Genomic DNA, 57,671 nt, shown 5'->3' on the forward strand with positions numbered 1-57,671 from the left:
GCGCTTTGCCGACGGCAGCGAGCTGGAAGTGGACTTCATCGTCTTCTCCACCGGCATCCGCCCGCGCGACAAGCTGGCAACGCAGTGCGGCCTGGCCGTCGCGCAGCGCGGTGGGATCATGATTAACGACACCTGCCAGACCTCCGACCCGGATATTTACGCCATCGGCGAATGCGCCAGCTGGAACAACCGCGTATTCGGCCTGGTCGCGCCCGGGTACAAAATGGCGCAGGTCGCCGTGGATCATATCCTGGGCAGCGAAAACGCCTTCACCGGCGCAGACATGAGCGCCAAGCTGAAGCTGCTGGGCGTGGACGTAGGCGGTATTGGCGATGCGCATGGCCGCACGCCCGGCGCGCGCAGCTATGTCTATCTCGACGAAAGCAAAGAGGTCTACAAACGTCTCATCGTCAGCCAGGACAACAAAACCCTGCTCGGCGCGGTGCTGGTGGGCGACACCAGCGACTTCGGTAACCTGCTCCAGCTGGTGCTCAACGCCATCGAGCTGCCGGAAAACCCGGACGCGCTGATCCTCCCGGCGCACGCCTCCAGCGGCAAGCCGTCCATCGGCGTGGATAAACTGCCGGACAGCGCGCAGATTTGCTCCTGCTTCGACGTGACCAAAGGCATGCTGATCTCCGCGATCAACAAAGGGTGCCACACCGTTGCGGCGCTGAAAGCGGAAACCAAAGCCGGTACCGGCTGCGGCGGCTGTATTCCGCTGGTCACCCAGGTGCTGAACGCCGAACTGGCGAAACAGGGCATCGAAGTGAACAATAACCTGTGCGAGCACTTCGCGTATTCTCGCCAGGAGCTGTATCACCTGATCCGCGTGGAAGGCATTAAGTCCTTCGACGAACTGCTGGCGAAGCACGGCCAGGGCTACGGCTGTGAAGTGTGTAAACCGACCGTCGGCTCCCTGCTGGCCTCCTGCTGGAACGAGTACGTGCTCAAGCCCGAGCATACGCCGCTGCAGGACACCAACGACAACTTCCTGGCCAACATCCAGAAAGACGGCACCTACTCCGTGATTCCACGCTCGGCCGGTGGTGAAATCACGCCGGAAGGGCTGGTCGCGGTGGGCCGTATCGCACGTGAATTTAACCTCTACACCAAAATTACCGGCTCCCAGCGTATCGGCCTGTTTGGTGCGCAGAAGGACGACCTGCCGGAAATCTGGCGTCAGCTGATTGAAGCGGGCTTCGAAACCGGCCACGCGTACGCCAAAGCGCTGCGCATGGCGAAAACCTGCGTGGGCAGCACCTGGTGTCGCTACGGCGTCGGCGATAGCGTGGGCTTCGGCGTTGAGCTGGAAAACCGCTACAAAGGCATCCGTACCCCGCACAAAATGAAGTTCGGCGTCTCCGGCTGTACCCGCGAATGTGCGGAAGCGCAGGGTAAAGACGTGGGTATTATTGCCACCGAGAAAGGCTGGAACCTGTATGTGTGCGGCAACGGCGGGATGAAACCGCGCCATGCGGACCTGCTGGCGGCGGATCTCGATCGTGAGACGCTGATTCAGTATCTCGACCGCTTCATGATGTTCTACATCCGTACCGCCGATAAGCTGACCCGTACCGCCTCCTGGCTCGATAACCTTGAGGGCGGCATCGATTACCTGAAATCGGTCATCATCGACGACAAGCTGGGCCTGAACGAACATCTGGAAGCGGAGATGGCGCGCCTGCGCGAGGCGGTGATCTGCGAATGGACGGAAACCGTCAACACCCCGGCGGCGCAGACGCGCTTCAAACACTTTATCAACAGCACCCAGCGCGACCCGAACGTACAGGTTGTGCCGGAGCGCGAACAGCATCGTCCGGCCACGCCGTATGAACGTATTCCGGTCACGCTGGTGGAGGAAAACGCATGAGCCAGTGGGTAAACATCTGCAATATTAACGACATTCTCCCCGCCACCGGCGTCTGTGCGCTGCTGGGCAACGAGCAGGTGGCGATTTTCCGCCCTCGCCACGATGAACAGGTCTTTGCCATCAGCAATATCGACCCGTTCTTTGAGGCCAGCGTGCTCTCCCGCGGACTGATTGCCGAGCACCAGGGTGAACTGTGGGTCGCCAGCCCGTTGAAAAAGCAGCGTTTCCGCTTAACCGACGGACTCTGCATGGAAGATGAAAGCTTCTCGGTCAAACACTACGACGTCCGCGTGAAGGACGGCGAGGTGCAGCTGAAAGCGTAACCCCTCGCCTTTTCAATAGGAAAGGCTTATGACCCCTTATGGGTAACGGCAGGAAAAACCGTATGTTCTGTACGATTCCTGCTGTTATCCTGACGTCAATTCTTCCCCCGCCATGAATGCTGTGAGGTAACGTCGTGGATCACCTGCCGATTTTTTGTCAATTACGCAACCGCGACTGCCTGCTCGTGGGCGGCGGCGACGTGGCCGAGCGCAAAGCGCGCCTGCTCTTAGAGGCTGGCGCCCGCCTGACCGTGAATGCCCTGTCCTTCGCCCCCCAGTTTGAGGTTTGGGCCCAGGAAGGGATGCTCACGCTGGAACAGGGCGCGTTTAATGAATCCCTGCTGGACACCTGCTGGCTGACCATCGCCGCGACGGATGACGATGAAGTGAACCAGCGCGTGAGCGACGCCTGCGAAGCGCGCCGTATCTTCTGCAACGTGGTGGATGCGCCGAAAGAAGCCAGCTTTATCATGCCGTCGATTATCGACCGCTCGCCGCTGATGATTGCGGTATCGTCCGGGGGACGTTCACCGGTTCTCGCGCGTCTGCTGCGGGAAAAACTGGAAGCCCTGTTGCCTCAACACCTTGGCCAGATTGCGCATTATGCCGGGCAGCTGCGTTCACGCGTGAAGCAAACCTTCGCGACCGTGGGCGAGCGCCGTCGCTTCTGGGAAAAATTCTTTGTGAACGACAGGCTGGCGCAGTCGCTGGCGAATCAGGACACCAAAGCCGTTGAAGAGACGACTGAGCAGTTGCTAAGCGAACCGCTGGACCATCGCGGCGAAGTGGTGCTGGTGGGCGCAGGCCCCGGAGATGCGGGTTTGCTGACGCTGAAAGGGCTACAGCAGATCCAGCAGGCGGATATCGTGGTGTACGACCGTCTGGTCTCCGATGACATCATGAACCTGGTGCGCCGCGACGCCGACCGCGTCTTCGTGGGCAAGCGCGCGGGCTACCACTGCGTGCCGCAGGAGGAGATTAACCAGATCCTGCTGCGCGAAGCGCAAAAGGGAAAACGCGTGGTCCGCCTGAAGGGGGGCGATCCGTTTATCTTTGGACGCGGCGGTGAAGAGCTGGAAACCCTGTGCGACGCGGGTATTCCGTTCTCCGTGGTGCCCGGCATTACGGCGGCGTCCGGCTGTTCAGCGTACTCTGGCATTCCGCTGACCCACCGCGACTACGCTCAGAGCGTGCGTCTGGTGACGGGCCACCTGAAGACCGGCAGCGAGCTGGACTGGCATAACCTGGCCGCCGAAAAGCAGACGCTGGTGTTCTACATGGGGCTCAATCAGGCCGCCACGATTCAGGCGAAGCTGCTGGAGCACGGTATGAATGCGGATATGCCCGTCGCGCTGGTCGAAAACGGCACCGCCATTACGCAGCGCGTAGTGGATGGCGTGCTGACGCAGTTAGGCGAGCTGGCGCAGCAGGTCGAAAGCCCGGCGCTGATTGTGGTGGGCCGCGTGGTTGAACTGCGCGACAGGCTGAACTGGTTCTCGAATCACTAACGCATATTCTCCCTTCCTGGAGTAGTCCTTAAGCGGACTACTCCCCTCTTACCGCTACCGATAACATACCGCCCCGAAGTGGAACTTTTCCCTTTATTCCCTTGAGTTACATCCAATTTTCGTTTTAAAGACAAGGAATGCGTATGTTCAAACTGGCAAAAGCCGCCGTTCTGGTTGGCCTGTTATCGACGCTGACGGCCTGCACCGGTCACGTTCAAAACACCAAAAATAACTGCAGCTACGATTACCTGCTGCACCCGGCGATCTCCATTTCGAAGATCATCGGTGGTTGCGGCCCGGCGGCACAGCAGTAAGCGTTTTACAGGCGTAAAAAAACCGGGATGTCCCGGTTTTTTTGTTGGCGTAGAGCGGTTTTTTTGTTGGCGTAGAGCGGTTTTTTGTCGGGTGGCGCTGACGCTTACCCGACCTACACGGTCCCGTAGGCCGGGTAAGGCGAAGCCGCCACCCGGCAAAGCAAGCTTAAGGTTTACCCACAAACCCAATCGCTTCATACACCGCTTTCAGGGTTTCGGACGCGCGCGCGCTGGCTTTTTCCGCCCCCTCTTTCATCACTTTCTGCAGGAACGCTTCGTCGTTACGGTAGCGGTGATAACGCTCCTGCAGCTCGGTCAGCATGCCGGAAACGGCATCTGCCACTTCGCCTTTCAGGTGGCCGTACATCTTGCCTTCGAAGTGTTTTTCCAGTTCATGGATGCTCTGGCCGGTGACGCCGGAGAGGATATCCAGCAGGTTGGAGACGCCCGCTTTGTTCTGCACGTCGTAGCGCACAACAGGCGGCTCGTCGGAGTCCGTGACCGCGCGCTTGAGCTTTTTGACAACCGATTTCGGATCTTCCAGCAGGCCGATAACGTTGTTGCGGTTATCGTCAGACTTGGACATCTTCTTGGTCGGCTCCAGCAGCGACATTACGCGTGCGCCGGACTTCGGAATAAATGGCTCTGGTACTTTAAACACATCGCCGTAGAGCGCGTTGAAGCGCTGGGCGATATCGCGGCTCAGCTCCAGGTGCTGCTTCTGGTCTTCGCCCACAGGTACCTGATTTGTCTGGTACAGCAGAATGTCTGCCGCCATCAGCACCGGATAGTCAAACAGGCCGGCGTTGATGTTTTCAGAGTAGCGCGCGGATTTATCCTTGAACTGCGTCATGCGGCTCAGCTCGCCGAAATAGGTGTAGCAGTTCAGCGCCCAGCCCAGCTGCGCGTGCTCCGGCACGTGAGACTGAACGAAGATGGTGCTCTTCTCCGGATCGATGCCGCAGGCCAGATACAGCGCCAGGGTGTCCAGCGTGGCTTTGCGCAGCTTCTCAGGATCCTGACGCGCGGTAATCGCATGGAGATCGACGATGCAGTAAATGCAATGGTAGTCATCCTGCATGCTGACCCACTGACGTAACGCGCCCATGTAGTTACCAATGGTCAATTCACCTGAAGGCTGTGCGCCACTAAAAACGATGGGCTTAGTCATTGTTCAATTCCTGATGTTCACTGTGCGAAAGCCCGAGTGCGGGCAACAAATCTTTGAAGTGGTCGAAAACGACGTCCGGCTCACTCAGCGTGATGGCTTCACCGTAGTTGTAGCCATAGGTTAACCCCACGGAAGGACACCCGGCCGCGCGGGCAGCCAGAATATCATTGCGGGAATCGCCGACAAAGAGCAGCTCCGCAGGCGTTAAGGATAATTTTCCTGCCACCAGCAGCAGCGGTTCCGGATGGGGCTTTTTGTTCTGCACGTCGTCGCCGCCCACAATCACGGAGAAATACTTCGCGATATTGAGCGCTTCCAGCAGCGGTGCGACAAACGGCGTGGGTTTGTTGGTCACCAGACCCAGCGGGATGCCCTTCGCGTGCAGCGCGCTCAGCGTTTCCTGAACGTCAGGGAACAGGAAGCTGCCCTCCTCGACGGTCTCTTCATAGAAACGATCGAACAGTTTGCGCAGAATACGCAGCTGCTCTTCCTGCGGGATGTCCGCGTGATCGACGCTCGGTTTACCCTGGGCGGAACGCTGCGACGCACGCTCCTGACGCGCCCACGTCAACGCGCGCGCCATCAGAACATCGGCGCCGTTGCCAATCCACGTGACGACGCGCTCTTCACCCGCAACGGGGAGTTCAAGTGCATACAGCGCCTGGTCGACGGCGCTCGTTAAGCCCGGCGCGCTGTCAACCAGCGTGCCGTCGAGGTCGAATGCCACACCCCGAATAGCCTGTAATTTATCCATGACTTACCTTCGCCAGCTCGCGGCGCATTTCATCAATGACTTTTTTGTAATCCGGTTGGTCGAAAATGGCTGAACCAGCAACGAACATATCCGCGCCTGCCGCCGCAATTTCACCAATGTTATTCACTTTCACGCCGCCGTCTACTTCCAGACGAATGTCGTAGCCTGACTCGTCGATACGACGGCGGACTTCACGCAGCTTATCCAGCGTGTGAGGAATGAATGACTGGCCGCCAAAACCGGGGTTAACGGACATCAGCAGGATCACGTCCAGCTTGTCCATGACATAGTCGAGATAGCTCAGCGGCGTGGCCGGGTTAAACACCAGACCCGCTTTACAGCCGTTCTCTTTGATCAGCTGCAGCGTGCGATCCACATGTTCAGAGGCTTCCGGATGGAAGGTGATGATGCTGGCACCCGCCGCGGCGAAGTCAGGCACGATGCGATCAACCGGTTTCACCATCAGGTGAACGTCGATCGGGGCGGTAATGCCATAGTTACGCAGCGCCTTGAGCACCATCGGACCGATGGTCAGGTTAGGAACGTAGTGGTTATCCATCACGTCGAAATGGACGACATCCGCGCCAGCCGCCAGTGCGTTGGCGGTATCTTCACCCAGGCGGGCAAAATCGGCCGACAGAATTGAGGGAGCAATCAAAAACTGTTTCATCCGCTTCTCCTTGAAATGTGTTTACCGGCGGGCAAAACGGCTCAGGGGCGATAAAGAGCCAGGAGTTCGTCCACCTTTTTACGTGTGCCGCCGTTGCTGCTAATGCTACGCCGCACCTTAACCTGAAAATGCTTCGCGGCTTTGTACCATTCGCGCGTATCAGGCGTGTCGTGATTCGAAATTAACACCGGAATTCTTTTGCTGACCAGCTTTTCCGCCATCTCCGCCAGACGCGCCTGCTCGGCAGGGCTGAAGCTATTGGTGTGGTAGGCGGTGAAGTTCGCCGTCGCAGACAGCGGCGCGTATGGGGGGTCACAGTAAACCACCGAATTGACGCCTGCCAGTTCCATACACTCTTCATAGGAGAGGCAATGAAACTCCGCGTTCTGCGCTTTTTCAGCAAAGTGATAAAGCTCGTCCTGTGGGAAATACGGGCGCTTGTAGCGACCAAACGGCACGTTAAATTCCCCGCGCAGGTTATACCGGCACAGGCCGTTGTAACCATGACGATTGAGATAGAGGAACAGCAGGGCTCTGCGGAACGGATCCTGGCTCTGGTTAAACTCCGCGCGGAACTGGTAGTAAACGTCCGGATTATTGTTCTCGGGCGTAAACAGCTTGCGCGCCTCTGCGACATACTCATCGGTACGGAGCTTAACGATGTTATAGAGGCTGATAAGGTCGCTGTTGATATCCGCCAGGATATAACGAGAAAAATCGGTGTTGAGGAACACCGATCCCGCACCCACGAAAGGTTCGATAAGACACTCGCCTTCAGGCAGGTGCTTTTTAATATCATCGAGCAGGGGGTATTTCCCCCCTGCCCATTTCAGAAAAGCGCGATTTTTTTTCATGCTGACTAACTGATTACACCTTCTCCGGCTGTGGAGAAAGCTCCGACAGCATCCTGCGCTTTAAACATTACTTCAGATCGGCCTGAACCTGATGAATCGGCTTCGCCCATGGGTTCTTCGCCTGAACGTCAGCTGGCAGCGCCGCTACGGCACGTTTTGCTTCATCTTTTGACGAATAAACACCGCTCACCAGCACATACCACGGCTGACCGTTACGGGTCGTCTGATAAACAACATAGTTTTTCAGATTTGATTTCTTCGCCCAGCTGTTGAGGTTGTCGTAGTTAGACGAACTGCTCAGCTGCAGCGTGTAGTTGCTGGAAGGCGCAGACTTCAGCGAACCGACGTTACCTGCCGTTTTACCTGCCGCGCTGCTGGATGCGGTTGCCGTCGCGGCTGGTGCCGCTGTGGCAGCCGGTGCCGTGGTGGTCGCCGTGGCTTTCGGCGCAGTCTGCGTGACGGGCGCTTTAGCAGGCTCGCTCACCGCAGCCGTTTCCGTGCGTTTCGGCTGGGCCGGTACGGCTTTCACTTCAGGCGCTTTTACCACTGCCTGAGGTTTGGTTTCACGCTTAGGCTCAATCACTGCCTGCTTACGTTCAGGACGTGTTGTAGTCTGCGTCTGGTGCGGTTTGGTTTCCGTCGCGGCCGTTTGCGGCTGAGCGTTACCGCCGCGAATCGGGGCAACGGTTGCAGGTTCAGTTGGCAGCGTAGAGTTAACCACGACGTTATCAACCTGCTGCTGGTTCTGCGGCTGCGTCAGCGCATTGTTCAGGTCTCCCTGAACTTCCACACGCTGCTGACCTTCTGGCGCAACAGGTGCCTGACCCTGAGCTGGGGTTGAAGAAACGGGCGGCAGAGAAACATCCTGCGGCGCTGTGGTGTTACCGGCGGTCTGCTCTGCGGAAGTAGCACCCGGCGCTGGCTGTGCGCCATTCGCCTGATTGGACGCATCGTTACCGGAAAGGTTGATGCTCTTCTCAGCGGAAGCCGTTTGCTCGGTTGAGTTCGTTGACGGTGCTTTAAGCGCGGAGCCAATGCCGACAATCAGCAGCACAAGCACCAGAACGCCAAGGCCCATCATAATGTACTGGCGGGACGCCGGTTTTGGCGCAGCGGCTTTTTTACGTTTACGCGGGCGACGCTCTACAGGCTGTTCGTCCATTGAATCTTCTTCGGACTCATAATCCTCTTCTGCTCGCTCTTCGTGCGCGTTGCGGCTGCGCGAAGGGCGACGATCGTCTGCATCCAGATCAACATCGTCAAAGTTGATCTGCGGCTCGTTATCACGTTCTGAAGATTGACGAGAACGACCAGTACGACGATCGCTGGGATCGGGTTTCAGCTCGTCTTCTGGTTTGAATTCATCCATTTAACACCCCACTCAAAGGCTTATGCCAACGACTTTGCATTTCACCTGAAGCTAAACGACCACCTGCGACAGTGGCCTGACCTTTCTAGTTGTTACGCCTGCTGACAGTCAGCGATAGCGCCAAGAACGACATCGTGCGGCACTCCGCCGCGCACTTCACTCTTCCCTATTGCAAGCGGGAGTACAAGACGCATCTCACCTGCCAATACTTTTTTATCGCGCATCATGTGGGGTAAATACGCTTGCGCCGACATCTCCTGCGGCCCGTTCACCGGCAAACCTGCACGCTCAAGCAGCGCAATGATACGTGTCGTCTCTTCCGGTTTGAACTGCCCAAGGCGTTCAGAGGTGCGGGCAGCCATCACCATGCCGGCCGCGACGGCTTCACCGTGCAGCCAGTTGCCATAACCCATTTCGGCTTCAATCGCGTGACCAAACGTATGCCCAAGATTCAGTAAAGCACGTAAGCCCGTTTCACGCTCGTCTGCGGCAACAACTTCTGCTTTCAGCTCACAGCAACGACGAATGCAGTATGCCAGTTTTGCCTCATCGAGGCCCAGCAGCGCATCCATATTCTCTTCAAGCCAGTTAAAGAACTCGCCATCCAGAATAATGCCGTATTTGATCACTTCCGCCAGACCCGAAGCCAGTTCGCGCTTCGGCAGGGTTTTCAGACAGTCGAGATCCACCACCACCGATGCGGGCTGATAGAACGCGCCAATCATGTTTTTGCCAAGCGGATGGTTCACTGCCGTTTTGCCACCCACAGAGGAGTCGACCTGGGACAGCAACGTGGTTGGGATTTGAATAAAGCGGACACCACGCTGATAGCTTGCGGCCGCAAAGCCGGTCAGATCGCCCACAACACCGCCGCCCAGGGCAAGCAGTGTTGTATCGCGACCATGCGGTTTTTGCAGCAATGCGGTAAAGACTGTATCCAGTACCGTCAGGCTTTTATACTGCTCGCCATCGGGGAGAATCACACTGTCGACTTTTACGCCCGCCTGCTCAAGCAGGTGGCGTACGCGGTCGAGATAAAGCGGAGCCAGCGTCTCGTTGGTGACCAGCATCGCCTGATCACCCGCTTTCAGTGGTAAAAAGGAAGCTGGGTCGTTAAACAAACCAGCCGCGATGGTGATAGGGTAACTACGTTCCCCGAGAGTAACTGTAATCCTCTCCATGACGCGACATCCACCTTTAATGCTTTTACCCGCAGGCGAGTGTATATAAAGCCAGAATCAGTTGCTTTCCAGCATATGAATAATCTGGTTTGCAACCACTTTAGCGCTCTGGTCGTCGGTACGAATGGTCACATCGGCAATCTCTTCATACAGCGGATTGCGTTCATCGGCCAACGCTTCCAGAACTTCGCGTGGTGGCGTTTCAACCTGCAGCAGCGGGCGCTTTTTATCGCGCTGCGTACGTGCCAGCTGTTTCTCAATGGTCGTCTCAAGATAGACCACTACGCCACGGGCGGAGAGACGGTTGCGGGTTTCGCGAGATTTCACAGAGCCGCCGCCTGTTGCCAGAACGATGCCCTGTTTTTCCGTGAGTTCGTTGATCACTTTTTCTTCTCGGTCACGGAAACCTTCTTCGCCTTCTACGTCGAAAACCCAGCCCACATCAGCTCCGGTTCGTTTCTCAATCTCTTGATCAGAATCGTAAAATTCCATATTGAGTTGTTGAGCTAACTGACGCCCAATAGTGCTTTTGCCGGCACCCATAGGCCCAACCAGAAAGATATTGCGTTTCTCTGCCATTTTATCGGTACTACTAAGACTATTCGTTAATGGTAATCCCCGCTTCGCAGACACCCGGCGTAGCAGGACATGAACTGAAACCTCATATGCAATAGAGCGAGAGTCAGACTAAAAATTATCTCAATACTCCGGCTTGTTTGGCAACTGATTAAATCACCGCGCCGGGCGCATAAGGTAATAAGACGTAAGTCCAACTCAAATCGGTACTCCTTGTATGCTAATTCATGCCCCACGTCAAACATCTGCAACAAACTGAATGCAAAATCATTGCGGGGATCGTTACCCGTCAGCGAATACCGACCAGACGTGGTGTAATAAACACCACTAATTCACGCCGTTCGTTGTCTTTCCCGTCATGACGAAAAAGCGACCCAATCCAGGGGATGCTTCCCAGACCGGGTACTCTGTCACTGCCGGTTTTGTTCTTCTGGGAAAAAATTCCGCCCAACGCCAGCGTTTCTCCACTTTTTACCTCCACCTGGGTTTCTATCTCCTGCTTGTCGATAGCCAGCGTTTCGCCATCGGCCTGCTGCAGAACCTGTCCCGGCATATTTTCGCTGATGTGTAATTTCAGGCGCACGCGTCCCCCCGGCAATACTACCGGTGTGACCTCCATTCCGAGTACCGCCTCTTTAAACTCAACGGAGGTGGCGCCGCTTTCCCCGCTTGAGACCTGATACGGAATTTCGCTGCCCTGCTTGATACTGGCCGGTTGCCCGTGCGAGGCCAGCAGCCGCGGGCTGGCGATGATATCGACCTGCTGTTTTTGCTCCAGCGCTGAAAGTTCCAGATCAAGCAACCTGCCGTTAATCCGACCGATATTAAACCCCACGTGGCTGGTGGCGCTGGCAACGGAAAGATCGCTGCCCAGCGTCGTCAGTTGTCCCACCTTGCCCGCGTCGGTAGCGTCGGCGAGATTCCACTTCACCCCCAACTCGCGCAGGCTTTTTTCGTTGATGGTCACAATATGCGCCGCCAGTTCGACCTGCTCGACGGGAATATCCATCTCGGCGGCCCAGCGCTGCAGCGTATCCACCGCAGCCTGGTTATCCCGAATCAGCAGGCGGTTAGTACGCGTGTCGACGGATAAGCTCCCCTTTGGGCTCAGGAGTTTTTCCGCGGCTTTTTGCAGCTCCCCGGCATCCGCATAAGAAAAGGGAATGCCCTGAGTGACCAGCGGGGCATCAAACTGTCGACGCGCCTGTTCCTGTTCTGAACGCTCCCGCTGTTCACGCTGCCAGGCCGCGGTATGCACGTAAAAAATGCCGCCCTCCTCGCGCAAGACGAGCCCGGCGCTGGAGACGACCGTCCGTAACGCCTGCCTCCAGGGGACGCGCGTCAGGTTAAGCGAAAGCGTACCGCTGACATCAGGCGATACCACCAGATTACGGTTCTCCTGTGCGACCAGGGCCTGTAACACCTGGACCACAGGCACGTCATCCACCACCAGCGTGACCGGTTTTGGCGCGGCGGCCCACAGCGGTTGGCTGAACGCCAGCAGCCACAGCATTATCCGTAAATTCATTTTTGTCAGTTCCTTCTCGTTGCCACGTCCATTTTCCCGGGTCACAGGTGTCACCCACATCAACCGCCAGCTCCGCTGCATTGACGGCGGTTATCCTCCAGCCAGCCGGGAAACGCTCATGCATTTTCAGCCGGTGCCAGCGCTTTTGCGCATCCTGTAAAATGCCGATAGTCTCCTGCCCTCCCACCAGGCCGCGAAAACGCCACTGCGCCAGCTCGCCAATGGCGCAAGGATCGTCCGGGGGACGAAACGGATCGCGCATACCGGTCAATAGCAGTACTGAGCAAACCAGCAAACATCGCGCGCTATTTCGCATGTTCCAGCTCCAGCTGCAGGCGTAACGCCGTACCTTGTGGCGCAATCGCGAAAGCGGCGATCTGCACATCCTGCTGTGCCAGCCGGGAAAAAAGTTCCGGAATGGCCTGCCACTCCGCATCCAGCGCCAGCTCCCCTCCATTTTGCAGCGGCTTCCAGTGAACGAGCGTCGTCTCATCGCCCTGAAAATTGAGCGGGGAGAACGGCGCCAGCTCCCGAGCCTTCGCAGCGTCCGGAAGAAACGGCCCCTTTCTGACAACAGGCCATAACGATGCGTTAGTGCTTACATCCTCAATCAGCTGGCGTTGTTGTTCAGCACACTGCCTGTCTACCGGTCTGAGCAACGCGCCCCACGCGACCAGCCCTGCCAGGAGACTCCCCAGGCACCAGCAGAGTACCCGATGCCAGGGACGGCTTTCGCACCAGCGTTCTAACAAGGTATTCACGCGTTACCCCTCGCTTTTGAGATGAAGCGTAAACAGCCAGTGCCCCCGGCTATCCTGCCGAAGCTCGCCCGGCGTCCCGGGCGTAAAGCCCGCTATTTGGCCAAGCGCATCGCGCAGAGCAGAGAGGGCCGGCAGGGTGATAGCGTAACCGGTCAATATCAGCGCAGGCGGCTGATAGCGCAGCTCTGTCAGCCAGACCTGTGCAGGAATGGCGCGGGAAAGGGAGGCCAGCACCGGTTGCCATGCGCGTCGTTGCCTGGTTTGCGCGGGTAGCTGCGCCTGTGCGGCCAGTTTTTGCCGGGCGACAAGCGCGTGCTGCACGGACTGCATTCCCGTCAGATCCGTTTGCAGCGCGCGCAGTTTCACGAACTGGTTCATCCGCAGACAAACAATGACTACGAACATCAACAGTACTGTGCCGATACACATTGCGCCCCAGAAACGCAGGCATCGCGCGCGCCGCTGCTGTCGCCAGGGCAGAAAATTCAGGATGCTCATCCGGGCACCTCGCTCATGGCCAACGCCAGCGCGACGGTATAATCAGCCCCGCATTCCGGCAGCGGAGCATGGCAGCGTTCCAGGATTTCCCACGGATCACGTTGGCAATCAAACAGCGCGATGTCATCCGGACCAAGCGCCAGCAGCGCCGCCAGCTCGGCCACGTTTTCTGCTTCGGTAGTTAAGCGGCGTCCCCACTGGTGGCGCATCGCCCAGAGCCACTGCCGATCGTCCCGCCAGGCAACGCACTGCGCCGGCGCCACTGCGGGAAGAAGATTCGTCAGCGCGCTGGCATCCGGGGTAATGGTCACCAGCCGCAAACGCAGCGTTTTCGCCAGCGCCAGAAGGGTATCGACCTCGTTGTTTTGTGCGGCCGTCACGTGAAAGGTATTGCTGAAGGTATCCTGGGCGTAGTCGAAACAGAGGGTATCGGCAGACATCTCCAGTTCGCGGGCGAGCGCGCTACCCAGCCATGAGAGCTGCTCGCTGTCGCGCAGCGCAACGGTCGGGCGAGGAAGCGACCGCTGCAGAGTGCGTGCTGCCGGGAAAGAGAGGAACACCCGATGGGCGTGCGGCAGCGTTTTTCGCCAGTCGCGCAACGCATCAACCAGCTGTTCTGGCTGGCAAATTTTGCCGTCACGAATGATGCCTTCGCCCAGCGGGATTGCCCACCAGCGCCGCAGACGCCAGCCGGACTTCTCCCGGTCCAGCGCCACGATCAGCACCCTATCCTGTTGAATATGAACGCCCGTTTGCCATGTTTTGAAGGCCATGCTTTACGATCTCCTTATCGCCCGTCGCCCTGACGGCTATATCAATGAATCAGGCTTGCCTTTATACTACCGCGCGATTGTTTAGAAACTGCCCAAGTGAAACCAAATGGGAAATCTCCGGTGAAGTTCGTAAAGTATTTATTCATCCTTGCAGTCTGTTGCATTCTGCTGGGAGCAGGCTCGATTTACGGTTTGTACAAATATATTGAGCCACAGCTACCTGATGTCGCCACGCTTCGCGATGTGCGTCTCCAGATCCCAATGCAGGTCTATAGCGCCGATGGCGAGCTCATGGCGCAGTATGGCGAAAAGCGTCGTATCCCGCTGACCTTAAACCAAATCCCCCCCGTGATGGTGAAAGCCTTTATCGCCACGGAGGACAGCCGTTTTTACGAGCACCACGGTGTCGATCCGGTGGGGATTTTCCGTGCCGCGAGCATTGCGTTGTTCTCTGGTCACGCCTCTCAGGGGGCGAGTACCATTACGCAGCAGCTGGCGCGTAACTTCTTCCTCAGCCCTGAAAAGACGCTGACCCGTAAGATCAAAGAGGTGTTCCTGGCGATCCGTATTGAGCAGCTGCTAAGCAAAGACGAGATCCTTGAGCTGTACCTCAATAAAATCTACCTGGGCTACCGTGCCTATGGCGTGGGGGCGGCCGCGCAGGTGTACTTCGGTAAGCCTGTTGAGCAACTCACCTTAAGCGAAATGGCCACCATCGCCGGTCTGCCAAAAGCGCCGTCCACGTTTAACCCGCTCTACTCGCTCGATCGCGCCACCGCGCGTCGTAACGTCGTCCTGTCACGTATGCTGAGCGAAGGCTATATCAGCCAGAGCGAGTACGACCAGGCGCGCAACGACGTCATTGACGCTAACTACCATGCTCCGGAGATCGCCTTCTCTGCGCCTTACCTGACCGAAATGGTTCGCCAGGAGATGGTGAACCGTTATGGTGACAAGGCCTATGAAGATGGCTATCGCGTGTACACCACCGTCACCCGTAAAGTGCAGCAGGCGGCGCAGGACGCGGTGCGCAACAACGTGATGGACTACGATATGCGTCACGGCTATCGCGGCCCGTCAAACGTGCTCTGGAAGGTGGGCGAAAGCGCGTGGGACAGCAAAAAAATCATCAGTACGCTGAGAGCACTGCCTACCTACGGTCCGCTCCTTCCTGCCGTGGTGACGCAGGCCGATCCTCAGGAAGCCGTTGCGACGCTGGCGGACGGTACGTCCGTCTCCCTGCGCATGGACGGTATCCGTTGGGCGCGTCCGTACCGCTCGGATACCCTGCAGGGCGCCACGCCGCGTAAAGTGACCGATGCGGTACAGACCGGGCAGCAAATCTGGGTGCGCAAGGTCGGCGAATCCTGGTGGCTGGCGCAGGTGCCGGACGTCAACTCGGCCCTGGTTTCTATCAATCCGCAGAACGGCGCTGTACTGGCCCTGGTAGGCGGGTTCGACTTCAACCAGAGCAAATTTAACCGCGCCACCCAGGCGCTGCGTCAGGTCGGTTCCAATATCAAACCGTTCCTCTACACGGCCGCGATGGATAAGGGCCTGACCCTCGCCAGCATCCTCAACGACGTGCCAATCTCCCGCTGGGATGCGGGGGCGGGTTCCGACTGGCAGCCGAAAAACTCCCCTGCGGAATATGCCGGCCCGATTCGTCTTCGTCAGGGTCTGGGACAGTCGAAAAACGTGGTGATGGTGCGTGCCATGCGCGCCATGGGCGTCGACTATGCCGCAGAGTATCTGCAGCGCTTCGGTTTCCCGGCGCAGAACATCGTTCGCACCGAGTCGCTGGCGTTAGGCTCAGCCTCCTTTACGCCGCTTCAGGTCGCGCGCGGATACTCGGTGATGGCCAACGGCGGCTTCCTGATTGACCCGTACTTCATCAGCAAGATCGAGAACGATCAGGGCGGCGTGCTGTTCGAGGCGAAGCCGAAAATTGCCTGCCCTGACTGCGATATTCCGGTCATTTATGGCAATACGCCGAAATCTGAAGTACTTGAAAACAAGGACATGGAAGACCCTGCCGTGTCGCAGGAGCAGCAGAACGGCGTGGTGCCGCAGCCGCAGCTCGAGCAGGCGAACCAGGCGCTGGTGGCGCAGACCGGCGCACAGGAATACGCCCCGCATGTGATCAACACGCCGCTGTCTTTCCTGATCAAAAGCGCGCTGAACACCAACATCTTCGGTGAGCCAGGCTGGCAGGGTACCGGCTGGCGCGCAGGACGCGATCTGCAACGCCATGATATCGGCGGTAAAACGGGGACAACCAACAGCTCGAAAGACGCGTGGTTCTCCGGTTACGGTCCGGGCGTGGTGACCTCGGTCTGGATCGGCTTCGACGATCACCGCCGCGATTTAGGGCGTACCACGGCCTCCGGCGCGATTAAAGATCAGATTTCCGGCTACGAAGGCGGCGCGAAGAGCGCGCAGCCAGCCTGGGACGCCTACATGAAGGCCGTTCTTGAAGGCGTGCCGGAGCAGCCGCTGACGCCACCGCCTGGCGTGGTGACGGTCAATATCGACCGCAGCACGGGCCAGCTCGCCAACGGCGGTAATAGTCGCGAGGAGTATTTCATCGAGGGCACACAGCCAACCACACAGGCGGTGCATGAGGTGGGTACAGAGATTATCGATAACGGCGAAACGCACGAGCTGTTCTAAATGTAAAAATGCCCGGTAAAAACCGGGCAACACAGCGTAGGCCGGGTCAGGCGAAGCCGCCACCCGGCATTTTTTATGGGCTACAGTCGCCCCTGCCCTTTCAACCACTCCCGTACCAGGAACAGCGCGCTCACGTTGCGAGCCTCATTAAAGTCAGGGTCTTCCAGGAGGTCCATCAGGTGCGCCAGCGGCCAGCGAACCTGCGGCAGCGGCTCCGGCTCATCCCCTTCCAGCGATTCAGGATAGAGATCTTCCGCCACCACGATATTCATTTTGCTGGAAAAATAGGACGGCGCCATGCTCAGTTTTTTCAGGAATGAAAGCTCATTCGCCCCGAACCCCACCTCTTCTTTCAGCTCGCGGTTTGCCGCTTCAAAGACGGTTTCGCCCGGGTCGATCAGCCCTTTCGAGAACCCAAGCTCGTAAGATTCCGTTCCCACAGCGTATTCGCGGATCAAAATCAGATGATCGTCGACAATCGGCACAATCATCACCGCTTCGCGCGACGAGGGGCGCATACGTTCATAAACGCGACGCACACCGTTGCTGAACTCCAGATCCACACTTTCGACATTAAACAGGCGCGATTTGGCGACTGTTTCAACATTCAGAATGGTGGGTTTTTGTAGTGGTTTGCTCATCGTGATGGGTCTTAGCAGTGAGAACTGGCGTTATTGTGCGATACGCCGCACGGTTTCGGCAATGTCAATCGTTCTTTATTTACATTTATGCAACGTAGCAGGGATCAATCCTCAATTCAAAACAAATGTCAAGAGGTTGAAATGTTTCCAGGAATTTGCTGATATCGCGCCATAACAGGCTTTGCTATCATCACCGGTCACTGGGATGCGCTTCAGAATGCTCAAGTTCGACTCCATACTTGCCGATAGCCAGCCACAGACTCTCATTCAATGTAAAGGTGCTACTGACTACACCTGTAAGAAGATAAGTAAGATGGGGAAAGCATGAGCACCATTTTGATTGTTCTCGCTGCTATGCTGGCCGGCGCATTGGTTGCAGGGTGGTTGTACAGGCGCCGCATACAGCGCCGTTATCGCCTGCCTTTTTTAACTGCATTTGCGGGCGCGACCACGCGTAAACTCACGCAAGACGAGCGCGATGCGGTTGAAAACTATCTCGAAATCCTGAACCGTACTCAGCTCACGCCTGGGCCAACGGGTGCCACCGCTGCGCCCGTGGCGTTAAAGCTTAATGCGCAGAGTGATACCGTGCTCTGCGTGACGCGCTCCATCACGCGCTATGGCATCACGACTGATGACCCCAACAAGTGGCGCTATTACCTTGATTCCGTCGAAGTGCATCTCCCTCCGTCCTGGGAGCAATACATTAATGACGAAAACAGCGTTGAGCTGATTCACACCGATTCATTGCCTCTGGTTATCTCGCTTAACGGCCACACGCTGAATGAATATCTTCAGGAAGCCCCGCGTTTTGCGCTGGAGCGCGCCAGTTCGACGCAGGCTTCTATTCGTGGCGAAGAGACAGAGCAGATCGAACTGCTGAACATTCGTCAGGAAACCCATGAAGAGTACGCCCTGAGCCGCCCGGACGGCGTTCGTGAAGCCCTGCTGATCGTCGCCGCCTTCCTGCTCTTTTTTTTCTGCCTGCTGACGCCGGATGTGTTTGTCCCCTGGCTGGCGGGCGGTGCGGTGCTGCTGCTGGCGGGCGGGCTTTGGGGGCTCTTTGCTCCGCCGGCCAAAACCTCGTTGCGCGAGATCCACTGCCTGCGCGGGACGCCAAAGCGCTGGGGTCTGTTCGGTGAAAACGATCAGGAACACCTCAACAATATCTCGCTCGGGATTATTGACCTGATTTACCCGCGCCACTGGCAACCGTGGATCGCGCAGGATTTAGGCCAGAAAACCGATATTGATATCTACCTTGACCGCCACGTTGTGCGTCAGGGACGCTTCTTATCCCTCCATGATGAAGTGAAAAATTTCCCGCTTCAGCACTGGCTTCGCAGCACGGTCATTGCCGGGGGCGCGGCGCTGGTCTTAGTCATGCTGCTGCTTTTCGTACCGCTGGATATGCCCATCAAATTCACCCTGTCGTGGATCAAAGGGGCGCAAACCATTGAAGCGACCAGCGTCAACAAGCTGGATGAAGCCGGCGTGCGCGTGGGGGACACGCTGCGCCTGAAGGGAACCGGGATGTGTAATATTCACACGCCGGGGGCATGGAACACGCGTCAGAACTCGCCGTTCATGCCGTTCGATTGCTCGCAAATTATCTGGAACGACGCACCGCCGCTGCCGCTGCCGGAATCAGAAGTGGTGAATAAAGCCACGGCGCTTACCCAGACGGTTAACCGCCAGCTGCACCCGAAACCGGACGATGATTCACGCGTTAGTCCCGCACTGCGTTCGGCCATTCAAAAATCAGGCATGGTTCTGCTGGATGATTTTGGTGACATCGTTCTGAAAACGCAGGATCTCTGTTCTTCGCAGGATGAGTGCATACGTCTTAAAAATGCCCTGGTCAACCTGGGGAACAGTAAAGACTGGGACTCGCTGGTAAAGCGCGCCGAAGCGGGACGACTGGATGGCGTCAACGTGCTGCTGCGTCCGGTGAGTGCTGAATCGCTGGATAACCTGGTCGCCACCTCCACATCACCGTTTATGATGCGCGAAACCACCCGGGCGGCTCAGGCGCTGAACAGCCCGGCACCGGGCGGCTTTGTGATTGCAAGCGATGAAGGCAGCGACCTGGTCGATCAGCCTTACCCGCAGGTGGCGCTTTATGACTACCCGGCGCAAGAGCAGTGGAGCCAGTTCCAGCGCCTGGCGCAGATGCTGATGCAAACGCCGTTCAGCGCAGAAGGGATTGTCACGAGTGTTTATACCGACGCCAACGGCACGCGCCATATCGGCCTGCACCGGATGCCGGATAGCGCAGGTTTATGGCGCTACATCGGCACCTCTCTGCTGATGACCGCGATGCTGATCGCCATTTTCTGGAACGGCTTTATGGCCCTGCGACGCTACCAGCGCTCGCGCACCCGGCTTGCAGAGATCCAGCAATATTATGAAAATTGCCTCAATCCTAAGCTGATCCCCTCCTCTGAGAGCCTGATCTGATAACGTCGTTGCGCGACAAGATGTGCTACCCTGTCGCGCACGATTCTTCTGGCTGGAGTTCCCCCCTATGCATCTTGATATCGACTGGCAGCAGGTCGACACCGTTCTGCTGGATATGGACGGCACGCTGCTCGATCTCGCCTTTGATAACTATTTCTGGCAAACGCTGGTGCCGGAAACCTATGGCGAGCAGCAGGGAATCTCCCCGGCAGAAGCGCAGGCATTCATTCGTTCGCAATATAGCGCCGTGCAACATACGCTAAACTGGTACTGTCTGGACTACTGGAGCGAGCGCCTCGGTCTGGATATTTGTGCCATGACCACCGCCCAGGGTCCACGCGCCGTGCTGCGCGAGGATACGGTTCCGTTCCTGGATGCGCTGAAAGCAAGCGGCAAACGCCGTATTTTGCTGACCAATGCGCATCCCCATAACCTGGCCGTGAAGCTGGAGCATACGGGTCTGGCATCACACCTTGATTTATTACTTTCCACCCACACATTTGGTTATCCGAAAGAGGATCAGCGGTTGTGGCATGCGGTGACGGAAGAGACGGGGTTGCAGCCGGAACGTACGCTGTTCATTGACGACAGCGAGCCCATTCTGGATTCCGCGGCAAGGTTTGGCATTCGCTATTGTCTGGGCGTCACCAATCCTGACTCTGGCCTGGCTGAAAAAAGCTATCTGCGCCACCCGGGACTGAACGACTACCGCCAGATGATCCCCTCACTGACCGTGAAGGAGAGGCCATGAAAGAAAAACCCTCTGACGGGGTAAGACTGGATAAATGGCTGTGGGCGGCGCGTTTTTATAAAACGCGCGCCCTTGCCCGCGAGATGATTGACGGCGGAAAGGTGCATTACAACGGCCAGCGCAGCAAACCAAGCAAGCTGGTTGAGCTGAATGCCACCTTAACGCTGCGTCAGGGCAACGATGAACGTACGGTAGTGATTAAAGCCATTACCGAACAACGACGGCCCGCCCCGGAAGCCGTCCTGCTTTATGAAGAGACGGCGGAAAGCATTGAAAAGCGCGAGAAGACCGCGCTGGCGCGCAAAATGAATGCGCTGACCATGCCCCACCCGGACCGGCGACCGGATAAAAAAGAGCGCCGCGATCTGATGAAATTTAAACACGGTGAGAGCGAGTAACCCTCACCCGCACGAGAGATGAAAATGGCCCAACACGACCAATTACACCGCTATCTGTTTGAACAATTCGCCGTGCGCGGCGAACTGGTCACCGTATCCGAAACCTGGAAACAGATTCTGGAAAACCACAACTACCCGCTGCCGGTGAAGACCCTGTTGGGCGAACTGCTGGTTGCCACCAGCCTGCTGACCGCAACGCTGAAGTTTGCCGGCGATATCACCGTGCAGCTGCAGGGTGACGGCCCAATGTCGCTGGCGGTGATCAACGGCAATAACCAGCAGCAGATGCGCGGCGTGGCGCGCGTTCAGGGCGACGTGCCTGAAAATGCTGACCTCAAAACGCTGGTAGGTAATGGCTACCTGGTGATCACCATCTCCCCGGAGGAAGGTGAACGCTATCAGGGCGTGGTCGGTCTGGAAGGCGATACCCTGGCAGCCTGCCTGGAAGATTACTTCATGCGTTCTGAACAGCTGCCGACGCGTCTCTTCATCCGCACCGGTGAAGTGGACGGTCAGCCTGCTGCTGGCGGCATGCTGCTGCAGGTTCTGCCTGCGCAGGACGCGCAGACCAATGATTTCGAGCACCTGGCAACACTGACCGAAACCATCAAGGCGGAAGAGCTGTTCAACCTGTCGGCGACCGACGTGCTGTGGCGTCTGTACCACGAAGAAGAAGTGACCGTCTACGACCCGCAGTCCGTTGAGTTTAAGTGCACCTGCTCCCGCGAGCGCTGCGCTGGCGCACTGAAAACCCTGCCGGATGAAGAGATCGACAGCATCATGGCGGAAGACGGCGAAATTGATATGCACTGTGACTACTGCGGTACGCACTATGTGTTCAATTCGATGGATATCGCTGAGATCCGCAACAACGCCTCCCCGGCGGATCCGCAGGTTCACTAAACCTCTTTCCCCTCACCCTCTTCCGTTTGGGAAGAGGGCTGGGTTGAGGGGTAAAAAAACACCCCCCAAGCTGAATCGTTTTCCCAATGTAACTCTTACGTAATTTTCTTACGTGTATGCGATTACATTCACATTCTTTCCGATAAAATCACCAGCCTTTAACCTTTTCGGAACATTTTCCCCAACAAAAAAGCGATTCCTGCGATAATCCGCCTGCGCTGTGACTGGAGTCGCAGCGTTTTCCGTTAGTAAGGGTTTTGTCCAGATGCGTGAATCTATGAGCCCCGTCGCGGTAAACAACCTCAGAAAAACCCTACAATTTCAGGCAGTACATATTGGCTAAGGAGCAGTGATATGCGTGTTACTGGTTTAACCCCGCAAGATCTCAAGGCTTATGGTATTCACGACGTCCAGGAAGTCGTCTACAACCCCGACTACGATACGCTGTATCAGGAAGAGCTCAATCCAGCACTGGAAGGATACGAGCGCGGTGTGTTGACGAATCTTGGTGCTATCGCCGTCGATACCGGTATTTTTACCGGTCGTTCGCCGAAAGATAAGTATATCGTCCGAGACGAAACCACCCGCGATACGCTGTGGTGGGCTGACAAGGGCAAAGGGAAGAACGACAACAAACCGCTCTCTCCGGAAACCTGGCAGCACCTGAAAGGGCTCGTCACACATCAACTTTCCGGCAAGCGTTTGTTTATTGTCGACGCTTTCTGCGGCGCTAACGCCGACACCCGTCTCTCCGTACGTTTTATCACCGAAGTGGCCTGGCAGGCGCATTTCGTGAAAAACATGTTTATTCGTCCAACCGACGAAGAGCTGCAGGACTTCACCCCTGATTTCATCGTGATGAACGGCGCGAAATGCACCAACCCACAGTGGAAAGAGCAGGGTCTGAACTCCGAAAACTTTGTTGCCTTCAACCTGACCGAGCGTATCCAGCTGATCGGCGGTACCTGGTATGGCGGCGAAATGAAGAAAGGGATGTTCTCGGTCATGAACTACCTGCTGCCGCTGCGGGGCATTGCCTCCATGCACTGCTCGGCTAACGTCGGTGAAAAAGGCGACGTGGCGGTCTTCTTCGGCCTGTCCGGCACCGGGAAAACCACCCTGTCTACCGATCCAAAACGTCGTCTGATTGGTGATGACGAACACGGCTGGGATGACGACGGCGTATTCAACTTTGAAGGCGGCTGCTACGCGAAGACCATTCGCCTGTCTGAAGAGGCCGAGCCGGATATCTTCCACGCGATCCGTCGCGATGCGCTGCTGGAAAACGTCACCGTGCGTGCCGACGGCTCCATCGACTTCGACGATGCGTCGAAAACGGAAAACACCCGCGTCTCTTATCCGATCTACCACATCGACAACATCGTGAAGCCGGTGTCAAAAGCGGGTCATGCCACGAAGGTCATTTTCCTGACGGCGGATGCGTTCGGCGTGTTGCCGCCGGTGTCTCGCCTGACGGCCAGCCAGACGCAGTACCACTTCCTCTCCGGTTTCACCGCCAAGCTGGCGGGTACCGAGCGCGGCGTGACGGAGCCAACCCCAACCTTCTCCGCCTGCTTCGGCGCAGCCTTCCTGTCGCTGCACCCGACGCAGTACGCTGAAGTGCTGGTGAAACGCATGCAGGCATCCGGCGCGCAGGCATACCTGGTGAACACCGGCTGGAACGGTACCGGCAAACGTATCTCCATCAAAGATACCCGCGCCATTATCGACGCCATTCTGGATGGTTCTCTTGACGACGCCGAAACCTTCACGCTGCCAATGTTTGACCTGGCGATCCCAACGTCGCTGCCGGGTGTGGATACGCATATCCTCGACCCGCGCAATACGTACGGTTCGCCTGAACAGTGGCGCGAGAAAGCGGAATCGCTGGCGAAGCTGTTTATCGAGAACTTCGAGAAGTATACCGATACCCCGGCGGGTGCTGCGCTGGTGAGCGCGGGTCCAAAACTGTAGTCCATGTCGGGTGGCGGCTTCGCCTTACCCGACCTACAAAAAAGGGTGGCTCGTGCCACCCTTTTTTCAACTCTCTTTCACCTGCCCCCGCGTGACCGGAACCGGCAACCAGGCGCGAATGCTCAACCCGCCCCGCTCGCTGGTACCAATCTCCAGCAACCCGTTATGGTTATCCACAATACGCTGCACAATCGCCAGGCCTAAGCCCGTACCGCTGGTGCTGCGTGCGCTGTCGCCGCGCACAAACGGCTGGAACAGATGCTTACGCTGCTCGGGCTTGATGCCCGGACCGTCGTCTTCCACCTGGAACCAGGCGCGGTTGAGCTCAGACCCGCTGCTGACTTTGATCCAGCCGTTACCGTAGCGCGCCGCGTTGACCACCATGTTCGCCACCGCGCGCTTAATGGAGAGCGGGTGCATACGAACCTGAATTTCACCGGCCTGAAGGTCAGTATCAATTTCACGCTCGTAGCCGCTTTCTGCCGCCACCACTTCACCCAGCACCGCGTTCAGGTCCGCCATTTCCATCGGCATCTCCTGGCCGGTGCGCAGGTAGTCGATGAACTGCTCGATGATGGCGTTGCACTCTTCGATGTCCTTGTTAATGGACTCGGCAAGGTAACCATCCTCTTCCCCCATCATCTCCGTCGCCAGACGAATACGCGTCAGGGGGGTGCGCAGGTCATGGCTCACCCCCGCCATCAGCAGCGTACGGTCATCCGCCAGCTGCTTCACGCCTGCCGCCATATGGTTAAACGCACGCGTCACCGAGCGGACTTCCGAGGCGCCATACTCGCGCAGCGGAGGAGGAATAATGCCTTTACCGACCTGCAGCGCAGCGTGCTCCAGGTCGACCAGCGGTCGGTTTTGTATTCGGATAAACAGCCAGGCTCCGCCTATCGCCAGCAGCATAATCGCCAGGGTATAGCGGAACAGCGGCGAGAAATCGCCCTGATGGATTTCGGTCAGCGGGACGCGCACCCAGATGTTGGGTGACAGCCAGGTTTTCAGCCAAACAACGGGCGAGCTTTTGTTGACCTCGACGCGCACTTCCGTCGGGCCACCCAGCTGCTGCGCCATCTGCTGGCTGAGAAATTCGTAGTGTTGCGCCCAGCGCAGACCCGCGTCTTCCGCCGCTTCATTCGAGTAGAGCGAGATGCCCAGTTCTCGGTAGATTTCACGACGAAACGCCGGGGGAACAACCAGCTGCGTGCCGTCCTCCAGCTGCAGCTTATCGGTCATCAGCATACGCACTTCGTAGGCCAGGACCTTATTAAACTGCTGGAGGCTCGGCAGGATCGCAAAGTTCAGCACCACCAGGTAGGTCGTCACCAGGCTGACGAACAGCAGGGTGACGATCAGTAACAGGGTGCGGGCAAACGAGCTTCGCGGCGAGAAGCGCATTCGCCTCATGCTTTAGAGCCGTCCGGAACGAACACGTAGCCCAGACCCCATACGGTCTGAATATAACGAGGATGCGCCGGATCTTCTTCCACCATGCGGCGCAGACGGGAGATCTGCACGTCGATAGAGCGTTCCATTGCGGAGTATTCGCGACCACGCGCCAGGTTCATCAGCTTGTCGCGGGAGAGCGGCTCACGCGGGTGGCTAACCAGCGCTTTCAGCACCGCGAACTCGCCGCTGGTGAGCGGCATTGGCTCGTCTTCACGGAACATTTCGCGCGTGCCGAGGTTCAGCTTGAACTTGCCGAAGGCAATAACGGCTTCTTCCTGCGACGGTGCGCCCGGCAGCTCGTTCGCCTGACGGCGCAGCACGGCGCGAATGCGCGCCAGCAGTTCACGCGGGTTAAACGGTTTTGGAATGTAGTCGTCGGCGCCGATTTCGAGGCCCACGATACGGTCAACTTCTTCGCCCTTCGCCGTTACCATAATGATCGGCATCGGGTTGCTCTGGCTGCGCAGACGGCGGCAGATAGAGAGCCCGTCTTCGCCTGGCAGCATCAGGTCGAGAACCATCAGATGGAAAGATTCACGGGTCAACAGACGATCCATTTGCTCAGCGTTCGCGACGCTGCGAACCTGGAAGCCCTGCTCGGTCAGATAACGCTCCAGCAGCGCACGCAGGCGCATGTCGTCATCCACGACCAGAATTTTATAGTTTTCTTGCATTGTGTGTACTCCCAAAGGTTCGGATAGTCTTTGTAACAGCGTATTCTAAAAAAGTGCACGTATTCGACCAGTTAATTCTGGTATAAATTCTAGTCGAAATTGTTACAAAGCATATTTAACAGCAGCTTATCTTTTCATTTCACCACATAAATTATTATTAATCCTGTCTGTTACACTGTGTGGTACGTATTGTGCGCAAAACAGAGAACCGGCAGCAAAGGCAGCACCATGAAAACGCCCCTGATCACCCGCGAAGGGTACGAGAAGCTCAAAAAAGAGATGGATTTCCTCTGGCGCGAAGAGCGTCCTGAGGTGACCAAAAAGGTGACCTGGGCCGCGAGCCTGGGCGATCGCAGCGAAAACGCTGACTACCAGTACAACAAGAAGCGGCTGCGCGAAATTGACCGCCGTGTACGCTATCTGACGAAGTGCCTTGAGAACCTGAAAATCGTCGATTACTCCCCGCAGCAGGAGGGCAAAGTCTTCTTCGGCGCGTGGGTGGAGATTGAAAACGACGACGGTGACACCCTGCGTTTTCGCATCGTCGGCTACGATGAAATTTTTGGTCGTAAGGATTACATCTCCATCGACTCCCCGATGGCCCGCGCGCTGCTGAAAAAGGAAGTGGGCGATCTGGCCGTCGTGCAAACCCCAGCCGGTGAAGCCAGCTGGTACGTTAATGAGATCGTCTACGTAAAATAGTCCGAGAGCGCCCTCCCCGGCTGGCATTTTGCCGTGTCAGCCCGTATAACTATCCCCTGATTTTTTCGACTCAACAGATGATAAAGCCATGATGAAAGATTCGCTCTGCCGCATTATTGCGGGTGAACTTCAGGCCAGAGCCGAACAGGTAGAAGCTGCCGTTCGCCTGCTTGATGAAGGGAACACCGTGCCGTTTATTGCACGCTATCGTAAGGAAGTCACCGGCGGTCTGGATGACACGCAGCTGCGTAACCTGGAGACCCGTCTGGGTTATCTGCGCGAACTGGAAGAACGTCGTCAGGCGATCCTCAAATCCATCGGCGAACAGGGCAAGCTGACCAGCGAACTGGAAAGCGCCATCAATGGCACCCTGAGCAAAACCGAACTCGAAGACCTCTATCTGCCGTACAAGCCGAAGCGCCGCACGCGCGGACAGATTGCAATTGAAGCGGGTCTTGAGCCGCTGGCCGACCTGTTGTGGAACGAGCCGTCCCACGATCCGGATACCGAAGCGGCGAAATTCATCGACGCCGACAAAGGCGTAGCGGACACCAAGGCCGCCCTCGACGGCGCGCGCTACATTCTGATGGAGCGCTTCGCGGAAGATGCCGCCCTCCTCGCTAAAGTGCGTGATTATCTGTGGAAGAACGCCCACATCGTCTCTACCGTCGTCGCGGGTAAAGAGGAAGAAGGCGCGAAATTCCGCGACTACTTCGATCACCACGAACCGATTTCCACCACCCCTTCCCACCGCGCGCTGGCAATGTTCCGCGGCCGCAACGAAGGCGTGCTGCAGCTCTCCCTGAACGCCGACCCGCAGTTTGACGAGCCGCCGAAAGAGAGCCACTGCGAGCAGATCATCATCGACCATCTCGGCCTGCGCCTGAACAACGCCCCGGCTGACAGCTGGCGCAAAGGCGTGGTGAGCTGGACCTGGCGCATCAAGGTGCTGATGCACCTCGAAACCGAGCTGATGGGCACCGTGCGCGAACGCGCCGAAGATGAAGCGATTAACGTGTTCGCCCGCAACCTGCACGACCTGCTGATGGCCGCCCCTGCTGGCCTGCGCGCGACCATGGGTCTCGATCCGGGTCTGCGTACCGGTGTAAAAGTCGCTGTCGTTGACGGCACCGGCAAGCTGGTCGCTACCGATACCATCTATCCGCACACCGGCCAGGCAGCGAAAGCGGCCGTCGTGGTGGCGGCGCTGTGCGAAAAATACAACGTCGAACTTGTCGCCATCGGCAACGGTACGGCGTCCCGCGAAACCGAACGTTTCTACCTCGACGTGCAGAAGCAGTTCCCGAAAGTGACGGCGCAGAAAGTGATCGTCAGCGAGGCCGGGGCGTCCGTCTATTCCGCGTCCGAGCTGGCGGCCCAGGAGTTCCCGGACCTGGACGTTTCCCTGCGCGGTGCGGTCTCGATCGCTCGCCGCCTGCAGGATCCGCTGGCGGAACTGGTGAAGATCGACCCGAAATCGATCGGCGTGGGCCAGTATCAGCATGACGTGAGCCAGACTCAGCTGGCGCGCAAGCTGGATGCGGTGGTGGAAGACTGCGTAAACGCCGTTGGCGTTGACCTGAACACCGCCTCCGTCCCTCTGCTGACCCGCGTAGCGGGCTTAACCCGCATGATGGCGCAAAACATCGTCGCCTGGCGCGATGAGAACGGCCAGTTCCAGAACCGTCAGCAGCTGCTGAAGGTAAGCCGTCTGGGGCCAAAAGCGTTTGAGCAGTGCGCGGGCTTCCTGCGCATCAACCACGGCGATAACCCGCTCGATGCCTCCACCGTTCACCCGGAAGCGTACCCGGTGGTGGAACGCATCCTGGCCGCCACCCAGCAGGCACTGAAGGATCTCATGGGCGACAGCAGCGCCCTGCGCAACCTGAAAGCCGTTGATTTCACTGACGACAAATTTGGTGTGCCAACCGTTACCGACATTATTAAAGAGCTGGAAAAACCGGGCCGCGATCCGCGTCCTGAGTTCAAAACAGCGACCTTTGCTGACGGTATCGAGACCATGAACGACCTGCTGCCAGGGATGGTGCTGGAAGGTGCGGTGACCAACGTCACCAACTTTGGCGCGTTTGTGGATATCGGCGTGCATCAGGATGGCCTGGTCCATATCTCATCCCTTGCCGACAAGTTCGTTGAAGACCCGCACACCGTGGTCAAAGCGGGCGACATCGTGAAGGTCAAAGTGCTGGAAGTGGATCTGCAGCGCAAGCGTATCGCCCTGACCATGCGTCTGGACGAGCAGCCGGGTGACACCAGCGCGCGCCGCGGCGGCAACGGCGGGGGCCGCGAGCCGCAGCGTCCGGCCGCGAAAGCCGCGAAGCCGCGTGGACGTGACGCCCAGCCTGCAGGCAACAGCGCGATGATGGATGCGCTGGCGGCCGCGATGGGTAAAAAACGCTAAGGTTGTACATGCCCGGTGGCGCTACGCTTACCGGGCCTACGGTTTTGTAGGCCGGGCAAACGCAGTGCCGCCCGGCAAGCAGGTCGCAGGGAATTAAAATAAATAGCGTGTAGCCATATTTAAACCGCGAATTATCACCCCGTTAACAAATACCTCTCTTTTCGTTTTCCCGGCATTTCAGCAAATATTGAGCAAGGTCAAACAGGCCGTAAATTAATACCGTAAACAACATTCCGTCACAGTTTTAATATTGCTGATAAAAACTATTCTCATTATCATCGCATAGTAGATAATTTAACCATTCGTGGAATCAGGCGTTATGCAATTCACTCCAGACAGTGCATGGAAGATTACCGGTTTTACCCGCGAAATTAGCCCGGCCTATCGGCAAAAGCTGCTGTCGCTTGGCATGCTGCCCGGCTCGTCATTCCAGGTCGTACGCGTGGCGCCGTTAGGCGATCCGGTTCATATCGAAACCCGACGCGTGAATCTGGTCCTGCGTAAAAAAGACCTCGCGTTAATAGAAGTCGAAGCCTTATCCCGATAACAAGCCAGCGGTTTCAGTGAGTCCAGAAAAATGAAAAAGTTAACTATTGGCTTAATTGGCAATCCTAATTCCGGCAAGACTACGCTTTTTAACCAGCTGACCGGGGCTCGCCAGCGCGTGGGCAACTGGGCGGGCGTAACGGTTGAACGTAAAGAGGGCCAGTTCACGACGACAGACAACCAGGTGACGCTGGTTGACCTTCCCGGCACCTACTCCTTAACCACCATTTCGTCGCAAACTTCGCTCGATGAGCAAATCGCCTGTCACTACATTCTTGGCGGCGACGCGGATCTGCTGATCAACGTGGTCGATGCCTCAAACCTCGAGCGTAACCTCTATCTGACGCTGCAGCTGCTGGAGCTGGGTATCCCCTGCATCGTGGCGCTCAACATGCTCGACATCGCAGAGAAACAAAAGCTACGCATCGACGTTGATGCGCTCTCCGCGCGCCTGGGCTGTCCGGTGGTTCCGCTGGTCTCGACCCGCGCTCGCGGTATCGACGCCCTGAAGCTGGCCATTGACCGCCACGCGGGAAACCGCGACGTTGAGCTGGTGCATTACGCCCAGCCTCTCCTGCGCGAAGCCAACGTGCTGGCGCAGGAGATGGACAAAGCCATGCCTGCGAAACAGCGCCTGTGGCTTGGCCTGCAGATGCTGGAAGGGGATATCTACAGCCGCGCTTATGCCGGTCATGCGGCCGATAAGCTGGACGTGACGGTGGCCCGTCTTAGCGACGAGCTGGACGACCCGGCGCTGCACATCGCCGATGCCCGTTACCAGGCTATCGCCTCGATCTGCGACGTGGTCAGTAACGCGCTGACGGCAGAACCCAGCCGCTTTACGGCGGCGGTGGATAAGATTGTGCTCAACCGCTTCCTCGGTTTGCCCATCTTCCTGCTGGTGATGTACGTGATGTTCCTGCTCGCCATTAACATCGGTGGCGCGCTGCAGCCGATTTTTGACGCCGGTTCCGTCGCGGTCTTCGTGCACGGCATTCAGTGGGTGGGCTACACCCTGCACTTCCCGGAATGGCTCACCATCTTCCTCGCGCAGGGGATCGGCGGCGGTATCAATACCGTTCTGCCGCTGGTGCCGCAGATCGGCATGATGTACCTGTTCCTCTCGTTCCTGGAAGATTCCGGCTACATGGCGCGCGCGGCGTTCGTGATGGATCGTCTGATGCAGGCGCTGGGCCTGCCGGGCAAATCCTTCGTCCCGCTGATCGTCGGCTTCGGCTGTAACGTGCCGTCGGTGATGGGCGCACGCACGCTGGATGCACCGCGCGAGCGTCTGATGACCATTATGATGGCGCCGTTTATGTCCTGCGGTGCCCGTCTGGCGATCTTTGCGGTCTTTGCGGCAGCCTTCTTTGGCCAGCAGGGCGCGCTGGCGGTCTTCTCGCTGTACGTGCTGGGCATCGTGATGGCGATCCTGACCGGCTTAATGCTGAAACACACCATCATGCGCGGTGAAGCGTCGCCGTTCGTGATGGAGCTGCCGGTGTACCACGTCCCCCATCTGAAAAGCCTGGCGATCCAGACCTGGCAGCGTCTGAAAGGCTTCGTCCTGCGCGCCGGTAAGGTGATTGTCATCGTCAGCGTTTTCCTGAGCGCCCTGAACAGCTTTACCCTGAGTGGACAGGCAGCGGATAACATTAACGACTCTGCCCTCGCCTCCGTCAGCCGCGTCATCACGCCGGTCTTCAAACCGATTGGCGTGCATGAGGATAACTGGCAGGCAACCGTCGGGCTATTTACCGGCGCGATGGCAAAAGAGGTGGTTGTCGGTACCCTGAACACGCTCTACACCGCCGAGAACATTCAGGAGCAGGAATTTAACCCGGCGGAGTTTCACCTCGGTGACGAACTGCTGGGTGCCGTAGAGGAAACCTGGCAAAGCCTGAAGGACACCTTCAGCCTGAGCGTGCTGGCGAACCCGATTGAGGCGAGCAAAGGCGACGGCGAGATGGCGACCGGTGCCATGGGCGTGATGGGCGAGAAGTTTGGCAGCGCGTCCGCGGCCTACAGCTACCTCATCTTCGTTCTGCTCTATATTCCATGCATCTCCGTGATGGGGGCGATTGCCCGCGAGTCCAGCCGCGGCTGGATGGGCTTCTCCATCCTGTGGGGATTAAACATCGCGTATTCGCTGGCGACGCTGTTTTATCAAACCGTCAATTTCAGCCAGCACCCGCGCTACAGCCTGGTCTGCATTCTCGCGGTTGTGCTGTTTAACGTGATCGTTCTCGGCCTGCTGCGGCGGGCACGCAGCCGCGTCGACATCGACCTGCTGGCAAACCGTAAAACCGCGGCGACCTGCTGCAACAGCCCGGCAGGCGACTGTCACTAAGGAGCACACCCCATGGCATCGTTGATTCAGGTTCGTGACCTGCTGGCACTGCAGGGGCGAATGGAGGCGAAACAGCTGAGCCTCAGCCTGCATACGCCGCAGCCGATGATCGACGCCATGCTGGAAAGACTGGAAGCCATGGGGAAAGCGGTGCGGATTCAGGAAGAGCCGGACGGTTGTCTGTCCGGCAGCTGTAAACATTGCCCGGAAGGAAAAGCCTGCCTCAGGGAGTGGTGGGCACTGCGCGAATAAAGGCGGACAGCGCCGAACAAAACTCGCCAGGATGTGAAATAAATGGCGCGTGTGCCGCTTTAGCGACCACCATTGATTGGCTCTCCGGCCACAGGTTATCCAGCAGTGGAACCACCTTACGCGGAACCAGCCCGTCCAGATAGCCATACATACGCAGGTGCGGGACCGTCAGCGACGCCAGCGGTTCACGCAGATCGATCGTCTTGAGTATCTCAAGCCCCCCGTTAAGCACCTCAACGTCAGGCATCGGCAGCGACAGCACGGTCTGCTTCAGCGTGCGCGCGTCCTGACGCGCGGTTTCTGTACCCATCGTCTGCAGCGCGAGAAAACGCTCCACCGTCCGCTGGAAATCGTCGCTTAGCTGCTGCTGGAACCCTGCCAGCACTTCAGGCTTGATCCCCGGCCACGCGTCCTGCGCGCTAAAGCAGGGTGACGAGGCAACGGTAACCAGCGCGCTCACGCGCCCGGGGTTATCCAGCGCAATCTTGCTTGCCACTAGCCCGCCCAGGCTCCAGCCCAGCCAGACAGCGTTTTGCGGCGCGGCGTCCAGAACCTGCTGCGCCATCTCATCAAGCGACATCGCGCCAAAGCCGCGGCTGCGGCCATAACCCGGCAAATCCACCAGATGCAGCGTAAATTGCGAGGCAAGTTCCTCGCTTACGCAACGCCACACCTCAGCATTTAGTCCCCATCCGTGCAGCAGCACAAGATGGCAATTTCCCGTTCCGACGGTCTGCCACCACAGCGTCTTCATCAGTTACTGTTCTCTTTTTCACATGGAGGTTGCACATGCTAACAGTACCTGGGTTGTGCTGGCTATGCCGAATGCCGCTGGCACTCAGCAGGTGGGGCATCTGCTCCGTCTGTACGCGATCGCTGCAATGGCGTATCGGGATCTGTCCACAATGTGGTTTACCGGCCACAAATCCCTCTTTGCCCTGTGGCCGGTGCCTGAAAAAATCCCCGCCATGGAGCGCGCTGGTGGCGGTGGATGATTATGTTCCGCCGCTGAGCAGGCTGATTCACGCGCTGAAGTTTTCCGGTCAAAGTTCCCTGGCACAGCCCCTTGCGCGACTGCTACTGCTGGCGGTTTTGCAGGCGCGGCGCCACCGCGCATTGCCGAAAATCGATAGGTTGGTGAATGTCCCCCTCTACCGACGCCGCCACTGGCGACGCGGTTACAATCAGAGCGACCTGATCTGCCGTCCCCTCGCCCGGTGGCTTGGCTGTCAGTATGATGCCCGCGCGCTGACGCGTGTTCATGCCACCGCCATCCAGCATCAGCTCAGCGCCCGGCTTCGCAAAAGAAACCTCAAAAATGCCTTTCGCCTTGAATTGCCGGTCGACGGTCTCCATATCGCGATTGTGGATGATGTCGTCACCACAGGCAGTACCGTTGCTGAACTTTCCCGACTGCTTTTGCAAAGCGGCGCCGCGTCGGTTCAGGTATGGTGTCTGTGCCGTACCTTGTAGCCCTTCTTCAATGGGCGTATGATTATACCCAGGTAATTTAGTCAACTATTAGGCCAAAGCTATGATCCGTATTTCCGATTCTGCACAAGCGCACTTTGCCAAACTGCTGGCAAATCAGGAAGAAGGGACGCAGATCCGTGTGTTTGTGATCAATCCAGGCACGCCGAATGCAGAATGTGGTGTTTCTTATTGTCCTCCGGACGCCGTGGAAGCCACCGACACTGCCCTTAAATTTGAACAGCTCACCGCCTATGTTGATGAGCTGAGCGCACCGTATCTTGAAGATGCGGAGATCGACTTCGTCACCGATCAGCTGGGTTCTCAGCTGACCCTGAAAGCACCGAACGCGAAAATGCGTAAAGTGTCTGACGATGCCCCGCTGATGGAGCGCGTTGAGTATCTGCTGCAATCCCAGATTAACCCGCAGCTGGCTGGCCATGGCGGTCGTGTTTCCCTGATGGAAATCACCGACGAAGGTTTTGCCATTCTGCAGTTTGGCGGCGGCTGTAACGGCTGTTCAATGGTCGATGTCACCCTGAAAGAAGGGATCGAGAAGCAGCTGCTGAACGAGTTCCCGGAACTGAAAGGCGTGCGTGACCTGACCGAACACCAGCGCGGCGAGCACTCTTACTACTGATTCATTGCCCGTCTGTATTGCCCGGTGGCGCTGCGCTTACCGGGCCTACAAAACCCTGCTCCCCCTCTTCGCTCCCCTCTATATGTTGACCTGCGTCTCATAATTCACATTTTGCCTTCCAGGGTGATTCTCAATCACGCCATGTTACCCGTATCATTCCCATGGGCACTAAGCACACTCATAACAGCCGACTAAACTTAATCGTTTAAAAGGCATCAGTATTAGTGCCGTTACTTCTCTGTTCCCAGTTGGGACAACCGGAATTTGTCGTTGAAACAATGACGTTACCCATAACAATTCAAAGGCCAGGTAAATCATGCCATTAGTCATCGTTGCTATCGGTGTTGTGTTATTACTGCTCTTGATGATCCGCTTCAAAATGAACGGATTTATCGCTCTGGTTCTGGTGGCACTTGCAGTCGGTCTGATGCAGGGGATGCCGCTGGTTAAAGTTATCAGCTCGATTAAAGCCGGTGTCGGCGGCACGCTCGGCAGCCTGGCGCTGATCATGGGCTTCGGCGCCATGCTCGGTAAAATGCTGGCGGACTGCGGTGGCGCGCAGCGTATTGCTACCACGCTTATCGACAAATTTGGTAAGAAGAACATTCAGTGGGCAGTGGTGTTAACCGGCTTTACCGTTGGTTTCGCGCTGTTCTATGAAGTGGGCTTCGTGCTGATGCTGCCGCTGGTGTTCACCATTGCGGCTGCCGCGAGCATCCCGCTGCTGTATGTCGGTGTGCCAATGGCCGCGGCGCTGTCCGTGACCCACGGCTTCCTGCCGCCGCACCCGGGTCCAACCGCTATCGCGACCATCTTCCACGCCGACATGGGTAAAACCCTGCTGTTCGGTACGATTCTGGCGATCCCAACGGTGATTCTGGCAGGCCCGGTTTATGCCCGCTTCCTGAAAGGCATTGATAAGCCGATTCCGGAAGGTCTGTACAGCGCCAAAACCTTCACCGAAGAAGAGATGCCTGGCTTTGGCGTCAGCGTCTGGACCTCTCTGGTACCGGTGATCCTGATGGCGATGCGCGCCGTGGCAGAGATGGTTCTGCCGAAAGGTCATGCGTTCCTGTCCGTTGCAGAATTCCTGGGTGACCCGGTGATGGCAACGCTGATTGCCGTGCTGATCGCGATGTTCACTTTCGGTCTGAACCGCGGCCGCTCCATGGATCAGATCAACGACACGCTGACCTCTTCCATCAAAATCATTGCCATGATGCTGCTGATCATCGGCGGTGGCGGTGCGTTCAAACAGGTTCTGGTCGACAGCGGCGTGGACAAATACATCGCTGCCATGATGCATGAAACCAACGTGTCGCCGCTCCTGATGGCCTGGTCTATTGCCGCGGTTCTGCGTATTGCGCTGGGTTCTGCGACCGTTGCAGCGATCACCGCAGGCGGCATCGTTGCGCCGCTGATTGCCACCACGGGCGTGAGCCCTGAGCTGATGGTTATCGCCGTCGGTTCCGGTAGCGTGATTTTCTCTCACGTAAACGATCCGGGCTTCTGGCTGTTCAAGGAGTACTTCAACCTGACGATCGGTGAAACCATCAAGTCCTGGTCCGCGCTGGAAACCATTATTTCGGTGTGCGGTCTGGTCGGGGTGCTGCTGCTGAATATGGTGGTCTGATGCCCTAAGTCGGGTGGCGGCTACGCCTTACCCGACCTACATGAGCACCACCTGATAATAAAAAACCCGCCACTGGCGGGTTTTTTATTACTTCTTACCAGCAGCTTTTCGCCGCTTATCCAAATCCTTGATCAGCCTGTTCACCCCGTCATCGGCAAACATCGCCTCAAGCGTGGTGGACAGCTTACGACGCCAGTTCTTGTACTGATAGCTGGTACCCGGAATGTTCACCGGCTCCGCCATATCAATCCAGTCTTCCGGCTGCAGGCCCAGCAGGGCGCTATTGCTGTCGGCAATATAGCGCTGCAAACCGCGGTTGAGTGTCGCAGTCATCGCCATCAGCGACGCTTTATGCCCGGCGCGCTTCGGCAGACAGCCATGCTTATGCAGCGCATCCAGCAGCCCCTGTTTGGAGAGCTCGCGATCCTGATAAAGACCGCGTAACACCTCTTCGTCAGGATACAGGCCCAGCGTTTTGCCAAGGGTCAGATCGCCGCTTTCCCAATAGCCACGAAGCGTAGGAAGGTCATGCGTCGTCGCGACTGCCATTGACTGTTCAGGGTACGCTTGCGGCGCGCGGAAGGTTTTCTCATGGTCGTTTTCAAAATAGAGCACTTTATAGGAGTAGACGCCGCTGTCGCGGAGCTTGCTGACAATCTCCACCGGCACGGTACCGAGATCTTCACCGATCACCATGCACTGGTGACGCTTGCTTTCCAGGGCCAGGATCGACAGCAGATCGTCAACCGGAAACTGCACGTATGCCCCGTGATCCGCCGTTTCACCGTACGGGATCCACCACAGGCGCAGCACGGACATCACGTGGTCGATACGCAGCGCCCCGCAGTTCTGCATGTTGGCGCGCAGCAGGTCGATAAACGGCTCGTAGGCGCGCGCCGCCATCACGTGCGGATCCATCGGCGGCAAGCCCCAGTTCTGGCCGAGCGGGCCCAGGATATCCGGCGGCGCGCCGACGGAGGCTTTCAGACAGTAAAGCTCGCGGTCACACCAGGTTTCCGCACCGCCTTCCGCCACGCCGACGGCCAGATCGCGGTACAGGCCAATCGGCATTTTATAGCCCTGGCTCACCTGCCAGCAGGCGGCAAACTGGCTGTACGCCAGCCACTGCAGCCACAGGTAGAAGTCCACTTCATCAGCATATTTTTTACAGAACGCTTTCACTTCCGGCGTGTCGACGGATTGATACGCTTCAGGCCAGACCGGCCAGCCCCAGCGCATTTCGTCCTCTTTCACCTGATACGCGTGCAGCGCATCGAACGCCGCCTGCCAGTACAGGCTCTCGCCCTCCTGCGTCACGAACTGGCGGAACGCCGCCATCTGCTCGTCATCGCGCTGCGAAAAGCCTTTCCACGCCAGGCGCAGCGCGGCCATTTTCAGCGCCGTGACGGTGGAGTAATCCACCCAGTCGGCTTCGCGCGCCTGCTTCAGCGCCTGCTGCGTGGTACTGAGTTTCCACCAGGCCTGCGCCTCCTGGCTGTTTTTGAAATCATCTAAGGCGTTAACGTCGATATAAATCACGTTCAGCCAGCGACGGGAGGACGGGCTGTACGGGCTGGCGCTCTCCGGGTTGGCCGGATAGAGGGCGTGGATCGGGTTGAGGCCGATAAACGCGCCGCCGCGCTCGCCCACGGATGCCAGCATGTTCTTCAGATCGCCAAAATCACCGATCCCCCAGTTGCTGTCGGAGCGCAGCGTATAGAGCTGCACGCAGGCGCCCCACAGCTTTTTCCCTTCGAGCAGCGCCTGCGGCTCGTAGCAGCGTTTTGGCGCGACGATCACCCGGCAGTGGAAACGCCGATCGTCCTGGGTGAGCGTCAGGGTGTGGTAGCCCTCCGGCAGCTTCGCCGGAAGGTTAAGGGTTTTGCCGCCGGTGGCGTGGCCTTTGTGCTGATGCCCCTCTTCGGTCGTGAGCAGCCAGCTAAACTCGCCGCGCCCTTCCACCGCGAGCGGCATCTTTTTACCTGCGGTGAATACCTTCACGTTCGGTACCGGCGCAGCCGACGCTTTCGCGTCGGTTTTGTGCATGGCATCCAGCAAACGTCTTTTGGTGTCGGCGCCAATAGACTGTGGTTTGCCGTGAGCATTAATGTAACTGAGGCTAATTCCCGCCGCCTGCGCGGCACTGTCCAGACGTTTACTCTCCATCGCGCTTCCTTAGCGTTTTGCCTGCCAGATACGGGCCTGATAATCACGGATTGAGCGGTCAGAGCTGAACATGCCGCAGCGCGCGGTGTTCAGGATGCACGCGCGGGTCCACGCTTCCTGGTCGCGATACAGCACGTCGACCTGTTTTTGCGCTTCAACGTAGGCCGTGAAGTCCGCCATCACCAGATACGGGTCACCGCCGTGTTTGTCCATGCTGTGCAGCATCTGGTCAAACGCGTGCTTGTCGCCGTCGCTGTATTTGCCGCTCTCCAGCTCCTTCAGCACCGCGTCCAGCACTTTGTCTTTCTTACGCCATTTCACCGGGTCGTAGCCTTTGGCCTTGATGGCTTTCACCTCTTCCACGGTGTGGCCGAAGATAAAGATATTCTCTTCGCCCACCTTCTCGGCGATTTCGACGTTCGCCCCGTCCAGCGTGCCGACGGTCAGCGCGCCGTTCAGCGCCAGCTTCATGTTGCCGGTACCGGAGGCTTCTTTTCCTGCGGTTGAGATCTGCTCGGAGATATCCGCCGCCGGGATCAGCATTTCAGCCGCCGAGACGCAGTAATCCGGCAGGAATACCACCTTCAGCTTGTCGCCCACGTTCGGATCGCTGTTGATCGCCTCCGCCACTTTATTGATGGCGAGGATAATGTTTTTCGCCAGGTAGTAGCCCGGCGCCGCCTTCGCGCCGAACAGGAACACGCGCGGCACGCGGTCAGCCTGCGGGTTCTCGCGGATCTCTTTGTACAGCGCCAGAATGTGCAGCAGGTTCAGGTGCTGACGTTTGTACTCGTGCAGGCGTTTGATCTGGATATCGAAAATCGCATTCGGGTTGATCTCAATCCCGGTGCGCGCTTTCACGAACGCCGCCAGGCGAACTTTGTTCTCCAGCTTAATCGCGCGGTACTGTTCGCGGAATTTCGCGTCGTCAGCGTATTTTTCCAGGTTGATGAGCTGGTCCAGATCGTTCGCCCACTCTTTCTTCAGGGTCTTGTCCAGCAGGCCAGCCAGCAGCGGGTTGCACTGCTTGATCCAGCGACGCGGCGTAATGCCGTTGGTCACGTTGTGGAATTTGGTCGGCCACAGCTGGTGGTATTCCGGGAACAGATCTTTGACCACCAGATCCGAGTGCAGCGCCGCCACGCCGTTCACCGCAAAGCCGCTCACTACGCACATGTTCGCCATGCGTACCTGCTTATCGTGAACCACCGCCAGCTTCGCCCAGACCGCTTTGTTGCCCGGCCAGGTTTTATCCACCAGGGTTTTAAACTGGTCGTTAATCTTGTTGATGATCTGCATGTGGCGCGGCAGCAGCGCTTTCACCAGCTTCTCATCCCAGCACTCAAGCGCTTCCGGCATCAGGGTGTGGTTGGTGTAGGCAAAGGTACGGCTGGTGATGGCCCAGGCGTCGTCCCAGCTCAGCTGATGCTCGTCAATCAGCACGCGCAGCAGTTCCGGGATGGCAATGGTCGGGTGCGTGTCGTTGAGCTGAATGACTTCGAAGTCCGGCAGCTGCGCCAGCTTGCGGCCCGCCAGGTGATGGCGACGCAGAATGTCCGCCACGGAGCAGGCGCACTGGAAGTACTGCTGCATCAGGCGCAGCTTTTTACCGACCAGGTGGTTGTCGTTCGGGTAGAGAACTTTGGTCAGCTTCTCGGCGTCGATGCCCTGCTGCTCGGCACGCAGGAAATCGCCGTCGTTAAATTTGGTCAGGTTAAACGGATGGGCGTGCTTCGCCTGCCACAGACGCAGCGGCTGCGCCACGCCGTTACGGTAGCCAAGCACCGGCAGATCCCAGGCTTCGCCGGTAATGGTGAACGCAGGCTCCCAGAGACCTTGTTTCGTCACTTTCCCGCCAATGCCAACCTGCACGTCCAGCTGCGCGTTATGGCGGAACCACGGGTAGGTATTGCGATGCCAGTCGTCCGGCGCTTCCATCTGATGGCCGTCAGCGAAGGACTGACGGAACAGGCCGTACTGGTAGTTCAGACCGTAACCAATCGCCGACTGGCCGACGGTCGCCATGGAATCCAGGAAACAGGCCGCCAGACGACCCAGGCCACCGTTGCCCAACGCCGGGTCAATCTCTTCTTCCAGCAGATCGGTCAGGTTAATGTCGTGTTCTTTAAGAACGTCACCAACCTCCTGATACCAGCCGAGGTTCAACAGGTTGTTGCCCGTCAGACGGCCAATCAGGAACTCCATTGAAATGTAGTTTACATGGCGCTGCCCGTTTGCCGGTTTTGCCAGAGGTTGAGCATCCAGCTGCTCTGCGAGCGCACCGCTCACTGCCTGCCACCACTGGTGAGGCGTCATCTCGTTAGCAGCATGAAGGCCAAAACGCTGCCACTGACGCGTCAGGGCAGCCTGGAATTGAGCTTTGTTGAAGGTAGGCTGTGACATAGGGGATCGGCATCCTTTAGAAAGAAAACACAAGTTGGCGCTAGTGTGCCTGGCTCATTTCACCTCTTCCTCCTCCCGTAGGGGATTAGACAGGGAGGAGTAGCGGGGATGAGCAGAAAAGTGTGATCAAGGCCACTCTCAGAGCATAGTTCGAGTGTGCCCGGAAGATAAAAAAGTAACCGAGGAGAATGTCAAAGAAATGAAATGCAGTTTCGGATGAAATTAAACCCTGCCGAAATAATTACTTACCTGGAATAATATTTTTGCAACAGGATGTCATGACCAGGAAAGGTATTATTCTCGCTGAACTTTACCCACCCTTTATTAAATTTGACGTCACTATCCCTTCCTGAAACCAGTTTCAGCGCAGCCGCAGCACAACCATACAAGCCAGCATTGACGCGGCATTAAAGCCCTTTCCAGAAAGTTCCATCATCTGCCTGAATGTTTTGTGACAGAGTGCAAATTCAGAGCCACCAAAACCAGACATAACTTGCAATAGTTCTTTTTCTGACCGACCTTATATCGTATTAATTACGAAGCGCAAAAAAAATAAAATCTCTCGTTCCCCACAGTGAAGTGAAACCTATGTTGATTCCGTCTAAATTAAGTCGCCCGGTTCGTCTTGACCATACAGTGGTCCGCGAGCGTCTGTTGGCTAAACTTTCCGGCGCGCATAATTTCCGACTGGCGCTGGTTACGAGCCCTGCAGGTTATGGAAAAACAACGCTCATCTCGCAATGGGCCGCAGGTAAGAGCGATCTTGGCTGGTACTCCCTTGATGAGGGCGATAACCAGCAAGAACGTTTTGCCAGCTATCTGATTGCCGCCATACAGCAAGCCACCCATGGACACTGCGTCGCCAGTGAGGTGATGGTGCAAAAGCGCCAGTACGCCAGCCTGTCCTCCCTTTTCTCTCAGCTGTTTATCGAACTGGCTGAATGGCATCGCCCGCTTTACGTGGTGATTGATGATTACCATCTCATCACTAACCCGGTGATTCATGAATCGATGCGTTTCTTCCTGCGCCATCAGCCGGAAAACCTGACGTTAGTGGTGCTGTCACGCAACCTGCCGCAGTTGGGTATTGCCAACCTGCGCGTGCGCGATCAGCTTCTGGAAGTGGGTAGCCAACAGCTTGCTTTTACCCACCAGGAAGCGAAACAGTTCTTCGACTGCCGCCTGAACTCACCGATTGAGGCCGCCGAAAGCAGCCGTCTGTGTGATGACGTCGCAGGCTGGGCAACGGCGCTGCAGCTGATTGCCCTCTCTGCCCGGCAAAACAACAGTCCGGCGCACCAGTCAGCGCGCCGTCTGGCCGGCATCAACGCCAGCCACCTCTCTGATTACCTGGTGGATGAGGTGCTGGACAGCGTCGATCCCTCGACGCGTAATTTCCTGCTGAAAAGCTCGCTGCTGCGCTCCATGAACGATGCGCTGATCGTGCGGGTAACGGGCTGTGAAAACGGTCAGCTTCAGCTCGAAGAGATTGAACGTCAGGGCCTTTTCCTGACGCGCATGGACGATCCCGGCGAGTGGTTTAGCTATCATCCGCTGTTTGGTAGCTTCCTGCGCCAGCGCTGTCAGTGGGAGCTGGCGGTTGAACTGCCGGAGATCCACCGCGCCGCTGCCGAAAGCTGGATGGCACAGGGCTTCCCGAGCGAGGCCATCCACCACGCGCTCGCCGCCGGGGATGCCAGCATGCTGCGCGATATCCTCCTCAATCACGCGTGGGGCCTGTTTAACCACAGCGAGCTGACCCTGCTGGAAGAGTCCCTCAAAGCCCTGCCGTGGGAAAGCCTGCTGGAGAATCCGCGTCTGGTGCTGCTGCAGGCCTGGCTGATGCAGAGCCAGCATCGCTACAGCGAAGTGAACACCCTGCTGGCGCGCGCCGAGCAGGAGATGGAAAGCGAGATGGATACCACCCTGCACGGCGAGTTCAACGCGCTGCGCGCTCAGGTGGCCATTAACGACGGCGACCCGGACGAAGCGGAACGGCTGGCAATGGTCGCGCTGGATGAACTGCCGCTGGCCAACTTCTACAGCCGCATCGTGGCGACCTCCGTACACGGCGAAGTGCTGCACTGCAAAGGCGATCTCACGCGCTCGCTTTCACTGATGCAGCAAACCGAACAGATGGCGCGTCGTCATGATGTCTGGCACTACGCGCTGTGGAGCCTGATCCAGCAGAGCGAGATTTTATTCGCGCAGGGGTTCCTGCAGGCCGCCTGGGAAAACCAGGAGAAAGCGTTCCAGCTGATTCGCGAGCAGCATCTGGAACAGCTGCCGATGCACGAGTTCCTGCTGCGTATTCGCGCTCAATTACTGTGGGCATGGTCGCGTCTGGATGAAGCAGAAAGCTGCGCCCGCCAGGGTGTGGATGTTCTTTCCAGTTTCCAGCCTCAGCAGCAGCTGCAGTGCCTGGCGCTGCTGGTGCAGTGCTCGCTGGCGCGCGGCGATCTCGATAACGCCCGCAACCATCTTAACCGCCTGGAAAACCTGCTCGGCAACGGCCAGTATCATAGCGACTGGGTGTCAAACGCCGACAAGGTCCGGGTGATTTACTGGCAGATGACCGGCGATAAAAAATCCGCCGCCAACTGGCTGCGTCAGACGCCAAAACCGGAATTTGCCAACAACCACTTCCTGCAGAGCCAGTGGCGCAACATTGCCCGCGCGCAGATCCTGCTCGGTGAATTAGAGCCCGCAGAGATTGTGCTGGAAGAGCTGAACGAGAACGCGCGCAGCCTGCGCCTGATGAGCGACCTGAACCGCAACCTGCTGCTGCAAAATCAGCTCTACTGGCAGGCGGGCCGTAAAAACGATGCCCAGCGCGTGCTGCTGGAGGCGCTACAGCTGGCAAACCGCACCGGGTTTATCAGCCACTTTGTGATTGAAGGGGAAGTGATGGCCCAGCAGCTGCGTCAGCTTATTCAGCTCAACACGCTGCCGGAGCTGGATCAGCATCGCGCCCAGCGTATTCTGCGCGAGATTAACCAGCATCATCGCCACAAGTTTGCGCATTTCGATGAGAACTTCGTTGAACGTCTGCTAAACCACCCTGAAGTGCCGGAGCTTATCCGCACCAGTCCGCTTACCCAGCGCGAATGGCAGGTTCTGGGGCTGATCTATTCAGGCTACAGCAACGAGCAGATTGCCGGCGAGCTGGCGGTGGCGGCGACCACCATCAAAACGCATATCCGCAACCTGTACCAGAAGCTGGGCGTGGCGCATCGACAGGATGCGGTGCAGCATGCGCAGCAGCTGTTGAAGATGATGGGGTACGGCGTTTAGTTTTGTGCGGTCTGATGCCCTCTCCCACAGGGAGAGGGAAAACAATTTGTAGGTCGGGTAAGCGCAGCGCCACCCGACACAACCGTTAGCACAGTTCCAGCTGCAAATTATTATCTTTAATTACCTGCATCACGCCCGCCGGCGGCATCACGTCGGTATAGACCGCATCCACCATGCTGATGCTGCCCATGTTCACCATCGCGTTACGGCCAAACTTCGAGTGATCCACCACCAGCATCACGTGGCGTGAGTTTTCAATGATCGCGCGCTTGGTGCGCACCTCGTGGTAATCAAACTCCAGCAGCGAACCGTCGCTGTCGATGCCGCTGATGCCCAGAATGCCGAAGTCGAGGCGGAACTGAGAGATAAAGTCGAGGGTCGCTTCACCGATAATCCCGCCGTCGCGGCTGCGTAGCTCGCCGCCCGCGAGGATGATGCGGAAATCGTCTTTTTGCATCAGGGTGTTGGCGACGTTCAGGTTGTTGGTGACCACGCGCAGGTTCTCGTGATCCAGCAGCGCATGGGCGACCGCTTCCGGCGTGGTGCCGATATCAATAAACAGCGTCGCCCCGTTCGGGATCTGGCTGGCGACCTTGCGGGCAATGCGCTCTTTCTCCGCCGTCTGCGTCGCTTTTCGGTCGTGCCAGGAGGTGTTGACCGAGCTGGACGGCAGCGCCGCGCCGCCGTGGTGGCGAAGGATGCGGTTCTGATCGGCCAGGTCGTTCAGGTCACGACGGATGGTTTGTGGGCTGACGGCAAACTGCTCCACCAGCTCTTCGGTGCTGACGTATCCCTGTTTTTTTACCAGTTCGATAATGGCGTCATGACGTTGTGTTTGTTTCATCAATTATCCCTGAGAATTATGTTCGTTTTCGCGCATGGAGCGTGTCGGCAAAGGCCATCGCCAGCCCCACGGCCAGCCCGGCGACGTGCGCACCGTTGGCGATAGACATACCAAACAGATCAAACCATCCGGCAATTAGCCATATTAACGCAAAGGTTATCAATCCGCGTTGCAGATAGATGCCGCTTTGCGGATCGCGCTCCCCGCGAAGCCAGACGTAGCCCATCAGGGCATAGACGACACCCGACAGCCCGCCGAACCACGGGCCGCTGAACTTGTGCTGTACGTAGCCGCTCAACAGGGCGCTGATGATGGTGATAACGATCAGCTTGCCGCTGCCCAGACGCTTTTCAACGGCACCGCCGAGATACCACCACCAGAGCAGGTTAAAGAGGATATGCATCACCGAGAAGTGCATCAGCGCGTGGCTAAAGTAGCGCCATACGTCAAACTCAAGCGACGGATCATAGGGCCACGCCAGGGCAATCATCACGCTCTGGTCGCCGACCACGTTCATGATAATAAAGACGATGATGCAGGCCGCCATCAGCAGCAGCGTAAACGGGCCCGCGCGCTCGCGAAGGGTGGCGAGGAAGGGGAAGCGGCTGTAGTGCAATCCGCTGCCGGTCTGGCCGGATTGCCAGCTGGCCGCGAGATAGCGCGGGTCGCCAGGGTTCTCAAGAAAACGCGCCAGCTCCTCGTTTACCCGCCCGGCCTGGCTCTCATCGGCCAGCCAGACGTCGGTCTGCGTATGTTGCTGAATAGTAAGAATAACGCCCTGCGTCGCCATATAGTCGACAAACGCCTGGGCGACGCGCGGGTTGGTAAAAGAGGTGATCATCAACATGGGCAGCGGTCGCTTATTTCCACACAAAAGGGGACAGTATAGCGGGATCAGCGCTCAAACGCGTATTCCACTTCCGCCGGGAAATGACGATGCCAGGCATCGAAACCGCCGTCGACGCTGTAAACCGCGTCGTAACCCTGCTGAAGCAGATACTGCGCCGCGCCTTTGCTGCTGTTGCCGTGGTAGCACATGACCATCACCGGCGTGTCGAAGTCGTTATCGCGCATAAACGCGCCCAGCGTGTCGTTGGTGAGATGAAACGCGCCCGGCGTATGGCCCATCGCAAAACTCTGCGGATCGCGGATGTCCACCAGCACCGCTTTTCCCTGGTGCATCTTCTGGTGGGCTTCTTCTACGTTAATACATTCAAACTGATCCATGGTGTTCTCTTAACAGTGGTCAACGACAAGATTTTACCCCGTAGTGTACGTCCTGGCGGCGGGTAAACGCCATTATGTTATCCATATCACTCTAAATTGTTTTTTTGATGTTACCAAAAGCGCGTTCCTTTGCTATTATGAGCGATATCGAACATTTCTGAGCTTTAACGAAAGTGCATGAGGGTGTTATGGAAACCAAAGATCTGATTGTGATAGGCGGTGGCATCAACGGTGCCGGTATTGCGGTCGATGCCGCAGGACGCGGTTTATCCGTACTGATGCTGGAAGCTAACGATCTCGCCTGCGCGACGTCGTCCGCCAGCTCCAAACTGATTCACGGTGGCCTGCGCTACCTGGAACACTACGAATTCCGCCTGGTCAGCGAAGCGCTGGCCGAACGTGAAGTGCTGCTGAAAATGGCCCCGCATCTGGCGATTCCGATGCGCTTCCGCCTGCCCCATCGCCCGCATCTGCGTCCGGCGTGGATGATCCGAATTGGTCTGTTTATGTACGATCATCTGGGTAAACGCACCAGCCTCCCGGGGTCGAAAGGTTTGCGTTTTGGCTCAGAATCGGTCCTTAAGCCTGAAATCGTGCGCGGATTCGAATATTCCGACTGCTGGGTAGACGATGCCCGCCTGGTGCTGGCGAACGCGCAGATGGTTGAGAAGAAAGGCGGCGAGGTGAAAACCCGCACTCGCGCGACCGCTGCCCGTCGTGAAAACGGCCTGTGGATTGTCGAGGCGGAAGATATCGATACCGGCGAGAAGTTCAGCTGGAAAGCGCGCGGCCTGGTGAACGCCACCGGCCCGTGGGTGAAGCAGTTCTTTGACGACGGCATGCATCTGCCATCCCCGTACGGCATCCGCCTGATAAAGGGCAGCCACATTGTGGTGCCGCGCGTGCATACCCAGAAGCAGGCTTACATCCTGCAGAACGAAGACAAGCGCATCGTGTTTGTGATCCCGTGGATGGACGAATTCTCGATCATCGGTACCACCGACGTGGAGTACAAAGGCGATCCGAAGAACGTCGAGATCGACGAGAGCGAAGTGAACTACCTGCTCAAAGTGTATAACGCGCACTTTAAGAAACAGCTGTCGCGCGACGACGTGGTCTGGACCTACTCCGGCGTGCGTCCGCTGTGCGATGACGAGTCTGACTCACCGCAGGCCATCACCCGCGACTATACGCTCGATATTCACGACGTAGACGGCCAGGCGCCGCTGCTGTCCGTGTTTGGCGGTAAGCTCACCACCTACCGCAAGCTGGCCGAGCACGCGCTGGAAAAACTGGCGCCGTACTATAAAGGCATTGGCCCGGCATGGACCAAAGGCGCGGTACTGCCCGGCGGTGATATCGGCGATAACCGCGATGATTACGCCGCGAAGCTGCGCCGTCGCTTCCCGTTCATCACTGAAGGGATGGCGCGCCACTATGCCCGCACCTACGGCAGCAATACCGAGCTGATCCTGGGTGATGCAAAAGAGATTGCCGATCTGGGCGAGCATTTCGGCCACGAGCTGTACGAAGCCGAGCTGCGTTATCTGGTTGAGCACGAGTGGGTGCGTCGTCTGGATGATGCTATCTGGCGCCGTACCAAAGAAGGGATGTGGCTCAACGCCGAACAGCAGTCTCGCGTGGCGCAGTGGTTGCTGCAACATGCGGCGAAACGCGAGCTGTCGCTGGCGTCTTGATGCAAAAAAACGCCCGGTGGCGCTACGCTTACCGGGCCTACGGGATCAAGTAGGCCGGGTAAGGCGAAGCCGCCACCCGGCTTTGTTTTTACAACCTCACCGGATCAATATGCCAGATCGTCTCGGCATACTCCTTGATGGTCCTGTCTGACGAGAAATAGCCCATATTGGCGATGTTGTACATCGCGGCGCTGGTCCACTTCTCAGGCTGGCGATACAGTTCGTCCACCTTATCCTGACAGTCGACGTAGCTGCGGTAATCCGCCAGCACCTGATAGTGATCGCCAAAGTTAATCAGCGAATCCACGAGATCGCGGTAGCGGCTCGGTTCATCAGGGCTAAACACGCCGGTTGCAATCTGCGTCAGCACCTGACGCAACTCTTCATCCTCTTCGTAATACTGACGCGGCGAGTAGCCTTTCCTGCGCAGCGCCTCTACCTCTTCCGTCGTATTACCGAAGATAAAGATATTCTCTTCGCCCACGTGCTCCAGCATCTCGACGTTCGCCCCGTCCAGCGTGCCGATGGTCAGCGCGCCGTTAAGGGCAAACTTCATGTTACTGGTGCCGGATGCCTCCGTCCCCGCCGTGGAAATTTGTTCAGAGAGATCCGCCGCCGGGATGATCAGCTGCGCCAGGCTGACGCTGTAGTTCGGAATGAACACCACCTTCAGCTTGTCGCCAATGTCCGGATCCTGGTTAACCACCTTCGCCACGTCGTTGATGAGATGAATAATGTGCTTCGCCATGTAGTAGGCCGACGCCGCCTTACCGGCGAAGATCTTCACGCGCGGCACCCATTCGGCCGTCGGGTCGGCCTTAATCCGGTTGTAATGGGTGATCACGTGCAGCACGTTCATCAGCTGACGCTTGTATTCGTGGATGCGTTTGATCTGAACGTCGAACAGCGCTTTCGGGTTTGCCACCACGTTCAGGTGCATCGCCAGCCAGACCGCCAGACGCTTTTTGTTCAGCAGCTTGGCTTCGCGCACGGCTTTGTTCACCGTCGGGAAATCAATATGCTGTTCCAGCTCGCTCAGCTGGCTCAAATCGGTACGCCAGGTGCGGCCGATATTCTCGTCCAGCACCTCAGAGAGCGGCTGGTTAGCCAGCGCCAGCCAGCGGCGCGGGGTGACGCCGTTGGTCACGTTGCAGAACCGCGTCGGGAAGATCTTCGCGAAGTCCGCAAACAGCGACTGCACCATCAGGTTCGAGTGGAGCTCGGACACGCCGTTGACCTTGTGGCTGATGACAACCGCCAGCCAGGCCATGCGCACGCGGCGGCCGTTCGACTCATCAATGATGGACGCGCGGCTCAGCAGGCCGGTATCGTTTGGATACTGCTCCTGCAGCGTCTTGAGGAAGTAGTCGTTAATCTCAAAGATAATCTGCAGATGGCGCGGCAGGATTTTGCCGAGCATGTCCACCGGCCACGTCTCCAGCGCTTCGCTCATCAGCGTGTGGTTGGTGTACGAGAACACCTGGCAGGTCACCTCAAAGGCGTCGTCCCAGCTGAACTTATGCTCGTCGATCAGCAGGCGCATCAGCTCCGGAATAGAGAGCACCGGGTGGGTGTCATTAAGGTGGATCGCGGTTTTCTCCGCCAGGTTGGCGTAGGTTTTGTGCAGCTGATGGTGGCGGCTGAGGATGTCCTGAATGGTCGCCGAAACGAGGAAATACTCCTGACGCAGGCGCAGCTCGCGGCCTGAGTAGGTCGAGTCATCCGGGTACAGCACGCGGGATACGTTCTCGGAGTGGTTTTTATCCTCCACCGCCGCGAAGTAATCACCCTGGTTAAATTTACCGAGGTTAATTTCGCTACTGGCCTGAGCGCTCCACAGGCGCAGCGTGTTGGTGGCATCGGTGTCGTAGCCGGGGATGATCTGGTCGTAGGCCACGGCCAGGATCTCTTCCGTTTCCACCCAGCGGGATTTTTTTCCTTCCTGCTGAATACGCCCGCCAAAGCGCACCTTGTAGCGCGTGTTGTGGCGCTTGAACTCCCACGGGTTGCCGTACTCCAGCCAGTAGTCCGGGGACTCTTTCTGACGCCCGTCGACGATGTTTTGCTTGAACATGCCGTAATCGTAGCGAATACCGTAGCCGCGGCCCGGCAGCGCCAGCGTCGCCAGCGAGTCGAGGAAGCAGGCGGCAAGACGTCCCAGACCGCCGTTACCGAGGCCCGGGTCGTTCTCTTCGTCGATCAGTTCTTCTAAATCTAACCCCATCTCTTCCAGTGCGGTTTTGACGTCGTCATAAATACCGAGCGACAACAGCGCATTGGACAGCGTGCGGCCAATCAAAAATTCCATCGACAGATAGTAAACCTGACGCGTCTCCTGCGAGAGCTGGGCGCGGTTTGAGCGCAGCCAGCGTTCAACTAAGCGGTCGCGCACCGCAAACAGGGTGGCGTTCAGCCACTCGTGCTTGTTGGCAATAACCGGATCTTTCCCGATGGTGAACATCAGCTTGTAGGCGATGGAGTGCTTTAACGCCTCAACGCTGAGCGTGGGTGAAGAGTAGCTAAATGGAGCGTTCATATCAGTAACTTCGCCTCGTTACATCAAGCGTTGATAGAGATCGCGGTATGACTGCGCCGCAACGTGCCAGCTAAAGTCCATGGACATCGCCTGGCGTTGGACGTAGCGCCACAGCGATGGACGGGACCACAAGACGAAAGCACGCCGAATCGCCCGAAGCAGCGACCAGGCATTACTGTCCTCAAAGACAAACCCGCTGGCGATACCGTCCGCCAGGTTTTCCAGCGAGCTATCCGATACCGTATCCGCCAGCCCGCCCGTGCGGCGCACCAGCGGCAGGGTGCCGTATTTCAGGCCGTAAAGCTGCGTCAGGCCGCAGGGTTCGAAACGGCTCGGCACCAGGATGACGTCCGCGCCGCCCATAATGCGGTGCGAAAACGCCTCGTGGTAGCCAATCTGTACGCCCACCTGCCCCGGATGTTCCGCGGCGGCGGCAAGGAAACCTTCCTGCAATACCGGGTCGCCCGCGCCGAGCAGCGCCAGCTGCCCGCCCTGCTCCAGTAAACCGGGCAGCGCCTCCAGCACCAGATCCAGCCCTTTCTGGCTGGTCAGGCGGCTTACGACGGCGAACAGCGGCACTTTGTCGTTAACCTTCAGGCCCATCGCAATCTGCAGCTGGCGTTTGTTTTCCGCTTTGTCTTCCACGGAATCACGGCCGTAGCGCGCCGCCAGCAGGAGATCGGTTTCCGGGCTCCAGATCTGTTCATCCACGCCGTTCAGAATGCCCGACAGGCGGCCTTCGCGGTGGCGCTGCTGCAGCAACCCTTCCATGCCGTAGCCAAACGCCGGCTGGGTGATCTCACGCGCGTAGGTTGGGCTGACCGCCGTGATGTGATCGGCGTAGTACAGCCCCGCCTTCAGGAACGAGATCTGCCCGTTAAACTCCAGACCGTGCATGTTAAAGAACGACCATGGCAGATCGATGTCATTCATGTGATGGGCGTAGTACATCCCCTGATAGGCCAGGTTATGCACGGTAAAGACCGATTTCGCCGGGTGGCCGCGCGCGGCGAGATACGCCGGAGCAAGCCCGGCGTGCCAGTCGTGCGCATGCACCACATCCGGACGCCAGAACGGATCCAGCCCCGTCGCCATTTCTGCTCCAACCCAGCCGAGGAGCGCAAAGCGCAGCACGTTGTCGGTATAGGCGAACAGGTTCGTATCGTGATACGGGCTGCCCGAGCGATCGTATAAATGCGGCGCGTCGATCAGGTAAATCCCTACGCCATTGTAATGTCCAAACAGCAGGGTAATGCGTCCGGCAAACGTTTCACGGCGGGTCACCACTTTTGCATCAGGTATACCGCGCCGGATATCCGGAAAGGCGGGCAGCAGGACTCGGGTATCCACGCCTCCGGCGATTTGCGCCGCCGGTAATGCGCCAAGCACATCTGCCAGACCGCCCGTTTTTAATAACGGGAACATCTCAGAACATACGTGTAAAACCTGCATCATCGCTCCTGTTTGATTTGCAGCTTCCGCAACATTTCCCGTGTGACTAACACGATCCCCTCTTCCGAACGGTAGAAACGACGCGCGTCTTCTTCCGCATTCTCCCCAATGACCATCCCTTCAGGGATGACGCAGGCACGGTCGATCACGCAACGACGCAGACGACACGAGCGCCCTACCCAGACGTCCGGCAACAAGACTGCCGAATCGATATTACAGAATGAATTTATCCGCACGCGCGGGAACAGCACCGACTGCACCACGACCGAACCGGAGATGATGCACCCGCCGGACACCAGCGAGTTCAGCGTCATACCGTGGCTACCGGAGCGGTCCTGCACGAATTTGGCTGGCGGCAGCGACTCCATATGGGTACGAATCGGCCAGTTCTGGTCGTACATATCCAGTTCAGGCGTGACCGATGCCAGATCGAGGTTCGCTTTCCAGTACGCTTCCAGCGTGCCCACATCGCGCCAGTACGGTTCCGCATTCGGGTCGGACTGCACGCAGGACAGCGGGAAAGGATGTGCATACGCCATGCCAGCTTTGGTGATTTTCGGAATGATGTCTTTACCGAAGTCGTGGCTTGAGTTTTCGTCTTTGTCGTCTTCTTCCAGCAGCTCATAAAGATAATCTGCGTCAAAGACATAGATCCCCATGCTGGCGAGCGATTTGGTGTCATCGCCCGGCATGGTTGGCGGGTTCGCCGGTTTTTCAACGAAGTCGATAATTTTGTCGTCGGCGTCCACGTGCATGACGCCAAACGCCGTCGCTTCAGCAACGGGCACAGGCAGACACGCCACGGTGCAGCGCGCCCCTTTTTCGACGTGGTCGATGAGCATGTGGGAGTAATCTTGCTTGTAAATGTGGTCCCCGGCGAGGATCACAATGTATTCCGCGTTATAGCGACGAATGATGTCGAGGTTCTGGGTCACCGCATCCGCTGTCCCGCGATACCAGTTCTCGCCGTGAACGCGCTGCTGCGCAGGAAGGAGATCGACAAATTCGTTCATCTCTTCGCTGAAGAATGACCAGCCGCGCTGAATATGCTGCACCAGGGTGTGCGACTGATACTGCGTGATGACGCCAATGCGGCGAATGCCCGAGTTCAGGCAGTTGGAGAGCGCAAAGTCGATAATACGGAACTTACCACCAAAGTGAACGGCCGGCTTGGCGCGCTTGATGGTCAAATCTTTCAGACGGGTACCACGCCCGCCCGCAAGTATCAGGGCAACCGTTTTTAATGGTAGCTGGCGTGCCAACATTAAGGGATCGTTCTTCTCTAATCTAACCATGACTAACTCCTTTTTTATCATCTTTGGAATACGCACACTCCGTGCGCAGGCCCGTGCCAGACAGCCATTACTACCGGATTATCCGCTCCGGCAAAGGGGGGAACGGCTCGCCATTCCCCGTCAGGTAAAACAATCTCTGCGACGTCATCCGTCGCGTTCAGCGTGACCAGCCATTTATCCGACAGCAGGATTTGCAGGCGTGGTACGCCGTGTTGCCACTCTTGCGCGCTTAACGGTTGCGCGTCTTTATTCAGCCAGCGAACGTTGCCGTCACCCTCTTCCCACCAGCTGTTGGCGGTCAGCGCGGGGATCTGCTGGCGAAGATGGATCAGCGCAGCGGTAAAATGAATCAGGCCGCTGTTGGCTTCACCCCAGTCGAGCCAGGTTAAGGTGTTGTCCTGGCAATAGGCGTTGTTATTACCGTGCTGGCTGTGACCATGCTCGTCGCCTGCCAGCAGCATCGGCGTGCCCTGCGACAGTAAAAGCGTTGTCAGCAGCGCATGAACGCTGGCGCGTCGCCGCTCTATCACATCCAGACTTCCGCCTAACCCTTCTATACCATGATTAAAGCTATGGTTATTGTTAGTGCCATCGCGATTCTCTTCGCCGTTCGCCTCATTGTGTTTCTGATTGAAACAAACGCAGTCCCTGAGCGTAAAACCGTCGTGCGCCGTCAACAGATTAACGGTGGCCGACGGGCGTTTGCCGTCGCGCTTAAAGAGATCGCTCGACGCGGCAAAGCGCCCGGCAAATTCCCCCAGCGACAGGTTCCGCTCCAGCCAGAAGCGGCGTACGGCGTCGCGGTAGTGGTCGTTCCACTCGGCAAACAGCGGCGGGAAATTCCCGACCTGATAACCGCCTTCACCAATGTCCCACGGCTCGGCAATCAGCTTCACCTGCGAGAGCACCGGACAGTTTTTTATCGCCTCAAACAATGGCGCCTGCTGGCTGAACGCCGGCGTGCGTCCCATGACGGGCGCCAGGTCGAAACGAAAACCGTCGACGTGGAACGTCTCCACCCAGTATTTCAGGCATTCATACGCAAAATGCGTAACCGCCGGATGGCTGAGATTGAGCGTGTTGCCGCAGCCGGTCCAGTTCTCATAATCGCCATCCTGCCTGATCCAATAATAGCTACGGTTATCAATTCCGCGCATGGAGAGCGTCGGGCCGTCGAGATCGCTTTCTGCGCTGTGGTTCAGTACCACGTCCAGAATGACCTCAATGCCCGCCGCGTGGAGCGCCTTCACCGCATCGCGGAACTCGTCCCGCGCCTTTTCCGGATGGACGGCATAGCGCGGCTCGAGCGCGAACATCGCCAGCGGGTTATAGCCCCAGTAGTTGCTCAGCCCCAGCCGCTGCAGACGCGGCTCGCTGGCAAAATGGGCGACGGGGAGCAGTTCCAGGGCGGTGATGCCGAGGTGTTTCAGGTAGGCGATCATGGTGGGATGCCCGAGCGCCTTGTAGGTGCCGCGCATCTCTTTGGGGATCGACGGATGCAGGTACGTCAGCCCTTTGACGTGGGCTTCATAAATGACGGTCTTGCCCCACGGCGTCTGCGGCGGGGCATCGTCTTCCCAGTCATAAAGATCGTTCACCACCACGCTTTTTGGCGCGACGGGCGCGCTGTCGCGGTGGTCGGGCTCGCCGTAGCCCACGTGGAAGAGCGGATCATCTTTAAATTCGCCGTCCACGCGGTGCGCGCACGGATCAATCAGCAGCTTCGCCGGGTTAAACCAGTGCCCCTGCGCGGGATCCCACGGACCGTGGACGCGAAAGCCATAGTGCATACCGGGCCGTCCTCCGGCCAGGTAGCCGTGCCAGGTATCCCCCGTGCGCGCGGGTAAATCGTAACGGTGCTCGTTACCTTCCCCGTCAAACACGCACAGTTCAACCCGCTCGGCGTGAGCGGAAAAGAGGGTGAAGTTCACCCCTTTTCCGTCAAAATGCGCCCCGAGCGGTTCGGGTTTACCTGCCGTAAGCTGCGTCATTCGCCCTCCCGCATCAGCCAGATGGTGCCAAGCGGCGGCAGCGTCAGGCTCAGGGAGTTGGGTCGCCCGTGGCTTTCAATGGCGTCGCTCTGTACCAGCCCACCGTTACCGGCATTGCTGCCGTGGTAGTGCATTGAGTCGGTATTCAGAATTTCACGCCATTTGCCCGGCTGGTTAATGCCGAAGCGGTAGTGTTCGCGCGGCACCGGGGTGAAGTTGCTGGCGACGATGATCTCGTTACCCGCCTTGTCACGACGCACAAAGACAAACACCGAGCGCTCATGGTCGTCCACCACCAGCCATTCAAAGCCGTACGGATCGAAGTCGAGCTCGTGCAGCGCTTTGTGGTGGCGATAGGTCAGGTTCAGATCGCGTACCAGACGCTGCACCCCGTGGTGCCAGTTGTCGCCGCCTTCCAGCAGATGCCAGTCGAGGCTGGCGTCGTGGTTCCACTCGCGCCCCTGGGCGAACTCATTGCCCATGAACAGCAGTTTCTTGCCCGGGAAGGCAAACATCCAGCCGTAATAGGCGCGCAGGTTGGCAAACTTCTGCCACGCGTCGCCCGGCATGCGGTCGAGAATCGATTTTTTACCGTGTACCACCTCATCGTGCGACAGCGGCAGCATGAAGTTTTCGGTGTAGTTGTAGAGCATCCCGAACGTCAGCTTATCGTGATGATACTTACGGTAAACCGGATCCAGCTTCATGTAGTCGAGCGTGTCGTGCATCCAGCCCAGGTTCCACTTATACCAGAACCCCAGGCCGCCTGATGACGGCGGACGGGAGACGCCCGCAAAGTCGGTGGACTCTTCCGCCATGGTCACGGCACCGTCCACCTGCTCGCCGATAATGCGGTTGGTATTACGCAGGAATTCAATGGCTTCCAGGTTTTCGCGGCCACCAAACTCGTTCGGGATCCACTCCCCCTCTTTGCGGCTGTAGTCGCGGTAGATCATTGACGCCACCGCATCCACGCGCAGGGCGTCAATGCCAAACCGCTCGATCCAGTACAGGGCATTCCCGACCAGGTAGTTCGACACTTCACGGCGACCGTAGTTGTAAATCAGCGTGTTCCAGTCCTGGTGATAGCCCTCGCGCGGATCGCTATGCTCGTACAGCTTTGTGCCGTCAAACTCTGCCAGCGCAAAATCATCCGCCGGGAAATGGCCCGGCACCCAGTCGAGGATCACGTTCAGCCCGGCGGCGTGCGCGGCATCAATGAAATAGCGGAAGTCGTCGCGGGTGCCGAAGCGGCGGGTCGGCGCATACAGCCCGGTGGGCTGATAGCCCCAGCTGCCGTCGAACGGATGCTCGTTGACCGGCAGCAGCTCAAGGTGGGTAAAGCCCATCCATTTGGCGTATGGCACCAGCTGGTCGGCAAGCTCCCGGTAGCTGAGCCAGAAGTTGTTATCGGTATGGCGGCGCCAGGAGCCGAGATGGACTTCATAGACGGATATTGGCGCATCAAAACGGTTGGCCTGTTTACGCTCCTCCGTCTGGACGACCTTCTCCGGCAGGCCGCAGATCAGCGACGCGGTATCCGGGCGCATCTGCGCTTCGAAGGCATACGGGTCGGCTTTAATGCGCAGCTTGCCGTGGGCGTCGATCATCTCGAATTTATAAAGCTGCCCGTGGTGCGCCCCGGGGATAAACAGCTCCCAGATGCCGGTTTCCCGACGCAGGCGCATCGGGTGACGGCGGCCGTCCCAGTAGTTGAACTGGCCGACAACGGAGACGCGCTGGGCATTGGGCGCCCACACGGAGAACCGCGTGCCGGTGATGCCGTCCATGGTATCGGCATGGGCACCCAGCGTTTCATAAGGACGCAGATGCGTCCCCTCGGAGAGCAGCCAGGCATCCATCTCTTTAAGCAGAGGGCCGAAGCTGTAGGGATCGTCAATCAGGTTCTGCTGGCCGTGCCATAGAACGGCGAGCTGATAGCGAAAAGGGTTTTTACGACGGGGCATCACGCCCGAGAAGAAGCCACGGGAATCGAGGCATTCAAGGTTACCGACTTTGCGGCCGGTTTTGGGTTCAATCACCCAGACTTCTGTGGCATCCGGCAACAGGGCACGAACTTCCAGACCTGCCTCAGTACGGTGCATCCCAAGCACAGAAAAGGGGTCAGCGAAATGACCCGCAATAAGCGCATTAATCACGTCTCTATCCACACGATCGGACATGGTATTCATCCTGTTTTTATGTCGTCCTTTTTAAGCGCTCCGGGACGACTTTTAATGTGACCTGAACGGGACAGCACAAAAATGTGCATCCATTCTGCTCCGTTCGAACCTCAGGTAAGAAATGACTCTTCCTTAAAGCATAGCCAACGCTCTAAATGACTCCTGATAAAAAATAAGACATACGCGTGTTACTCCATGTAGTACGCAAAAAAAAGGGGTGAAAATCACCCCCGGTATTTAACAAATTATTACGCCAGCTGGCGCAGCATGCGGCGCAGCGGCTCAGCGGCGCCCCACAGGAGCTGGTCACCAACGGTGAACGCGGAGAGATACTCCGGCCCCATGTTCAGCTTACGCAGACGGCCAACCGGCGTGGTCAGCGTGCCGGTCACCGCTGCCGGGGTCAGCTCGCGCATGGTGATATCGCGATCGTTTGGCACCACTTTCGCCCACGGGTTGTGCGCGGCCAGCAGCTCTTCCACGGTCGGA

At 57.8% G+C, this 57,671-nt stretch carries 47 protein-coding genes (2 of these 47 only partly in view); 20 read left to right on the forward strand and 27 right to left on the reverse strand.

Annotated elements, in window-relative coordinates; translation table 11 throughout:
• The 4 genes from nirB to L362_RS06295 form a co-directional block, all read left to right on the forward strand.
• Positions 1-1,873, forward strand: the 3' portion of a protein-coding gene (nirB, locus tag L362_RS06310) for a nitrite reductase large subunit NirB (protein ID WP_023345025.1). Its footprint begins 671 nt before the window's first position; 1,873 of the gene's 2,544 nt are visible here — the last part of the coding sequence; its start codon lies off the left edge, out of view; its stop codon occupies positions 1,871-1,873.
• On the forward strand, positions 1,870-2,196 hold the full coding sequence (nirD, locus tag L362_RS06305; RefSeq protein ID WP_008503027.1) for a nitrite reductase small subunit NirD: 327 nt from the start codon (positions 1,870-1,872) through the stop codon (positions 2,194-2,196). The genes nirB and nirD overlap by 4 nt, the downstream gene beginning before the upstream one ends.
• A gap of 134 nt (positions 2,197-2,330) precedes the next feature.
• Positions 2,331-3,704: a siroheme synthase CysG gene (cysG, locus tag L362_RS06300; protein ID WP_008503028.1), complete on the forward strand. Its 1,374-nt coding sequence runs from the start codon at positions 2,331-2,333 to the stop codon at positions 3,702-3,704.
• 143 nt (positions 3,705-3,847) lie between these two features.
• Positions 3,848-4,018 (forward strand): YhfL family protein, encoded by a 171-nt coding sequence (locus L362_RS06295; RefSeq protein ID WP_008503029.1) that lies wholly within the window; start codon positions 3,848-3,850, stop codon positions 4,016-4,018.
• Between the two features lie 166 nt (positions 4,019-4,184).
• On the opposite strand, the gene trpS is transcribed toward L362_RS06295, so the two are convergent.
• From trpS to pilM, 12 genes are all read right to left on the reverse strand, one after another.
• Positions 4,185-5,189, reverse strand: a complete 1,005-nt coding sequence (trpS, locus tag L362_RS06290) for a tryptophan--tRNA ligase (protein WP_023345026.1) — start codon at positions 5,187-5,189, stop codon at positions 4,185-4,187.
• Positions 5,182-5,943, reverse strand: coding sequence for a phosphoglycolate phosphatase (gene gph / locus L362_RS06285; protein ID WP_023326223.1), 762 nt, complete (start codon positions 5,941-5,943; stop codon positions 5,182-5,184). The genes trpS and gph overlap by 8 nt, the downstream gene beginning before the upstream one ends.
• Positions 5,936-6,613 (reverse strand): ribulose-phosphate 3-epimerase, encoded by a 678-nt coding sequence (gene rpe, locus L362_RS06280; protein ID WP_008503032.1) that lies wholly within the window; start codon positions 6,611-6,613, stop codon positions 5,936-5,938. Before rpe ends, gph begins: the two co-directional genes overlap by 8 nt.
• 41 nt (positions 6,614-6,654) lie before the next feature.
• On the reverse strand, positions 6,655-7,467 hold the full coding sequence (gene dam, locus L362_RS06275; protein ID WP_008503033.1) for an adenine-specific DNA-methyltransferase: 813 nt from the start codon (positions 7,465-7,467) through the stop codon (positions 6,655-6,657).
• 67 nt (positions 7,468-7,534) lie between these two features.
• Entirely contained in the window at positions 7,535-8,836 is a 1,302-nt protein-coding gene (gene damX / locus L362_RS06270) for a cell division protein DamX (RefSeq protein WP_023294719.1), read from the reverse strand.
• Positions 8,837-8,928: 92 nt separating this feature from the next.
• Positions 8,929-10,017 (reverse strand): 3-dehydroquinate synthase, encoded by a 1,089-nt coding sequence (gene aroB / locus L362_RS06265; protein WP_023345027.1) that lies wholly within the window; start codon positions 10,015-10,017, stop codon positions 8,929-8,931.
• 57 nt (positions 10,018-10,074) lie between these two features.
• Positions 10,075-10,596 (reverse strand): shikimate kinase AroK, encoded by a 522-nt coding sequence (gene aroK, locus L362_RS06260; protein WP_003861630.1) that lies wholly within the window; start codon positions 10,594-10,596, stop codon positions 10,075-10,077.
• 286 nt (positions 10,597-10,882) lie between these two features.
• Entirely contained in the window at positions 10,883-12,121 is a 1,239-nt protein-coding gene (gene hofQ, locus L362_RS06255) for a DNA uptake porin HofQ (RefSeq protein WP_032637883.1), read from the reverse strand.
• Positions 12,033-12,437, reverse strand: coding sequence for a HofP DNA utilization family protein (locus L362_RS0123150; RefSeq protein WP_032637885.1), 405 nt, complete (start codon positions 12,435-12,437; stop codon positions 12,033-12,035). The genes hofQ and L362_RS0123150 overlap by 89 nt, the downstream gene beginning before the upstream one ends.
• Complete coding sequence (locus tag L362_RS06250; protein WP_023345029.1) at positions 12,427-12,882, reverse strand: HofO family protein; 456 nt, start codon at positions 12,880-12,882, stop codon at positions 12,427-12,429. The genes L362_RS0123150 and L362_RS06250 overlap by 11 nt, the downstream gene beginning before the upstream one ends.
• A gap of 3 nt (positions 12,883-12,885) precedes the next feature.
• A complete protein-coding gene (locus tag L362_RS06245; RefSeq protein WP_023345030.1) occupies positions 12,886-13,380 on the reverse strand; it encodes a PilN domain-containing protein in 495 nt (164 codons plus the stop codon).
• Positions 13,377-14,153, reverse strand: a complete 777-nt coding sequence (pilM, locus tag L362_RS06240; RefSeq protein WP_023345031.1) for a pilus assembly protein PilM — start codon at positions 14,151-14,153, stop codon at positions 13,377-13,379. Before pilM ends, L362_RS06245 begins: the two co-directional genes overlap by 4 nt.
• 120 nt (positions 14,154-14,273) lie before the next feature.
• Between pilM and mrcA the strand changes: the two genes are divergently transcribed.
• Entirely contained in the window at positions 14,274-16,826 is a 2,553-nt protein-coding gene (mrcA, locus tag L362_RS06235; RefSeq protein WP_023326230.1) for a peptidoglycan glycosyltransferase/peptidoglycan DD-transpeptidase MrcA, read from the forward strand.
• A gap of 80 nt (positions 16,827-16,906) precedes the next feature.
• On the opposite strand, the gene nudE is transcribed toward mrcA, so the two are convergent.
• Positions 16,907-17,467 carry an ADP compounds hydrolase NudE gene (gene nudE, locus L362_RS06230; RefSeq protein ID WP_008503041.1) on the reverse strand — a complete coding sequence of 187 codons (561 nt, stop codon included), beginning with the start codon at positions 17,465-17,467 and terminating at the stop codon, positions 16,907-16,909.
• Positions 17,468-17,791: 324 nt separating this feature from the next.
• On the opposite strand from nudE, the gene L362_RS06225 reads away from it, so the two are divergent.
• From L362_RS06225 to pckA, 5 genes are all read left to right on the forward strand, one after another.
• Positions 17,792-19,927, forward strand: coding sequence for an intracellular growth attenuator family protein (locus L362_RS06225; RefSeq protein WP_023345032.1), 2,136 nt, complete (start codon positions 17,792-17,794; stop codon positions 19,925-19,927).
• Between the two features lie 67 nt (positions 19,928-19,994).
• On the forward strand, positions 19,995-20,678 hold the full coding sequence (gene yrfG / locus L362_RS06220) for a GMP/IMP nucleotidase (RefSeq protein WP_023345033.1): 684 nt from the start codon (positions 19,995-19,997) through the stop codon (positions 20,676-20,678).
• Positions 20,675-21,076: a ribosome-associated heat shock protein Hsp15 gene (gene hslR, locus L362_RS06215; RefSeq protein ID WP_008503044.1), complete on the forward strand. Its 402-nt coding sequence runs from the start codon at positions 20,675-20,677 to the stop codon at positions 21,074-21,076. Before yrfG ends, hslR begins: the two co-directional genes overlap by 4 nt.
• Before the next feature lie 18 nt (positions 21,077-21,094).
• Positions 21,095-21,979, forward strand: a complete 885-nt coding sequence (gene hslO / locus L362_RS06210; protein WP_161958630.1) for an Hsp33 family molecular chaperone HslO — start codon at positions 21,095-21,097, stop codon at positions 21,977-21,979.
• Between the two features lie 354 nt (positions 21,980-22,333).
• On the forward strand, positions 22,334-23,953 hold the full coding sequence (gene pckA, locus L362_RS06205; protein WP_021242192.1) for a phosphoenolpyruvate carboxykinase (ATP): 1,620 nt from the start codon (positions 22,334-22,336) through the stop codon (positions 23,951-23,953).
• Positions 23,954-24,019: 66 nt separating this feature from the next.
• On the opposite strand, the gene envZ is transcribed toward pckA, so the two are convergent.
• Together envZ and ompR are read right to left on the reverse strand one after the other, a co-directional pair.
• Positions 24,020-25,366 (reverse strand): two-component system sensor histidine kinase EnvZ, encoded by a 1,347-nt coding sequence (gene envZ, locus L362_RS06200; RefSeq protein WP_008503047.1) that lies wholly within the window; start codon positions 25,364-25,366, stop codon positions 24,020-24,022.
• Entirely contained in the window at positions 25,363-26,082 is a 720-nt protein-coding gene (gene ompR / locus L362_RS06195) for an osmolarity response regulator transcription factor OmpR (protein WP_001157751.1), read from the reverse strand. Before ompR ends, envZ begins: the two co-directional genes overlap by 4 nt.
• Positions 26,083-26,310: 228 nt before the next feature.
• Between ompR and greB the strand changes: the two genes are divergently transcribed.
• The 5 genes from greB to feoC all read left to right on the forward strand — a co-directional run bounded on the left by greB (position 26,311) and on the right by feoC (position 32,351).
• On the forward strand, positions 26,311-26,784 hold the full coding sequence (gene greB / locus L362_RS06190; protein ID WP_008503048.1) for a transcription elongation factor GreB: 474 nt from the start codon (positions 26,311-26,313) through the stop codon (positions 26,782-26,784).
• An 88-nt stretch (positions 26,785-26,872) separates the two neighbouring features.
• On the forward strand, positions 26,873-29,203 hold the full coding sequence (locus L362_RS06185; protein WP_023345034.1) for a Tex family protein: 2,331 nt from the start codon (positions 26,873-26,875) through the stop codon (positions 29,201-29,203).
• A gap of 319 nt (positions 29,204-29,522) precedes the next feature.
• The gene (feoA, locus tag L362_RS06180; RefSeq protein ID WP_008503050.1) at positions 29,523-29,750 is read left to right on the forward strand and encodes a ferrous iron transporter A; all 228 of its coding nucleotides are present in this window, start codon (positions 29,523-29,525) and stop codon (positions 29,748-29,750) included.
• Between the two features lie 30 nt (positions 29,751-29,780).
• Positions 29,781-32,099, forward strand: a complete 2,319-nt coding sequence (gene feoB, locus L362_RS06175; protein ID WP_021242189.1) for a Fe(2+) transporter permease subunit FeoB — start codon at positions 29,781-29,783, stop codon at positions 32,097-32,099.
• 12 nt (positions 32,100-32,111) lie between these two features.
• Positions 32,112-32,351 (forward strand): [Fe-S]-dependent transcriptional repressor FeoC, encoded by a 240-nt coding sequence (gene feoC, locus L362_RS06170; RefSeq protein ID WP_008503052.1) that lies wholly within the window; start codon positions 32,112-32,114, stop codon positions 32,349-32,351.
• On the opposite strand, the gene bioH is transcribed toward feoC, so the two are convergent.
• Positions 32,323-33,105: a pimeloyl-ACP methyl ester esterase BioH gene (bioH, locus tag L362_RS06165; protein ID WP_023345035.1), complete on the reverse strand. Its 783-nt coding sequence runs from the start codon at positions 33,103-33,105 to the stop codon at positions 32,323-32,325. The two genes, feoC and bioH, sit on opposite strands and share 29 nt — an antisense overlap.
• Positions 33,106-33,140: 35 nt before the next feature.
• On the opposite strand from bioH, the gene gntX reads away from it, so the two are divergent.
• The 3 genes from gntX (at position 33,141) to gntT (ending at position 36,094) form a co-directional block, all read left to right on the forward strand.
• On the forward strand, positions 33,141-33,824 hold the full coding sequence (gene gntX / locus L362_RS06160; protein WP_023345036.1) for a DNA utilization protein GntX: 684 nt from the start codon (positions 33,141-33,143) through the stop codon (positions 33,822-33,824).
• A gap of 61 nt (positions 33,825-33,885) precedes the next feature.
• Positions 33,886-34,461 (forward strand): Fe-S biogenesis protein NfuA, encoded by a 576-nt coding sequence (gene nfuA / locus L362_RS06155; protein ID WP_008503055.1) that lies wholly within the window; start codon positions 33,886-33,888, stop codon positions 34,459-34,461.
• Positions 34,462-34,777: 316 nt separating this feature from the next.
• The gene (gene gntT, locus L362_RS06150; protein WP_013099097.1) at positions 34,778-36,094 is read left to right on the forward strand and encodes a gluconate transporter; all 1,317 of its coding nucleotides are present in this window, start codon (positions 34,778-34,780) and stop codon (positions 36,092-36,094) included.
• Between the two features lie 87 nt (positions 36,095-36,181).
• Here gntT and malQ read toward each other — a convergent pair whose 3' ends face one another.
• Complete coding sequence (gene malQ, locus L362_RS06145; protein ID WP_023345037.1) at positions 36,182-38,260, reverse strand: 4-alpha-glucanotransferase; 2,079 nt, start codon at positions 38,258-38,260, stop codon at positions 36,182-36,184.
• Positions 38,261-38,269: 9 nt separating this feature from the next.
• Entirely contained in the window at positions 38,270-40,663 is a 2,394-nt protein-coding gene (malP, locus tag L362_RS06140; protein ID WP_023345038.1) for a maltodextrin phosphorylase, read from the reverse strand.
• Positions 40,664-41,251: 588 nt separating this feature from the next.
• On the opposite strand from malP, the gene malT reads away from it, so the two are divergent.
• Entirely contained in the window at positions 41,252-43,957 is a 2,706-nt protein-coding gene (gene malT / locus L362_RS06135) for an HTH-type transcriptional regulator MalT (RefSeq protein ID WP_008503059.1), read from the forward strand.
• Between the two features lie 85 nt (positions 43,958-44,042).
• Here the strand turns inward: malT and L362_RS06130 are convergent, their stop codons facing one another.
• The 3 genes from L362_RS06130 to glpE are packed head-to-tail and all read right to left on the reverse strand — an operon-like array spanning position 44,043 to position 46,028.
• Positions 44,043-44,801 (reverse strand): DeoR/GlpR family transcriptional regulator, encoded by a 759-nt coding sequence (locus tag L362_RS06130; protein ID WP_008503060.1) that lies wholly within the window; start codon positions 44,799-44,801, stop codon positions 44,043-44,045.
• Between the two features lie 16 nt (positions 44,802-44,817).
• On the reverse strand, positions 44,818-45,648 hold the full coding sequence (glpG, locus tag L362_RS06125) for a rhomboid family intramembrane serine protease GlpG (RefSeq protein ID WP_023345039.1): 831 nt from the start codon (positions 45,646-45,648) through the stop codon (positions 44,818-44,820).
• Positions 45,649-45,695: 47 nt separating this feature from the next.
• A complete protein-coding gene (gene glpE, locus L362_RS06120) occupies positions 45,696-46,028 on the reverse strand; it encodes a thiosulfate sulfurtransferase GlpE (RefSeq protein WP_008503062.1) in 333 nt (110 codons plus the stop codon).
• A gap of 188 nt (positions 46,029-46,216) precedes the next feature.
• On the opposite strand from glpE, the gene glpD reads away from it, so the two are divergent.
• Entirely contained in the window at positions 46,217-47,725 is a 1,509-nt protein-coding gene (glpD, locus tag L362_RS06115) for a glycerol-3-phosphate dehydrogenase (protein ID WP_021242183.1), read from the forward strand.
• Positions 47,726-47,813: 88 nt separating this feature from the next.
• On the opposite strand, the gene glgP is transcribed toward glpD, so the two are convergent.
• From glgP to asd, 6 genes are all read right to left on the reverse strand, one after another.
• Positions 47,814-50,261 carry a glycogen phosphorylase gene (gene glgP, locus L362_RS06110; RefSeq protein WP_008503064.1) on the reverse strand — a complete coding sequence of 816 codons (2,448 nt, stop codon included), beginning with the start codon at positions 50,259-50,261 and terminating at the stop codon, positions 47,814-47,816.
• 18 nt (positions 50,262-50,279) lie between these two features.
• Positions 50,280-51,713: a glycogen synthase GlgA gene (glgA, locus tag L362_RS06105; protein ID WP_023345040.1), complete on the reverse strand. Its 1,434-nt coding sequence runs from the start codon at positions 51,711-51,713 to the stop codon at positions 50,280-50,282.
• The gene (gene glgC / locus L362_RS06100) at positions 51,713-53,008 is read right to left on the reverse strand and encodes a glucose-1-phosphate adenylyltransferase (protein ID WP_008503066.1); all 1,296 of its coding nucleotides are present in this window, start codon (positions 53,006-53,008) and stop codon (positions 51,713-51,715) included. Before glgC ends, glgA begins: the two co-directional genes overlap by 1 nt.
• Positions 53,009-53,025: 17 nt before the next feature.
• Entirely contained in the window at positions 53,026-54,999 is a 1,974-nt protein-coding gene (gene glgX / locus L362_RS06095) for a glycogen debranching protein GlgX (RefSeq protein WP_023345041.1), read from the reverse strand.
• On the reverse strand, positions 54,996-57,182 hold the full coding sequence (glgB, locus tag L362_RS06090; protein ID WP_023345042.1) for a 1,4-alpha-glucan branching enzyme: 2,187 nt from the start codon (positions 57,180-57,182) through the stop codon (positions 54,996-54,998). Before glgB ends, glgX begins: the two co-directional genes overlap by 4 nt.
• Before the next feature lie 248 nt (positions 57,183-57,430).
• On the reverse strand, positions 57,431-57,671 hold the end of the coding sequence (asd, locus tag L362_RS06085) for an aspartate-semialdehyde dehydrogenase (RefSeq protein WP_021242179.1). It continues 863 nt past the right edge of the window; only the last 241 of its 1,104 coding nucleotides appear in the window; the start codon falls outside the window, past its right edge; its stop codon occupies positions 57,431-57,433.

The organism is Enterobacter sp. MGH 16 (assembly GCF_000493175.1).
Lineage (GTDB): Bacteria > Pseudomonadota > Gammaproteobacteria > Enterobacterales > Enterobacteriaceae > Enterobacter > Enterobacter roggenkampii.

Bases quoted from the DNA above. Each gene is read 5' to 3' on its own strand.
- envZ (WP_008503047.1), bottom strand. From the start codon at position 25,366: ATGAGGCGAATGCGCTTCTCGCCGCGAAGCTCGTTTGCCCGCACCCTG.
- yrfG (WP_023345033.1), top strand. From the start codon at position 19,995: ATGCATCTTGATATCGACTGGCAGCAGGTCGACACCGTTCTGCTGGAT.
- L362_RS06130 (WP_008503060.1), bottom strand. From the start codon at position 44,801: ATGAAACAAACACAACGTCATGACGCCATTATCGAACTGGTAAAAAAA.
- gntT (WP_013099097.1), top strand. From the start codon at position 34,778: ATGCCATTAGTCATCGTTGCTATCGGTGTTGTGTTATTACTGCTCTTG.
- bioH (WP_023345035.1), bottom strand. From the start codon at position 33,105: ATGAAGACGCTGTGGTGGCAGACCGTCGGAACGGGAAATTGCCATCTT.
- gph (WP_023326223.1), bottom strand. From the start codon at position 5,943: ATGGATAAATTACAGGCTATTCGGGGTGTGGCATTCGACCTCGACGGC.
- gntX (WP_023345036.1), top strand. From the start codon at position 33,141: ATGCTAACAGTACCTGGGTTGTGCTGGCTATGCCGAATGCCGCTGGCA.
- pckA (WP_021242192.1), top strand. From the start codon at position 22,334: ATGCGTGTTACTGGTTTAACCCCGCAAGATCTCAAGGCTTATGGTATT.
- ompR (WP_001157751.1), bottom strand. From the start codon at position 26,082: ATGCAAGAAAACTATAAAATTCTGGTCGTGGATGACGACATGCGCCTG.
- nfuA (WP_008503055.1), top strand. From the start codon at position 33,886: ATGATCCGTATTTCCGATTCTGCACAAGCGCACTTTGCCAAACTGCTG.
- L362_RS06225 (WP_023345032.1), top strand. From the start codon at position 17,792: ATGAGCACCATTTTGATTGTTCTCGCTGCTATGCTGGCCGGCGCATTG.
- glgA (WP_023345040.1), bottom strand. From the start codon at position 51,713: ATGCAGGTTTTACACGTATGTTCTGAGATGTTCCCGTTATTAAAAACG.
- nudE (WP_008503041.1), bottom strand. From the start codon at position 17,467: ATGAGCAAACCACTACAAAAACCCACCATTCTGAATGTTGAAACAGTC.
- glgB (WP_023345042.1), bottom strand. From the start codon at position 57,182: ATGTCCGATCGTGTGGATAGAGACGTGATTAATGCGCTTATTGCGGGT.
- glpE (WP_008503062.1), bottom strand. From the start codon at position 46,028: ATGGATCAGTTTGAATGTATTAACGTAGAAGAAGCCCACCAGAAGATG.
- aroK (WP_003861630.1), bottom strand. From the start codon at position 10,596: ATGGCAGAGAAACGCAATATCTTTCTGGTTGGGCCTATGGGTGCCGGC.
- trpS (WP_023345026.1), bottom strand. From the start codon at position 5,189: ATGACTAAGCCCATCGTTTTTAGTGGCGCACAGCCTTCAGGTGAATTG.
- glgX (WP_023345041.1), bottom strand. From the start codon at position 54,999: ATGACGCAGCTTACGGCAGGTAAACCCGAACCGCTCGGGGCGCATTTT.
- nirD (WP_008503027.1), top strand. From the start codon at position 1,870: ATGAGCCAGTGGGTAAACATCTGCAATATTAACGACATTCTCCCCGCC.
- L362_RS06185 (WP_023345034.1), top strand. From the start codon at position 26,873: ATGATGAAAGATTCGCTCTGCCGCATTATTGCGGGTGAACTTCAGGCC.
- L362_RS0123150 (WP_032637885.1), bottom strand. From the start codon at position 12,437: ATGCGAAATAGCGCGCGATGTTTGCTGGTTTGCTCAGTACTGCTATTG.
- glpD (WP_021242183.1), top strand. From the start codon at position 46,217: ATGGAAACCAAAGATCTGATTGTGATAGGCGGTGGCATCAACGGTGCC.
- feoB (WP_021242189.1), top strand. From the start codon at position 29,781: ATGAAAAAGTTAACTATTGGCTTAATTGGCAATCCTAATTCCGGCAAG.
- feoC (WP_008503052.1), top strand. From the start codon at position 32,112: ATGGCATCGTTGATTCAGGTTCGTGACCTGCTGGCACTGCAGGGGCGA.
- L362_RS06295 (WP_008503029.1), top strand. From the start codon at position 3,848: ATGTTCAAACTGGCAAAAGCCGCCGTTCTGGTTGGCCTGTTATCGACG.
- malP (WP_023345038.1), bottom strand. From the start codon at position 40,663: ATGTCACAGCCTACCTTCAACAAAGCTCAATTCCAGGCTGCCCTGACG.
- aroB (WP_023345027.1), bottom strand. From the start codon at position 10,017: ATGGAGAGGATTACAGTTACTCTCGGGGAACGTAGTTACCCTATCACC.
- glgP (WP_008503064.1), bottom strand. From the start codon at position 50,261: ATGAACGCTCCATTTAGCTACTCTTCACCCACGCTCAGCGTTGAGGCG.
- greB (WP_008503048.1), top strand. From the start codon at position 26,311: ATGAAAACGCCCCTGATCACCCGCGAAGGGTACGAGAAGCTCAAAAAA.
- rpe (WP_008503032.1), bottom strand. From the start codon at position 6,613: ATGAAACAGTTTTTGATTGCTCCCTCAATTCTGTCGGCCGATTTTGCC.
- dam (WP_008503033.1), bottom strand. From the start codon at position 7,467: ATGAAAAAAAATCGCGCTTTTCTGAAATGGGCAGGGGGGAAATACCCC.
- malT (WP_008503059.1), top strand. From the start codon at position 41,252: ATGTTGATTCCGTCTAAATTAAGTCGCCCGGTTCGTCTTGACCATACA.
- hslR (WP_008503044.1), top strand. From the start codon at position 20,675: ATGAAAGAAAAACCCTCTGACGGGGTAAGACTGGATAAATGGCTGTGG.
- hofQ (WP_032637883.1), bottom strand. From the start codon at position 12,121: ATGAATTTACGGATAATGCTGTGGCTGCTGGCGTTCAGCCAACCGCTG.
- hslO (WP_161958630.1), top strand. From the start codon at position 21,095: ATGAAAATGGCCCAACACGACCAATTACACCGCTATCTGTTTGAACAA.
- feoA (WP_008503050.1), top strand. From the start codon at position 29,523: ATGCAATTCACTCCAGACAGTGCATGGAAGATTACCGGTTTTACCCGC.
- malQ (WP_023345037.1), bottom strand. From the start codon at position 38,260: ATGGAGAGTAAACGTCTGGACAGTGCCGCGCAGGCGGCGGGAATTAGC.
- glgC (WP_008503066.1), bottom strand. From the start codon at position 53,008: ATGGTTAGATTAGAGAAGAACGATCCCTTAATGTTGGCACGCCAGCTA.
- pilM (WP_023345031.1), bottom strand. From the start codon at position 14,153: ATGGCCTTCAAAACATGGCAAACGGGCGTTCATATTCAACAGGATAGG.
- glpG (WP_023345039.1), bottom strand. From the start codon at position 45,648: ATGTTGATGATCACCTCTTTTACCAACCCGCGCGTCGCCCAGGCGTTT.
- damX (WP_023294719.1), bottom strand. From the start codon at position 8,836: ATGGATGAATTCAAACCAGAAGACGAGCTGAAACCCGATCCCAGCGAT.
- L362_RS06245 (WP_023345030.1), bottom strand. From the start codon at position 13,380: ATGAGCATCCTGAATTTTCTGCCCTGGCGACAGCAGCGGCGCGCGCGA.